Here is a 56,969-nt window from a genome sequence, read left to right as displayed (position 1 = left end):
GATGATCCATCACATGCGGGACAACGGGCTGCGCTTCGGCCTGCAAACCATGTGCGAGGGCGGCGGAACAGCCAACGCCACGCTCGTCGAGCTCGTCTCCTAGATGGAGCGCAACCTCTACACGGCCGACCACGAAGCCTTCCGCGATACGGTCCGCGAGTTCATCGCCCGCCACGTCGAACCCCATTACGACGAGTGGGAGAAGGCCGGCATCGCGCCGCGCGAGGCGTGGGTCGAGGCGGGCAAGCAGGGTCTGCTCGGCACCGACATCGACGAGCAGTACGGCGGCGGTGGGATCAAGGACTTCCGCTACAACGCGATCATCCGCACCGAGCTCACGAAGGCCGGCGCACAGGGGTTGGCGATCGGTACCCACAACGACGTCGTCGCGCCGTACATCACGCGCCTGGCCAACGACGAGCAGAAGCAACGGTGGCTGCCGGGATTCTGCGACGGCTCGATCATCTCGGCGATCGGGATGTCGGAGCCGGCAGCCGGGTCCGACCTGCGCGGCATGCAGACCAGGGCGGTCAAGGACGGCAACGACTGGGTCGTCAACGGTCGCAAGACCTTCATCACCAACGGCATCAACGCCGACCTCGTGGTCACCGCCGTCAAGACCGACGAGATCAAGGGTGCCCACGGTCTGACGCTTTTCGGCATCGAACGAGGCATGCCGGGCTTCGATCGCGGTCGCAACCTCGACAAGATCGGCTGGAAGGCGCAGGACACCGCGGAGCTGATCTTCGAAGACGTCCGGGTGCCGGAGTCCAACATCATCGGCAACCTGCACGGCGGCTTCGTCCACTTGTCCGAGAACCTGCCGCAGGAGCGGATGGCCATCGCGATCGCCGGGCTGGCGGCCGCGGAGAAGGCGCTCGAGCTGACGATCGAGTACTGCAAGACCCGCACCGCGTTCGGCAAGCCGATCGGCGCGTTCCAGAACACCCGCTTCCGGCTCGCCGAGATGGCGACCGAGGTCGAGATCGCCGGGCACTACATCGACAAGTGCATCCTCGAGCTCAACGAGGAGCGGCTCTCGCCGGTCGATGCGGCCATGGCGAAGTGGTGGACGACCGAGCTTCAGAAGCGGGTCGTCGACACCTGCCTCCAGCTGCACGGCGGGTACGGCTACATGCTCGAGTACCCGATCGCGAAGTTCTACCTCGATGCGCGGGTGCAGACGATCTTCGGCGGTACGACGGAGATCATGAAGGAGATCGTCGGTCGCTCGCTCGGCGTGTAGCGGCGGCACGTGTGAACGCTTCGACCGCGTTGCGGAACTCCTCGCCGCGAGACGCTTCGACGGTGAGGGCGTAGGCGCGCTCCAGCGCGTCGGCGTACGTCGATCCCAGATCGTCGATCACCTGCCGCTTGATCATTGCCATGGCTTTCGGCGCGCAGTTCGCCGCAATGTCCTTGGCATAGTCCAGGGCCGTGGTCATCAGCTCCTCAGGCGGCGCGACCCGGCTCACCAGGCCGATTCGCAGCGCCTCTTGTGCGGTGACCGTCCGGCCGGACAGCAGCAGGTCCATTGCGCGCTCGACCCCGACGATGCGAGGGAGCAGCCAGGAGATCGCGTGCTCGGCGGGCAGACCTCGGCGCACGAATGCGGTCGTCAGCTTCGCCGTCGACGACACGAAGCGCATGTCGCAGAACATGGCCTGGATGAACCCGATGCCGGCGCATCCGCCGTTGATCGCGGCGATCAGCGGCTTGCTGAACTCCAGCGTCTTCGTGAACGGAATCCGGTCGCTGTAGTCGAGGCCGACCTCGGCGATGTGGTTGAGCCGATCGGTGCTGGCACCTGGACAGAACATCCGTCCTTTGCCGGTGAGGATCGCCACCCGCACCGCCGGATCGGCCTCGATCGCCGCGAGGCGGTCGTAGAAGATCGTCTCGATCTCCGGCGACCACGCGTTGTTCCGCTCCGGATCGTCGAGTGTCAGGACTGCGACGCCGGCGTCGACCTCGAGCAAGACCTCAGGCACGCCCGCAGGCTACCGACGGGCCGCGGCAACGCGGTGGCGGTGCAGTCGAATCGGGAGGGTTGGATGCCCCAGGCGACAGATGACGCTTCACAAATCGGGCTGAAGCGCGAGTGATCTAATGCCCGCATGCGCACCGAGATCTGCGACCGCCTCGGGATCGAATACCCGATCTTCGCCTTCAGTCACTGCCGCGACGTCGTCGCTGCAGTGACCAACGCCGGCGGGATCGGCGTACTCGGGGCGGTCGCCCACAGCCCGGCTGGTTTGGAGACCGACCTCGCGTGGATCGACGAGCAGGTCGGCGGCAAGCCGTACGGCGTCGACCTGTTGCTGCCCGTCAACTTCGTCGCGACGGAGACCGCGCAACCCAAGACCGACGACCTGTTCCCGCCGGAGCAGGTGGCCTTCGTCGAGGACCTTCTGCAGCGTCATGGTGTGCCGCCGCTGCCCGAGGGTGTCGACGCGCGGCGGGCCTCGATGAGCGTGTCCCCGGAAGCGAACAACACGCTGCTCGACGTCGCGCTCGACCACCCGATCCGGCTCTTGGCGAGCGCGCTCGGGCCGCCGAGCCCGGAGCTGATCAACCGCGCGCACGGGCGGGACATCCTCGTGGCGGCCCTCATCGGGGCCGCATCCCACGCCCGCCGCCAGCAGGAAGCGGGCGTCGACCTGATCGTCGCCCAGGGGACCGAGGCCGGCGGCCACACCGGCACCGTCTCGACGATGGTTCTCGTCCCGGAAGTGGTGCGCGCCGTCGCGCCGCTGCCGGTGCTCGCCGCCGGCGGGATCGTGACCGGCGCGCAGGTCGCCGCCGCAATGGCGCTCGGCGCCCAGGGGGTGTGGTGCGGGTCGGTCTGGTTGACCACCGCCGAAGCGGAGACCGATCCGGTCGTGAAGCAGAAGATGCTCGCCGCATCGTCGAGTGACACCGTGCGGTCCCGCTCGCTCACCGGCAAGCCGGCTCGCATGCTGCGTACGGCCTGGACCGACGAGTGGGAGGCCGACGACGCGCCGTCGCCGCTCTCGATGCCGCTGCAGACCCTGCTCGTCGCGTCCGCGCAGCAGCGAATCGCCCGCGACGCCCGGACGCCGGGCAGCGGCGCCGAGCAGCTCGCGACGTACTTCGTCGGCCAGGGCGTCGGTCTGATGGACCAGATCCGGCCGGCGCGACAGGTGGTGGAAGAGATGGTGGCGGGCTACCTCGAGGCGGCCGAACGGTTCGCCGCGCAGGTCGGCTAGTCGCTCGCCGACTTCAAGGTCTGCACCTCGGAGACCTTCCACGAGCCGTCGACCTGCTGGAGGTCGAGGTGCAGGTCGACGGTCGCGGTCGACATCGGCCCGCCGTTGCTGGACGACCTGGTCGACAGTACGACGAAGGCGCTCGCGTGACCCGCGTCCGCGTCGGACACCGTCTCCTCGAGGACCGTCGCCGAGCCGGTCGCCTTGGCCGCGAGCAGCTGGCGCTGCACCGCGGCGTTACCTGACGCGTCGCGGCGGGCGAAGCTGCCGGTGGCGAGCGAGGCGATCCGCGACTGAGTGGCCGCCAGATCTCGGTAGTCGTAGGTGAACAGGGCGACCGCTTCCTTGGCTGCGACATCGGCGACGGCCCGGCGTTCGTCGTCAGCGGTGGTCGCCGCCGTCAGCTGCGACCGGTCCCGGTCGGCGCGATGCCACTCGAAGCCGGCGAGCGCCGCGCAGAACACGACGACGACGACAAGGACGACCTCGGCCCACGCTCGGCGGGCGGAGGGTCCCGCCCCGTCCGACATCAACAGCCGGTCGAGATCCGGATCTGCCCGGCCTTGTTGGTCAGCGGCGTGCTCGGCAGCTTCATACCGCCACCGCCGAGGGTGACCCCACAGCTGCCCACGTAGATCGCCGGCAGCGGGTAGATCGGCAGGGCCGGCGAGCCCATCGCGTCAGGGTCCTCGTAGAACTGGAACCCGGGCTCGTTGTTGACCTTGTGCACCTCGTGCTGCCGCCAGTAGTTCATCCCGCCCCTGGGGTTCTTCGCCCCGCTGGGGGACACGTTCTTCTTGGAGGTGTCGCAGGAGGCCGGGTTGTCCGGGTAGTAGCCCTTGCCCTTCCCGTCGTCGCCCGGCTGCTCGCCGCCGCTGTTGCATGCGTACGGGTCCCACTGCTTGCCGGAGTAGTCGACGGTGTCGCGTTCGGAGTTCCTGCTGTGCCCTTCGCACTTGTCGAGCCTCGGGTCCTCGCCCGAGTTGGCATCGCACCCGTAGTAGGCAACCTGCTTCTCGGTGGTCGACGCCGCGCAGATGCCGTCGGCGCAGAAGCCGACCGACGCGTTGAGCAGGCCCTCGGGCTGGCTCAACGAACCCGACTGCGCGAGCCGCTGCGGGGTGAGGGCGAGCATCACGCCGCCGCCGTCTGACGGGCCGTTGGCGCCCGCCTGGCTCTCCGGGGAGCTGCCCGGGCCCTCGCCGTCGTGCTCGCCGTTGTCGCTGTTGTCGTCCATGCCGTAGTAGAGGATCAGCCCCTGCGTGAGCACCTTGGTGACGCTCTGCTTCAGCCCGGAGTCCAGTTGGAGGTGGCTCTTGCCGGCCTCGCCACCGGGCATGTCCTCGCACTTGTACGGGAAGCCCGGGATTGCTCCGGCAATGGGGCAGTAGTACTGGTAGTAGTCGAAGTTCAGTCCGAAGCCGGTGCCCGCCTTGTTGTTGCCGCAGCCGTAGGTGTTCTGGCTGTTGGCCTTCGACGTCTTCTCGGGCCTCGTCCCGACCGGCGCGGTGGCGCCGGTGCCGTCGGTGTTCACCGAGATGCAGCCGGCGTGGGGCGCGCCGCTTTGTCCTGGGTAGGCCAGCGAGTAGATCGTGTGTGTGCCCTTGGAGGCCGGATCGATCGGCGACTCGTTGATGCCTACCTGCGCCCATGACGTGTCGGTCGCGCCGTGCTTGCCGTAGGTCGCGGAGTCGTTCCAGCCGTTGTTCGGGTTCCCGTCGGTGATGCCACCGCTCTCGAGCGAGAGCTGCGCGCTGTGGCAGCCCGGGTACTCCATGTACTGCGGGGTGTTCCACGAGCTGTCGGTCCAGTTGCAGTCCTGCCCGGGTGCGCTGTAGGTGCCGCCACTCACCGCGTACGCCGCGCCGGCGGCGCCCATCGAGAGCGTGATCGCGGCGAGCCCGGTGACCGACAGCTTCGGCAACAAGCGACGCATGGCGGGTGCCTCCAGTGACGATCTATGACGCCGGTGTCAGCGTCATGGTCGACCACTTCGACGCGCGGCGGCAACTTCCTGTCGCTGCCGTGACGCCACCGGCCTTGCGAACTCGCGCTGCGGCATTGACGTGGCGGGAGGGTCGATGGTTCCATCTATTTAACTAGTTTCCTAGGTAAATAGATGAGGGGTCGCGGTGATCGAGTTCCACCTGGACAGCCGGTCGGGGGTCTCGCCGTACCTTCAGCTCGTCCAGCAGGTCCGGCACGCCCTGCGGCTGGGGATGCTCACCCCCGGTGAGCAGCTGCCCACGGTCAAAGACGTCGTCGCCTCACTCGCCATCAATCCGAACACCGTCCTCAAGGCCTACCGCGAGCTGGAACATGCGGGACTCGCCGCAGGCCGTCCCGGCGTCGGGACGTTCATCACCGCGACGCTGCCCGACGCACCGGCAGCCGCCCAGCTCCCGCTGCGCCGCGAGCTCGATCGCTGGATCGTCAAGGCGCGCGCCGCCGGACTCGACGAGGAGAGCATCGAGGCGATGTTTCGCGACTCCTTTCGCGCGGCGGCGATCCGGGACATCGCGTGAGCACCTTCTCGACCCCGACGGCGGCCTCGACCCTGCGCGCGGCGGGCCTCGGTAAGCGGTACGGCCGCAAGTGGGCGCTGCGTGGGTGCACGGTCGAGATTCCCGCGGGCCGCATTGCCGGCCTCGTCGGTCCCAACGGCGCGGGCAAGACCACCCTGCTGCAGTGCGCCGTCGGCCTGCTCACCCCGACCGAAGGATCGCTCGAGGTGCTCGGCGAGCGGCCGGCGGCGAACCCGGAACAGCTCGGCAGGGTCGGGTTCCTGGCGCAGGACGCACCTCTATATGCGTCGCTGTCCGTCGCCGATCATCTCCGGTTCGGCGCCCACACCAACGCGAGATGGGACGGCGAGTTCGCGCGCGAACGCATCGCCCAGCTCCAGCTCGACCCGGCACAGCCCGCCGGCGGGCTTTCCGGCGGTCAGCGGGCGCAGGTCGCGCTCACCGTCGCCCTCGCCAAGCGTCCCGAGCTCCTCGTCCTCGACGAGCCGGTGGCCGCGTTGGATCCGCTTGCCCGCCGCGACTTCCTGGCGATCCTGTCGTCGTACGTCGCGGAGCACGGCATCAGCGTGATCCTGTCCTCGCACCTGCTCGCCGACCTCGAACGGGTGTGTGACTTCCTCGTGCTGGTCTCGGCGGCGCGGGTGCAGCTCGCCGACGACGTCGACGAGCTGCTCGCCACCCATCGACGGATCAGCGGCCCGCGCCGGGATCTGGCCACGTTGCCCGCCGACCAGCAGCTCGTCTGGGAAAGCCACACCGATCGCCAGTCGACCGCCGTCGTACGAACTACCGCACCGATTCTCGATCCGGCCTGGCAGGTCGAGGAGCTCAGCCTCGAAGACATCGTCCTCGCCTACATGGGCGGGGCGGACGAGGCGGTATCCGCCGGGCGCTCCACGATGGGGGTGCTGCGGTGACCTGGATGAGCTGGCGCCAGCTGCGCACGTCGGTGCTGGTGGTCGGCGGTGCGCTGGCGGTCATCGCGGCGATCCTCGCGGTCACCGGGGTGCAGATGAACCACCTCTACACCGACTACCGCGACTGCAGCGGCGTGACGTGCAACTCGGCGTTCACCCGGCTGCTGACCCGCTACCCGCGGATCGACCTCATCGAGCTGCTGGTCATCGCCGCGCCGGCGGCAGCCGGGATCTTCTGGGGTGGCCCGCTGGTCAGCCGGGAGCTGGAAAGCGGGACGTTCCGCCTCGCGTGGACACAAGGCGTGAGCCGCACCCGCTGGATCGTCGTCAAGCTCGCCGTCGGCGCCGCGGTGAGCGCGGTGGCGGTCGGCATCCTGACGTTCGCCATGACGTGGTGGGCGATCCCGCTGGACCGGGTCAACGCCGATCGCATCGACCCGATGACGTTCACCGAGCGTGGCGTCGTGCCGGTCGCGTATGCGCTGTTCGCCTTTGCGCTCGGCGTCGCCGCAAGCGCGGTCGTGCGCCGCACGCTCGGCGCGCTCGCGACCACGTTGACCGGCTTCATCGCGGTGCGGGTGCTCACGCAGCTCTACGTCCGGCCGAGGCTGGTCTCACCGCTGCACAAAATCCTGCCTCTCACCAGCCAGCTGGGTGTCGGCATCTCGCGGTCGTTCGGCGGCGCGTTCAGCGTCAACCTCGCTGGGAAGCCCTCCGTGCACGCGGCGTGGGTGACCGACGCGAAGATCGTTGACGCGGCGGGCAACTCGCCGACCTCCGCCGACGTGCAGGCCGCCTGCCAGGCGTTGATCAACCAGACGCCGCCGCCGGCCGCCGATCGGGCCACCGGCCCCGGCCCGGTGCACAAACAGGTCACGCCGCAGATCCAGCACGACTTCGCCAGCTGCCTGCACAACCTCGGCCTGCGGTTCCACGAGGCGGTCACCTACCAGCCGGAGTCTCGATTCTGGGAGCTGCAGTGGCTCGAGTCGCTGGTTTTCCTCGGGCTGGCCGCGGTGCTCGTGGGGTTGACCGTCTACTGGGTACGCCGTCGGCTGGTTTGAGTCGAAAGAAGGCCCGCGGGTGATCCCGCGGGCCTTCTTCGGGTGGGGTGAGCGACGGGGCTCGAACCCGCGACCCCCGGGACCACAACCCGGTGCTCTACCAGCTGAGCTACGCCCACCAAAGCGGTCCGTTCTCGTCGTACCGCGAGCGCAGAGTCTAGTCGGACACCGCCCGGCTCGGGTCGGCCGGAGCGGGCGCGCCCAGGCCGAGTGCGCGCGCCGCCGCCCGCGCGGTGTCGGTGTCGGGTCCGGGCGCCGGGACCATCACCGTCGAGCGGTAGTACCGCAGCTCATCGATGCTTTCGATGATGTCGGCGAGCGCGCGATGACCGCCGTTCTTGGCCGGCGCGTTGTAGTACGCCCTTGGGTACCAACGCCTGGCCAGCTCCTTGATCGACGACACGTCGATCATCCGGTAGTGCAGGTGCGCGTCCAGCCGCGGCATGTACCGCGCGATGAAGGCGCGGTCGGTGGCGATCGTGTTGCCGCACAGCGGCGCCTTTCCCGCCTCGGGAACGTGTTGCAGGAGGTAGTCCATGACCTGCGCCTCTGCCTGCTCCACGGTCGTGGCGGTGTGACGGATCTCGTCGAGCAGGCCGGACGCCGTGTGCATGTCGCGGACGAACTGGTCCATGGCGACGAGCTGGGACGGCGTCGCCGAGATCACGATGTCGATTCCGTCGTCGAGGCGGTTGAGCTCGGCGTCGGTCACGACCGCGGCGATCTCGACCAGCACGTTGCGCTGAGGGTCCAAGCCGGTCATCTCACAGTCGATCCAGACCAGCGGACCACCGATGCGCTGGTCGGTCGTCATGACGACAAGGGTTGCACGGACCTACCCTTGCCATGGCCGGAAATGATCGTTCCGGCCGTTCGGCGCCCGTAGCTCAGCGGATAGAGCGACTGCCTTCTAAGCAGTTGGTCGCAGGTTCGATCCCTGCCGGGCGCGCGTGGGAGGCAGCCATACCGAGCGGATCGAGGCTCGGCGGCGCTGGTGGGGAACCGGCAAGGCGGTGCTCGTCCGGGCGACCGTCAGCCTCATCGCCTCGCTGCTCGTCCTGAACGTCCTCGGCGCGATCGCGACCGGTTTGGTGGCGGTGTTCGTCGTCCCGGAGCCGCAGCAGCTCAAGGCCGACGCCAGCTTGACGACATACATCGTCCTGGCAGCGATCTACTTCGTCGCGGCGATCGTCGGCGGCGTCGTGATGGGCGTCCGCTCGCTGTCGAGCCTCGCCGAGTGGCTGCCGTCGGAGCGGCCGCCCACGCCTGAGCAGCAGCTCCGGGTGCTGCGCGGCCCGCGGAGCCTCGCTCGGGGCATCGGCGTGCTCTGGCTCGGCGCGACGGTGCTCTTCGGCGCGCTCACCGCCCACTACTCGACTGATGCGGCGCTGCGGATCGCCGCAATCGTCGGGCTCAGCGGCGTGATCACCAGCGCGGTGACGTTCCGGCTCGCCGAGCGGTTGCTCCGCGAAGCCGCCGCCCGAGCGCTCAGCGCCTCGGACCACCCCCAACGGATCGCGCAGTCGGTGGCGGTCCGGTCGCTCATGACCTGGGTGGCCGGCACCGGCGCGCCCGTGTTCGGGGTGGTGCTGCTCGGCGTGGCGAGCCTGGTCGACGGTGTCGGCACCCGTCGCGAGCTCGCCATCGCCACCGCGGTGCTCGGCGCCAACTGCCTGCTGGCCGGCTTCCTGACGACGCTGTTCGTCACGCGGGCCACCGCCGATCCGATCATCTCGGTACGCCGCGCGCTGGCCCGCATCGAGCAGGGCGAGCTCGACGTGTCGGTGCCGGTGTACGACGGGACCGACATCGGCCTGCTGCAGGCCGGCTTCAACCGGATGGCGGCCGGGCTGCGGGAGCGCGAGCGGTTGCGCGACCTGTTCGGCCGCCACGTCGGTGTCGACGTCGCACGGCACGCGCTCGAGCACGAGGTTCAGCTGGGCGGCGAACAGCGTGACGTCGCCGTGCTCTACATCGACATCGTCGGGTCGACGAAGATCGCCGGCCGGCTGCCGCCGGTCGAGGTGGTCGAGCTGCTCAACCGGTTCTTCGCGACGGTGATCGACGTCGTCGAGGCCGAAGGCGGCTTCATCAACAAGTTCGCCGGGGACGCCGCCCTGGCCATCTTCGGCGCCCCGGTGCCGCAGGACGACCGCCACCTGCGGGCACTCGACGCCGCCCGCAACCTGGCCCGGCGAGTCGCCGAAGAGGTGCCGGAGGTCGACTTCGGGATCGGGGTCGCGTCCGGGGTGGCGGTGGCCGGCAACGTCGGCGCCACCCGCCGGTTCGAGTACACCGTGATCGGCGATCCGGTGAACGAGGCGGCGCGGCTCGGCGAGCTGGCGAAGGGCTTGCCGGGGCGGGTCGCAGCCTCCGGCGACACGGTCGACGCGGCGCGTTGCGAGGGCTGGAGTGCCGTGTCAGAGGTCGAGCTGCGCGGTCGCGTCGCCGCAACCCGCGTGTTCCTGCCTCGCGTGGATGTCTGACGTAGCCGCCTGACGCGGCTATGGTGCGCCCGTGCTGCTTGAAGTCGAGCACGTCACGGTGCGCTTCGGTGGGCTCACCGCGCTCGCCGACGTCTCGGCGTCGGTCGACGAGGGCGAGGTCGTCGGCGTCATCGGCCCGAACGGCGCCGGGAAGACGACGCTGTTCAACGTCATCTGCGGCTTCGTCCGTGCCGACGACGGTGAGCTGCGGTGGCGCGGCCAGCCGTTGCGTCGTCATCGCCCGCACCAGCTGGCGAAGCTCGGGATCGCCCGGACGCTGCAGGGGCTGGGCCTCTACCCGCACATGACGGCGCTCGACAACGTGATGGTGGGGGCTGACCACAACGCCAAGACGGGCTTCGCCTCGGCGCTGTTCGCGTTGCCCCGCAGCGACCGAGACGAACGCCGGCTGCGCGACCAGGCCCTCGAAGCGCTGGGCTCGCTCGGCATCGCGGACGCCGCCGGCTCGTTTCCCGGCCAGCTGCCCTACGGCGTGCAGAAGCGGGTCGCCCTCGCGCGTGCCCTCGTCGCCGAGCCGAGCCTCTTGCTGCTCGACGAGCCCGCCTCCGGCCTGTCCTCGGCCGAGATGGACGAGCTGGCGGACCTGCTGCGCGACCTGAAGTCACGCACCGCCGTCTTGCTCGTGGAGCACCACATGGACCTCGTCATGGGGGTCTGCGACCGGATCGTGGTGCTCGACTTCGGGCGCTGCATCGCGACCGGGACACCGGACGAGGTGCGCAACGACCCGAAGGTCCTCGAGGCCTATCTCGGCGAGCAGATCGACGAGACGACGGCCGAGGTTGCCGGTGAGTAGCCCGCTCACCCTCGACGGCGTCGTCACGTCGTACGGCGCGGTCCGCGCACTCGACGGGGTGAGCATGTCGGTGCCGGTGGGTCGGATCACCGCGGTGCTCGGGGCCAACGGCGCCGGCAAGACCACCCTGCTGCGGACCGTCAACGGGCTCGTGAAGCCCACGGCCGGAACGATCACCTACGACGGTCACGACCTGGTCGGCGTGCCGGTCGACCGGGTGGTCACATACGGCGTCGCGCACGTCCCCGAGGGTCGGGGCGTCATCACCGAGCTGACCGTGGAGGAGAACCTTCGCCTCGGCGGCCTGTGGCGCGCGGACCGGCGTACCGCGACCGCGGCGGGCCTGGCGGAGGTCTACGCGATGTTCCCGCCGCTGGCCGACCGCCGTACGAAGTCCGCGGACACGCTGTCGGGCGGCGAGCGCCAGATGCTGGCGATCGGGCGCGCCCTCATGAGCCGGCCGACGTTGATGCTGCTCGACGAGCCGTCGCTGGGTCTGGCGCCTCGCGTGACGGCACAGATCATGGCGACGCTCAAGCGGCTGAGCCAGGATCAGGGCCTGACCGTCGTGCTCGTCGAGCAGAACGCGCGAAGCGCGCTGTCCGTCGCCGACACCGCCGTGGTGCTCAACCTCGGCAAGGTCGTGGCGCAGGGCGACGCCGCCGAGCTCGCCGCCGACGAGAAGCTCCGACATGCCTATCTGGGCTTCTGAGACGGGCGGGTCCGACACGTGAACTTCGTCAACGACGTCATCTACGGCGCGGCGAACGGCTTCATCTATGCCGCGGTCGCCCTCTCGCTCGTCCTCATCTGGCGCTCCACGCGGATCGTGAACTTCGCGCAGGGCGGGATGGTCATGGTGACGACGTTCATCGCGTGGGACCTCGTCGTACGCCACAACCAGAGCTTCTGGGTCGGGCTGGTCGTCGCGATGGCTGCCGGGCTCGTGCTCGGCGGCGCGGTGGAACGGATCCTGATCCGGCCGGTCGAGAACGGGCCACCGCTCAACCCGGTGATCGTCGCGCTCGGGCTGTTGCTCGTCCTCGAGGGCGGCGCCGGGATGGTGTGGGGCAACAACAACAACACGTTCCCGGCGGAGTTCTCGCTCGTCTACTACCACGCCGGTCACCAGGTGATCCTGTTCAACTCCGACCTGCTGTTCGTCGTGCTCGCCGTCACGGCCATCGCGGTCGCCCTCTACCTGCTCTTCCAGCGCACCCCGGTGGGGTTGCGGATGAGGGCGGCGGCGTTCAACCCGGAGGTCGCCCGGCTGTTGGGGGTGCCGGTCAGCCGGCTCCTGACGCTCGGCTGGGCGCTCGCAGCGGTGGTCGGCGCCGTCGCCGGCGTGCTGATTGCCGGCATCCCCGGCAACTACGTCAGCCCCAACGGGTTCGACGGACTGCTCATCCTCGGGTTCACCGCAGCGGTGATCGGCGGTCTCGACTCACCGATCGGCGCCATCGTCGGCGGACTGCTGCTCGGCGTCGTGCTCCAGGTGCTCGACGGCTACGTCAGCAACGACATCGACAGCTTCTTCGTCCTGCTGCTCCTGCTCGCGGTCCTCATGGTCCGTCCGAACGGCTTGTTCTCGCGGCACCAGGAGCGGCGGGTATGAGGGTTCCGGGAGTGCAGCTGGTCCGTCGCTCGACGCTGCTTCGCAGCGTCCTGATCGCCCTCGTGACCGCGCTCGCGCTCTTCGTCCTCAGCGAGTCGATCGGCGAATACCGCAACTCGCAGCTGGCCTCCGTCGCGCTCAACTTCTGCGCGATCGCCGGCCTCACGGTGCTGATCGGGCGCTCGGGTCAGGTCTCACTCGGCCACGGCGCCTTCCTGTTCGTCGGCGGCTACTCGGTGGCGCTCATGCTCAAGCACCACACGTTCCCGAACTCGCCGACCACGAACAAGCTGTTCATCCTCGCGTTGCTCGTCGCGGTTGCGGTGTCGGCGGCGGTAGGCGCGTTGGCGGGTCTCGCCGCGGCCCGGCTGCGGGGCCCTTACCTCGCGGGCGTGACGCTCGCCCTCGCACTCGGCCTGCCGGAGCTGCCGACGTACTCGCACCTGTCAGGCAAGCTCGGCGGCCACACCGGCCTGGTCGTCAACATTCCGAACTCGCTGGACAACATCGACTTCGCGCGCTGGCAGGCGTGGATCTGCTGCGCATGCGCGGTCATCACGCTTTTCTTGCTCTACAACCTGATCCACAGCCGGGTGGGCCGTTCGTTCGAGGCGGTCCGCGACGATGAGGTGGCGGCGTCGCTCGCCGGGTTGTCCGTCGCGCGGGTGCAGGTGCTCGCGTTCGTCGTGAGCGCGGCGGCCGCGGGCCTGGCCGGTGGGCTCTACGCGCTCACCGCCGGCCAGGTCGACCCGCTGTCGTTCCCGTTGACGTTGTCTCTCGATCTGCTCGCCGCGTCGGTGATCGGCGGGCTCGGCACGCTGTCCGGAGCGGCGTACGGCGCGGTGCTGATCACCTTCCTGCCGAGCTGGGCACAGGACGTGTCCGGCCTGTCCGCCACGTCCAAGGTCGGCGCCAACCTCCCGACGACCGTCTTCGGGTGCGCACTGGTCGTGTCGATGCTGCTGCTGCCCCACGGAATCCAGGGACTGCTCACCCGCGTCTCGCGAGAGGCGCGCGTTCGGGTACGCCGGGTGCGCGCCGCTCGGTAACGCGTCGGACACGATCTCGCGAGTCGCTATGCATCGAATCGCATTCGGAATATGTTGCCGCCGAGCAGATCTCCACGATCAGGAGGACATATGACGAAGGCACCACTGCGGCTCGCCGCGCTCGGTGCGGTAGCGGCACTCGGACTTGCGGCTTGTGGCGGGAGCAGCAGCGGGGGCGGCAACCCCACCAGCGGCGGCAGCTCCGGGACCAACACCGCGTCCGCTCCCGGAGTGACCGCGACCACCGTCACGATCGGCAGCCACCAGCCGCTGACCGGCGTCGCGGCCCCGGGCTACGACGAGATCGCACCGGCGGCCAACGCCTACTTCCAGTACGTCAACGCCAACGGCGGCATCAACGGCCGCACCATCAAGTACACCTACCTCGACGACGCCTACGACCCGACCAAGACGGTCGCTGACGTCCACAAGCTCGTCGAGCAGGACAAGGTCTTCGCGATCTTCAACGGCCTCGGCACGCCGACCCACGAGGCGGTCGTCCCGTTCCTGAACCAGCAGAAGGTGCCGGATCTGTTCGTCGCCTCGGGCTGCCTGTGCTGGAACAACCCCAGCTCCGACCCCGAGACCTTCGGCTGGCAGCCCGACTACACGCGCGAGGGCAAGATCCTCGGCAGCTACATCAAGCAGCACTTCGCCGGCGACAAGGTCGCGATCTTCGCGCAGGGCGACGACTTCGGTCACAACGGCGTCAAGGGCCTCGAGGACGAGGTCGCCTCGAGCGACGTGGCGACGGTGCAGTACTACAACCCGACCAACACCACCGTCACGCCGCTCGTGCAGAACATCGCACAGTCGGGCGCGCAGGTCGTGGTCTCGTTCAGCGTGCCGGCGTTCACCGCGCTCTACCAACTCACGGCGGCCCAGCTGAAGTTCCAGCCCAAGGCGCTCGTCGTCAGCAACGTCGGCTCGGACCCGATCACGCTGTCGGGCCTGCTCACGCAGTTCTCGAAGGGTGCGGTGCAAGGCAAGGACCTGATCCAGGGCATCATCACCGACGGCTACCTCGCGTCGCCGTCCGACCCGTCGAACAGCTGGATCCAGCTGTTCAAGAAGATCCACGACACCTACATCCCGAAGCTGCCCTTCGACGGCAACGTGGAGTACGGCATGGCCGCGGCGTACACGTTCGCGCAGGCGCTCGAGGCCGCGGGTCAGAACCCGACCCGCGAAAGCCTCGTCCAGGCCGTCGAGAAGGGCGGGTTCACCGGTCCGGGTCTGGTGCCGTTCGGTTACTCGGCCAGCGACCACTCGGGCTACATCGGGACCCAGATCGGGATCATCAAGGGTCTGGCGATCTCGCCCGTCGGCACTCCGGAGACGACGGACGACGGCAGCGGTCCGATCACGCCGTACACCACGGCGCAGCCGACCGCGCCGGCGAACGGGATCCCCACGGACTGAGCAAGTCCACCAGTGACAGGCGGCTCGGTTCACCGAGCCGCCTGTCACGTCTTCGGGCTGAGGCGCAAGGATGACCACGTGACAGACCAGCTGGCAGAGCTCACCGAGCAGGCCGTGCCGCACGAAGCGGTCGGCCGTTACCTCGCCGAACGGCTCGGCGACGACGGATGGCGTGACTGCCGCCTCGAGCTGATCGCGGGCGGCAAGTCGAACCTGACCTTCGGGGTCACCGCGTCGGCCGGCACGGCGGTCCTGCGCCGGCCGCCGCTGTCGAACCGGCTGCCGACCGCCCACGACATGGGGCGCGAGCACCGCGTCATGACGGCGCTGTGGTCGACCGCCGTACCGGTCCCGAAGACACTCGCGCTGTGCGGGGACGAGGACGTCATCGGTGCGCCGTTCTACGTGATGGACCGGGTCGCCGGCCACATCGTCCGCGACTCGCTGCCGGAGGGCTACGCGACGTCGCCGGAGGAGCGACTCGCGATCGCGAACGGCCTGATCGACGTCCTGGCCGATCTGCACGCGGTTGTGCCGTCGGAAGTCGGCCTGACCGACTACGGCAGGCCCGACGGCTACCTCGAACGCCAGATCCGGCGCTGGACCTCGCAATGGGAGGCCACCCGGGATGCGATCCAGGCGACCGGCAGCGACCTCGACCGGCTGGCAACCAGGCTGTCCGAAGCGGTGCCCGAGTCGGCGACCGGCCCGATCGTGCACGGCGACTACCGGATGGACAACGTCCTGCTCGACCCGGTGACGCCCGGCGCGATCGCTGCGGTGCTCGACTGGGAGCTGTCCACGCTCGGCGACCCGCTCGCCGACCTCGGGCTGTTCTTCATCTACTGGCAGGACGCGGGTGAGCAGACCAGCGAGCTGACCGCGGGCATCCTGCCGACCGTCACGACGTTGCCCGGCTTCCCCAAGCGACGCGAGCTGCTCGACCGCTACGCGACGCGCAGCGGGCGCGACCTGTCGCAGCTGCCGTGGTACGTCGGTTTTGCCTGCTTCAAGCTCGCGGTGATCGTCGCCGGCGTCGCGGCCCGAGGCATGGCGGGGGCGATGATCGGTGACGGCTTCGTCGAGATGGCCGCGCGGATCTCACCGCTGGTCAACGCCGGGCACCAGGCGCTCACCGACGGGCTCTGACGACCGGCGTTCGGCGCCCTGAGAAGGGCGACGGCCGGATCAGCGCAGGTCAGCGCAGGCTCAGGCCGCCGTCGATCACCCAGACCTGCCCGGTCACGTAGGTCGAGTCGACGAAGGTCTGGACGACCTCGGCCACGTCGTCGGGGACGGCGGCACGCTGCATCGGCGCGACGAACTTGATGGCCTCGTGCAGGTCGCCCCACTCCGCCGTCCACGGGGTGTCGACCAGGCCCGGAGCCACCGCGTTGACGCGCACCGCCGGAGCGAGCGTGTTCGCCAGCAGGGCGGTGAGGTGGTGCAGAGCCGCCTTGCTGACGGCGTACGGGACGGACGAGCCGGTGGGCCGGACTCCGGCCACTGACCCGACGTTGACGATGCAGCCGGCGCCCGACTCGCGCAGGTGCGGGATCGCGGCGGTGGTGACCTGCCACGTGCCGACGACGTTGACGTCGTAGAGCCGGCGGAACACCTCGGGCGAGGCCGTCTCGAAGTCGTCGTGCGGGATCCGCACGGTGGTCCCGGCGTTGTTGACCAGCACGTCCAGGCGTCCGAAGCGCTCGACCGTGCCCTCGACGAGCCGGGTCGCATCGGCCGGATCGGACACGTCGCCTTGCAGGTAGTGCGTGCGTTCCCCGAGCTCGGCCACCATCGCAGTGCCGGCCTCGACGGACTTCGTGGAGTTGACCACGACCCGCAGCCCCTCGCGGACGAACCGCTCGACGACCGCCTTCCCGATCCCGGAGGTCGAGCCTGTGACCAGCGCAACGCGTTCGCTCATGCCGAACACGCTGGCACACCCGTCCACAGGCGTTGCCGTCCGGTCGGCCGTCAACAGGGGTGGCGCCGCCCGGCCGGTCGTGTCGGCGCAGGTCGAGACGGTGACGGCAGCCGGGGAGGGCCGGCCAACTGACGAGCGGAGCGAACGATGGAGACCTACGTCACTGTGCAGGGCAATCTCACTGCTGACCCCGTCGCCACGACCACGGCGAGCGGGGCCAGCCTGGTCAAGATCCGCGTCGCGTCGAACGCGCGGCGCTTCGACAAGCAGTCCGGCGAGTACCGCGACATGGACCCTATGTTCATCAATGCCACCTGCTGGCGAAACCTCGGCAGTCACGTCCTCGCGACCCTCCGCAAGGGAGACAGCGTCATCGTCCACGGCCGGCTGCTGTACCGGGAGTACGACGACACGAAGGGCGTCCACCGCACGCAGTTCGAGATCGACGCCCTGGTGGTGGGGCCGGACCTCAACCGCTGCGCGGCCGATCTGCGCCGTCCGTCGCGCGCGACCGCGGAGGCGCCGCCGACCCCTGCCGAGGTCGCCGCATAGGTCGCCTAGCCTGGCGGCGTGGCTCAGTACATCTACTCGATGCGTAACGTCCGCAAGGCACACGGCGACAAGGTCATCCTCGACGACGTCACGCTGTCGTTCCTGCCCGGAGCGAAGATCGGCGTCGTCGGTCCGAACGGCGCGGGCAAGTCCAGCGTCCTCAAGATCATGGCCGGCCTCGACACCGCCTCGAACGGCGACGCAACGCTGAGCCCGGGCTACAGCGTCGGCATCCTGCTGCAGGAGCCGCCGCTCGACGAGACCAAGGACGTCCGCGGCAACGTCGACGAGGCGGTTGCGGCGACGAAGGCGCTGGTGGACCGGTTCAACGAGGTCGCCGAGAAGATGGCGACGGAGTACACCGACGAGCTCGGCACCGAGATGGGCGTGCTGCAGGAGCAGATCGACCACGCCGGCGGCTGGGACATCGACAGCCGCATCGAGATGGCGATGGATGCGCTGCGCTGCCCGCCGGGCGACGCCGACGTCACCGTCCTGTCCGGCGGCGAGCGGCGCCGGGTGGCGCTGTGCAAGCTCCTGCTCGAACAGCCCGACCTGCTGCTGCTCGACGAGCCGACGAACCATCTCGACGCCGAGAGCGTGAACTGGCTCGAACAGCACCTGGCGACCTATCCCGGGACGGTGCTGGCCGTCACCCACGACCGTTACTTCCTCGACAACGTCGCCGAGTGGATCCTCGAGCTCGACCGCGGCCGTGCCTACCCCTACGAGGGCAACTACACGACGTACCTGGACGCCAAGGCCGCCCGGATCAAGGTCGAAGGCGCGAAGGACGCCAAACGCAAGAAGGCGATCGAGCGGGAGCTCGAGTGGGTGCGCTCGAACCCGAAGGCGCGGCAGGCCAAGAGCAAGGCCCGGCTCGCCCGCTTCGAGGAGCTCGTCGCGGAGGCCGACCGCAGCGCCCCGATCGAGACCGACATGATCCAGATCCCGCCGGGCCCGCGTCTCGGGTCGCAGGTCATCGAGGCGGTCGGGCTGACCAAGGGCTTCGGGGACCGGGTGCTGATCGACGACCTGTCGTTCTCGCTGCCGCGCGGCGGCATCGTCGGGATCATGGGTCCCAACGGCGTCGGCAAGACGACGTTGTTCAAGACGATCGTCGGCGAGGAGAAGCCCGACGCCGGGGAGCTGAAGATCGGCGAGACGGTCGAGATCTCCTACGTCGACCAGGGTCGCGGCGGCCTCGACCCGAAGCTCACCTTGTGGGAGGTGGTCTCCGGCGGCCTCGACCACATCATCGTGGGCAAGACCGACATCAACAGTCGCGCCTACGTCGCTTCGTTCGGCTTCAAGGGTCCTGACCAGCAGAAGCCGGCCGGCGTGCTGTCAGGCGGTGAGCGCAACCGCCTCAACCTGGCACTGACGCTGAAGGCCGGCGGCAACGTCCTGCTGCTCGACGAGCCGACCAACGACCTCGACGTGGAGACCCTTCGCTCACTCGAGGACGCCCTCGAGGAGTTCCCGGGCTGCGCCGTCGTGATCAGCCACGACCGCTGGTTCCTCGACAAGGTCGCGACCCACATCCTGGCGTGGGAGGGCACCGAGGAGCAGCCAGGTCGCTGGTACTGGTTCGAGGGCGGCTTCTCCGACTACGAACGCAACAAGGTCGAGCGACTCGGCGAGGACGCGGCGCGCCCGCACCGGGTGACCCACCGCCGGCTCGCCCGGGACTGAGCTCGATGGCGGCTGCCGGGCCGGGATGGGACCCTGGGCAGTACCTGCGGTACGCCGACGAACGGTCCCGGCCGTTCTTCGACCTGCTGGCGCGGGTCCGGGTGCAGGCCCCGCGGCTCGTCGTCGACCTCGGCTGCGGTCCCGGCAACCTCACCGCGACGCTGGCGCGGCGCTGGCCGCACGCCGCGGTGGTCGGCGTCGACAGCTCGCCCGAAATGATCGCGGCCGCGGCCGAGACTTCGGGGCGGTTTGATCGTTTGACCTACGTGTGCGCCGATTTGCGGGATTGGCACCCCGACGGCGCGCCGGACGTGGTCGTGTCCAACGCGGTGTTCCAGTGGCTTCCCGACCAGCTGGGCCTGATCGAGCGCATCGCCGGTTCGGTAGCTCCGGGCGGGGCGTTCGCGTTCGGTGTCCCGGCGAACTTCGACGCTCCCTCCCATCGGGTGATCCGAGACGTGTGCTCCTCGCCGAGGTGGCGCGACCGGCTCGCTGACGCCCGCCGGGTGGAGGCCCGCGTCGCGGCGCCCGAGGACTATCTCGCGGTGCTCGCCGCGGCCGGCCTCGAACCCGACGTGTGGCAGACGACGTACCTGCACCTGTTGCACGGTGACGACGCGGTCTTGGACTGGGTGAAGGGAACCGCGCTTCGACCGGCCCTCACCGCACTTGACGGGGACCCGGCGGCCACCGAGGAGTTCCTCGCCGACTGCGGCGCCGGGCTGCGTGAGGCCTATCCGGCCGGACCGGCCGGGACGGTCTTCCCGTTCACCCGGACCTTCGCCGTCGGTCACCGGGCGGCGGCGTGAGGCGTCGACTCCTCGCGGCCTGCCTCGCCGCGACCGTCGTTGCACCGATGCTCGCATCGGCCGCCGCGCCCGCCGCGGCAGTGACGCCGGCAGGCCGGCAGAGCCGCGACAGCGGCGTCGGCATCGCCGGCGGTGACATCTATGTGTGGAGCAGCCATGCCAGCGAGGAGTCCGGCAGCGGGTGCACCGTCTCCTTCGCGGTCCGCTCGGTCAGCACGCACGCGCTCGGGATGCTCACGGCCGGTCACTGCCTGTCGACACTGACCGGCGGACCGGCCTACCTCGTGCATCAGACCGAGCGGCTCTCCGGCGACGACACGGAGCCCGGCGACCTGCTCGGGACGGTGTCGGCGTCGAGCTACACGGTCGGCGAGTCGGGGGACAGCGCGTTCGTCCGGCTCGCCGCCGGGATCACCGCCCAACCGGCCGTCTTCACCGGCGGCATGACGTCGCGGCGGTCGATCCCGGTGGTCGGGACCGCAACGGTCAAAGCGGGGGAGCACGTCTGCTACTCCGGCGCCGCGACGGGAGAGCACTGCGGCTACACCGTGGTCGGCTGGCCGCAGACGGTCGCGTTCAGCTCCTCCCGCGCCCACGCCAAGATCGCGATCAGCAACGAGTGGCGCGCCACGGCAGCCACGTGCACCTCGGCCAAGGGGGACTCCGGCTCGCCGGTGTTCATCCGGCGCGGCGGCGTCGCCTACGCCGTGGGGATCCTCTCCGGCGGCCAGGCCAGGCCCGGCAGGTGCCCGTTCTACTTCACACCCGTCACCCTCGCGCTGCACGCTCTCGGCGTGCGCCTCGTCACGACGACGCCATGACGTCCCCCGACGGCCTCGGCTCAGTCGCTGTTGACGAGCACGTCGGCGGCGTTGGTCAGGTAGGACCACAGGATCTCGTCGGCCTCCGCGGGCAACGCGACGTCGTCGAGCGAGGCCCGCATGTGGGCCAGCCAGTGATCACGCGCAACCGCGTCGATGCGAAACGGCACGTGCCGGGCACGCAGCCGTGGGTGGCCTCGCGTCTCGGAGTAGGTGCGCGGTCCGCCCCAGTACTGCTCGAGGAAGAGCAGCAACCGCTGCGCGGCGCCGGCCCAGTCGTCCTGCGGGTAGATCTCGACGAGGACCGGGTCGTTCGCGACGCGGGCGTAGAAGCCACTCACCAGACGCTCGAAGGTGTCGTGGCCGCCGACCGCGTCGTAGAAGGTCGCCGCCGAGTCGACACCTTCGATCGAGATCGGCTGCGGGCCGGGCGCTTCCATCACGCCACCCATTCTGGTACCCGCCGTTCGCGTCATGGTCGGGCTACGCTGAGCCCAAGTTTGGGAGGCACCCGGTGGCTCACGCGCTCGTTCTCAACGCGACCTATGAGCCCTTGTGCGTGGTCTCGCAGCGGCGAGCCGTGGTGTTGGTGCTGACCGGCAAGGCGGTCGCCGTCGAATCCGCCGACGAGGTGCTGCACAGCGAGCGGCTGAGTCTGCGACTGCCCCTCGTCGTACGACTGGCGCGGTTCGTGCGTGTCCCGTATCGCGGTCCGGTCCCGCTGACCCGCCGCGCGGTGTTCGCCCGCGACGGTGGCCGGTGCGTGTACTGCCTGGCCCCGGCGACCAGCATCGACCACGTGGTCCCGCGCAGCCGTGGCGGCAGCCACGTGTGGGAGAACGTGGTGTCGTGCTGCCGCCGCTGCAACCACACCAAGGCCGACCGGGCGATCTCCGAGCTCGGATGGCGGATGCCGCGCCAGCCGGCCGCGCCGACCGGAATCGCCTGGCGGGTGCTCGGCACGGGCCGGATGGACCCGCAGTGGCGCCCGTACCTGGGTGACGACGGGTACGACGCCGAAGCCGCGACCGCCTAGGGTCGGTGGCGTGAACACCCGCATCCTCCTCGCTGCGGTTGCCGTCCTCGCCGCAGCCGGCTGCAGCGGCGGCTCGTCGAACGGCGGCACCCCGTCCGGCGGCACCCCGACCGGAGTGCCGTCGGTCAGCACGTCGGCGTCGACGACCCCGTCAGCGTCCGCGACCCCCTCGCCGTCGCCGAGCCTCACGCCGACCTTTCCGACGACGATCAAGGCGACGCAGACGTGCGCCACCGGCAGCCTGTCGCTGTCGGTCGGGCAGGGGCAGGGCGCAGCCGGCACGTCGTACGTGTCCCTCGTGTTCACCAACACCGGCTCGAAGCCGTGCACCCTCTACGGCTACCCGGGCGTGTCGTTCCTCGACGCCGCCGGCAAGCAGCTCGGGGTTCCTGCGACGCACACCGGCGGTGCGGAGGGCGTGGTGACCCTCGCGCCGCACGGTACGGCGAACGCCCAGCTCGGGTTGCCCGACACCGGGAACTTCTCCGCGTCCGGCTGCCAGCAGGCGACCTCGTCGAAGCTGCAGGTCTACCCGCCGGGCGACTACGGCGCCCTCACGATCTCCTACGCCGCGGCGATCTGCACGACGGCCGCAGGAGCGACCTCGGTCACCCCGGTGACACCAGGCAGCGGCGCGTAGAGCTGCCGTGTCGCAGCTGCACGACCTGACGCTGCTCGAACAGGCCGCGGCAGTCCGGCGCCGGTCGGTGTCGCCGGTGGAGCTCGTCGAGTACTACCTCGGCCGCATCGAGCGACTCAGCGACGCCGTCGGCGGCTTCGTCACCGTCACGGCTGAGTCGGCGCTCGCCGACGCCCACGCCGCGGAGCACGCCGTGACGAACGGGGCCGACCTCCCGCCCCTGCACGGTGTCCCCACGGCGATCAAAGACCTCAACGCGGTCGCCGGCGTACCGACCCGCTTCGGCACCGCGATCTGGCCGTCGGGCAGGGTGCCGGACGCGGACGACGCGGTCACCGCGAAGCTGCGGGCCGCCGGCACGGTCTTCCTCGGCAAGACCAACACTCCTGAGTTCGGCTCACCCTGCTACACCGAGCCCGACATCGCGCCGCCGGCGCGCACGCCGTGGGACCTCGAACGCTCCGCCGGCGGGTCGAGCGGCGGGGCTGCCGCCGCTGTCGCCAGCGGCTTGGTGCCGGCCGCGCAGGGAAGCGACGCGGGCGGTTCGATCCGCATCCCGGGCAGCGTCTGCGGGCTCGTCGGCGTCAAGCCCTCGCGCGGCCGGGTCTCGAACGGGCCCGTCTCGCCGGAGATCAGCGGCCTCGGCGTCCAAGGTCCGCTCGCCCGAACCGTGCGGGACGCCGCCGCGATGTTGGACGCGATGAGTGGGCCGGGTGCCGGCGACTGGCACTGGGCGCCGCCGCCGGCGACGTCGTTCCTCGCGGCGTGCGAGGAGTCCCCGGGACGGTTGCGGATCGGCCGCTACACGCGACCGGTGATCGCCGACGGGCCGGTGCACCCGGACTGCCTCGCCGCCTATGACGCGGCCAGCCGGCTGCTCGACTCGCTCGGTCACGAGGTCGTCGACCACACCACGAGCTATCCGGGCGATCTGGTCGAAGCGTTCGAGGTCGTGTGGTCGCAGGACTTTCTCTCCTTGCCGCTCGAACCCGACGAGGAGGCGCGGGCCCGTCCCATCACGCGGTGGCTGCGCGACCGCGGTCGGGCCACGACCGGCGAGCAGATCTACGCCGCGCTCGGGAGGCTGCGCGCTGCGACGCGCGCCGAGCTGGTGGCCACCGCCGGGTTCGACGCGGTGCTCACTCCGACGCTGGCGCAGCCCCCGGTCCTCGTCGGCGCGTTGCGCAACGACGACGACCCGGCGGCGGACTTCGAGGCGCAGAAGCGCTTCACGCCGTTCACCTCGCCGTACAACATGTCCGGGCAGCCGGCGGTGACGTTGCCGTTGCACTGGACGGCGTCAGGCCTTCCGATCGGGATCCAGCTGGTCGGCCGACCGTACGGCGAGGCCACGCTGCTGCGGCTGGCCGCCCAGCTCGAAGCCGCGACACCGTGGGCGTCACGGCGTCCCGAGTGCTGGTGAACGGCCGGGGTTCGATAAGTTCACGATCGTGAGGAACCGCACCAGGCGCCTGCTCGCCCGAACCGTCACCGTCGCGCTGGGCGCTGCGGTGCCGGTGCTGACCGCTGCCGCGCCGGCGCTCGCCCTGCACCGCGACGACGGCGGCTCCACCCACAACCCGTCCCTCGGCGTCGGGCTGACCCTGTTCTACTTCGTGGTCATCCCGCTCGGGGCGTTCCTGGTCATCGGCGGCCTGGCGCTGCTGCCCTCCGCGCTGTCGCGCCCGCGATACCGCCCCGGCCGGCCGTGGGAGTTCGGCGCGCGGTGGTTCAACGGGCCCCAGGACGACGGCGAGGCCGCGCCCGCCGCCGGCACGCGAGGTGGCGCAAGTGCCGAGTGGTGAGCCGTTCACCAACGAGCAGTACGCCGACATCGAGCACGTCCTCTCGGTCGCGAGTGCCGAAACCGGGCTGCGGTTCTCGGTCTACGTCGGCGACGTCGAAGGCGACATGCGGGACGCCGCCGAGGCGATGCACGCCAAGTTCGGCGCGGCGGCCACCGACACCGTCCTCGTCGTGACCTCTCCGGCAGACCGCTACCTGGAGATCGTCACCGGTGAGGCGGCGGCGCGCCGGCTCACCGACCGGGCGTGCGCACTCGCCGCGTTGTCGATGTCCGCCGCGTTCACCGGGGGCGACCTCGCCGGCGGAATCGTGACCGGCGTGCGAATGCTGGCGGAAGCTGCGGGTAAGCCCGTCTAGATGACCGAACCCGGGGGAGATCGACGTCGGTCACCGATGCCTGTGCCGCCGGTGCTGGAGGATCTCGCCGGTTGGGCCTGGCGGCTGATCATCCTCGGCTTCGCCGTCGTCGAGCTGCTGAAGTTCATCAACGTCCTGTACTTCGTCGTACTCCCGTTCTTCGCGGCGCTGTTCGCAACCGCGCTCGCCTACCCGATCGTCAACTGGCTGGCCAAGCGCGGCACGCCCCGGGCGCTCGCCACCTGGCTGACCGTCATCGTCGTCGGGATCATCACCGTCGGCGTCGGCATCTTCGTCGTCAACCGCGCGGTCAGCCAGTACTCCGACCTCGTCAGCCAGGTGAACGCCGCGGTCACGAAGTTCCAGCACTTCCTGACCCACAACCTGCACCTGAAGTCCTCGTCCACGTCGAGCATCCAGAAGACGATCACCGACTTCCTGCAGAAGCACCAGTCGGCCGTCGCCTCGGGAGCGCTCAACGGGATCACGACGGTCGGCGAGATCCTCGCCGGCGCCGTCTTGTGGTTCTTCATGACCTTCTTCCTGCTCTACGACGGCCACAACATCTGGAACTGGTTCGTGCGGCTGCTGCCGCCGCGCGGCCGGGCGCGTGCGCAGGCGGCGGGCGAACAGGCTTGGGGCCGGCTGTCGGGCTTCGTGCACGGCACCTTCATCATCGCGCTGGTGCACGGGGTGGTCGCCGCCATCGCACTGGGGGCGATGGGCGTGCCGCTCGTCGCGCCGCTCGCGCTGCTGATCTTCGTCGGCAGCTTCCTGCCCATCGTGGGCTCGATCGGGTTCGGTGCGCTGGCGGTCGCCGTCACCTTCGTCACCCAGGGTTGGGTGCTCGGGGTCGTGCTGATCGGCATCTTCATCATCGACAACCAGATCGAGGCGCACGTGCTGCAGCCGTTCCTGGTCGGTCGATACGTGCGGCTGCACCCACTGGCGGTCGCGGTCTCGATCGCGGCCGGCACGGTCATCGAGGGACTCGCGGGAGCGGTTCTCGCCGTGCCGGTCGTTGCGGTGCTCTATGCGGTCATCTACTCGCTGGCGACCGGCGGCGAGTCGCCGCCGCGGGGCGACGCGTCATCGTTGGGCGCGCCCGGAATCGAGCCACTCGGCGGCGACCCGCCGGACCCGGAGCAGACCGACCCGCCGGTCAAGCGCAGCCCTGCCAAGAAGGCGGCGCAGGCCAAGAAGACGGCGGCCAAGAAGACGGCTCCGGCGAAGAAGACGGCCGCCAAGAAGTCCACACCCGCCAGGAAGTCCGCGGCGCGGTCCACAGCACGCTGACCCGCTGCGGGAACCTGTCGGTCCCCGACGGGACGGTGACGCGGTGCGCCGACGTCGTGGGCTGATTGCGGTGCTGCTGGCTGCCTGTTGCCTGGCCGCCTGGCATCGTGACACTGGCGGCGCCGTTCGGCATCCGGTGCTGCCGATCGTCGCGCCGGCCGCCGCCGCGGGGGATCGGGTCATCGTCGAGCCCGACGACGGCATGTCGGGCATCGACGACCTGCTGGCCTCGCCGCGGCGCAGCCTCGACCTCACGATGTACGAGCTGTCGGACCCGACGGCCGAGTCGTTGCTCGCGGCCGACGCGGCGCGAGGCGTGCGGGTGCGCGTGATCCTTGACGGCCGGCTCGAGCAGGCCCGCAACTCACCGGCGTATGAGTTCCTGCGCAGCCGCGGCGTACTCGTCGAGTGGTCGTCGGGGAGGTTCTTCGCGACGCACGAGAAGGCGTTCGTCGTCGACGGCGCGATCGCGGTCGTCATGTCGCTGAACCTGACGAGCCAGTACTACGCGACGACCCGTGACGTCGCGGTCGTCGATCGCGACCCCGCCGACGTCGCGGCGATCGAGTCGGTCTTCGCCGCCGACCTCCGCGGCGGCGGTTCGGCCACTCCCGCGGCAGACGACCTGGTGTGGAGCCCGGGACAGTCGTCGGCCGACCTGCTCTCCCTCATCTCACACGCCCGCGTGTCGGTCGCGCTCGAGTCCGAAGAGCTCAGCAGCCCTTCCGTGGTGGACGCCCTCACCGGCGCGGCGAAGCGTGGGGTGCGGGTGACGGTCGCCATGACCTACGCCGACGACTGGCGTCCGGCGTTCGAGCGGCTGCGAGCGGCGGGCGTTCAGATACACGTGATGTACGGCGAGCGGCCGCTCTACCTGCACGCCAAGCTGTTCGCCATCGACGCGGGGACACCCCACCGCGTCGCATTCGTCGGCTCGGAGAACCTCACCGACGCGTCGTTGCTGCACGACCGCGAACTCGGCTTGGTGCTGCTCGACCCGACAAGCGTGGGCCGGATCGCCACGGTGATCGCGACCGACTTCGCGATGAGTGCCGACTGGACCGGATAGTCACCCGGCCTTGGCGGACGCGACGTCGAAGTCGCGGGCGCGTAGCGCTCGGGCGAGTGCGTCGCGGGACTCCATCAGGGTGCGCCGAAGCGCAGCGCCCGGCTGCTCGTCGCGCAGGTACGCCTCGGTCCGGTCGAGCGTCGAGGTCTCGCTGACCCACATCGGGTAAAGGCCGGCGATCACCTGCTCCGCCATCTCGTGCGACCGGCTGCGGTAGATGTCGCCGATCGAGGCGAAGTAGCGGTCGAGGTAGGGCACCAGCAGGTCGCGCTGCTCGAAGCTGACGAACCCGGCGATCGTGGCGGCGAGCTCCGCGTTGGGCAGGGTGTCCTCCTCGACCATCGACCGCCAGGCCGCCGCCTTGGCCTCGGCGTTGGGCGCAGCCGCACGCAGGGTCAGCGCGAAGCGGCGGCCGGCCGCGGTGTCGTCGCGAGCGAGCTCCGCGTCGATCGCGTCCGCCGTGGCTCGGCCTTTCGAGACCAGCCGGCGCAGCAGCAACCAGCGAAGATCGGTGTCCACGACGAGACCCTCGATTGCCTCCTCGCCCGACAGCAGCGCCTCGATGCGTGCCAGCTGTGCGTCCTCCATCGCGTTGGTGGCGGCCGCTCTCGCATAGGCGAGCTGAAGCCCGCTGCCGGGCTCGCTGGCGTCGAGCAGCTCGAAGATGCGCTCGGCGAACCGCCGCCGTCGCTCATCCGCGCGCGCCGGGTCGCCGTACGGGTCGATCGCCTGGCTCGCCAGCCGCAGCAGTGCCTCCACCGTGCCGACCTCGGTCTCGTGGCCGATCCCGTTCAGCACCAAGTCGAGGTAGTCGCCCGCGCTGACCTCGGCGTCGCGGGTCATGTCCCACGCCGCCGTCCAGCACAGCGCTCGGGCCAGCGGGTCGTCCAGTCGGCCGATCGAGGACACCAGCGTCTGCCACGAGTGGTCGTCGAGGCGGATCTTCGCGTAGGTGAGGTCGTCGTCGTTGAGCAGCAGCAGGTCCGGCTGCGCCACTCCGACCAGCTCGGGCACCTCGGTACGGGCGCCCGTCACGTCGACCTCGATCTGGCCGGTACGACGAAGGCCGTCGGGGCCGTCGGCGTACTGCCCGATCCGCACCCGGTGCGAGCGCAACGTCGGGTGCTCGGGGATGGCGGTCTGCTCGACGGCGAAAGAGCTGAACCGGCCCTCGTCGTCGACCTCGAACGACGGTCGCAGCGTGTTGACCCCGGACGTCTGCAGCCATTCCTTCGCCCAGGCGGACATGTCGCGGCCGCTGGCCGTCTCCAGCGCCGACAGGAAGTCCGGCAAGGTCGTGTTGGCGTAAGCGTGCTGGGAGAAGTACGCGCGGGTCGCTGCGAAGAACGTGTCCTCACCGACCCAGTGCGACAGCAGCTTGAGCACGGACGCGCCCTTGGCATAGGTGATGCCGTCGAAGTTGGTCAGCACCGCCTCGATGTCGACGATGTCCGCGGCGATCGGATGGGTCGTGACCAGCTGGTCCTGCCGGTAGGCCCACGTCTTCTCGATGTTGCAGAAGGACGTCCACGCGTCAGGCCAGCGGGTGTGCAGCGCCGTGACGTGGGTGGACACGTACTCGGCGAACGACTCGTTGAGCCACAGGTCGTCCCACCACTTCATCGTCACCAGGTCGCCGAACCACATGTGGGCCATCTCGTGGAGCACCGTCACGGCACGTCGCTCGTACGACGCGTCGGTCTGCCGCGACCGGAAGACGTACTGCTCGGTGAAGGTGATGCAGCCGGCGTTCTCCATCGCTCCGGCGTTGAACTCGGGCACGAAGACCTGGTCGTACTTCGGCCACGGGTAGCGGGATTCGAACAGCTGGTGGTAGGCGTCGAAGCCTTGCCGGGTGATCTCGATGATGTCGTCGGCGTCGAGGTACTGCACGAGCGACTTGCGGCAGTAGACGCCGAGCGGGATCCCGTCGTGCTCGGCCGTGACGCCTTCGTACCTGCCGGCCACGATGGCGGTGATGTAGGTCGACTGCACCGGCGTCGGCTCGAACACGTGGTGACCGTCGGCACTGTCCGACGGCATGTTCGACAGCACCAGCCACTCCTCGGGAGCGTCCACCACGAACCGGAAGCTGGCCTTCAGGTCCGGCTGGTCGAAGCAGGCGAACATCCGGTGCGCATCGAAGGTCTCGAACTGGGTGTAGAGGTAGACCTCCTTGTCGACGGGGTCGACGAAGCGGTGCAGTCCCTCGCCGGAGCGGGAGTAGACGCACCAGGCCACGACCTGGAGCTCGTTCGGCCCCTCGGCGGGCGACACGGTGAGCCGCCGGCCGGTGAAGGCAGTGGCGGTGTCGAGCGGTTCGCCGTTCAGGGTGGCCGACACGATCCGGTCGGCGGTGATGTCGATGTGGGTCGTCGCGGCCGCCTCGCGGCAGGTGAAGCTCACCGTCGAGGTCGACAGGAAGTGCTGGGGCTCGTCCTTGGCGGTCGTCAGATCGAGATGGACGTCGTAGGTGGAGACGTCGAGCAGGCGGCTGCGGGCGGCAGCCTCGTCACGGGTCAGGTTCTCGGCGGGCACCTCCCCGAGTTTGGCACGGCGCTCGCGGGGCTAAAGTAGTTGCGATGACAACGATCGCCGACTTCTGGTTCGATCCGCTCTGCCCGTGGGCGTGGCTCACCTCGCGCTGGATGCTCGAGGTCGAGAAGGTCCGCGACGTCGAGGTCCGCTGGCACGTCATGAGCCTCGCTGTGCTCAACGAGGGCCGCGACCTCGGAGAGAAGTACAACGAGCTGATGCGCAAGGCGTGGGGGCCGGTCCGGGTCTGCATCGCCGCGGCGCAGGCCGACGGCGACGACGTGCTCGGCGCCGTCTATACCGCGATCGGCACCCGGTTCCACCCCGGCCAGGAGGAGAACAACCGCGAGACGGTCGCGGCGGCGCTCGCCGATGCCGGTCTGCCCGCCGAGCTGATCGACGCCTGGGACGACACGTCGTACGACGACGCGGTCCGGGCCTCGCACGAGCAGGGCATCTCGCTGGTCGGCATGGACGTCGGTACGCCGGTCATCCGGGTGGGCGAGTCGGCGTTCTTCGGTCCCGTCGTGACGCCCGCACCGAAGGGCGAGGCAGCCGGGAAGCTCTGGGACGGCGTGCTGCTGGTCGCGAACACCCCAGGCTTCTACGAGATCAAACGCAGCAGGGACGAGCGCCCGACATTCGACTAGCCAGCCTTCGACCACCGAGGCCAACATACGGACGTCTCGAGGGAGTCCGAGCCCGGTCCGAAGCGTTGGGCTGGACTGGCGCGTGTCGCTGCTCTATGCGCCGATCGCGGCAGGCCCCGCTGCGGAGCTTGGCCTGACATCCGCCGTGAAATCGGGCACGAAGTGAACCCGTCGGGGTACGTCTCGGGGTACGTCGAGCGGCAGGCGTCGGGTACGCCTGCGTGGGCCGCCGAGCCCAACGAAAATGGTCTTTCAAGGGGGTCCGAAGGACCAAGTACGTAGGGCTCGGTGAACGACAGCAACCGCCTGACCTGGCACTTCATGCAGAGCGGGCGACGGGAATCGAACCCGCATAGCCAGCTTGGAAGCGACAGGACCGGCGATCCCTGACCGACTGCTGCGCTGGTGTGCGCAGGCAGTCATCTCAAGCGATCTCCAATCGAGCTTGTTGGGCGCCGCCAGTATCCGCGAGATCGGGCACGAAGTGAACACGCAGGGGTACGTCGAGCGGTACGTCTCCGGGTACGCCTGCGTGGGCTAATGGCGGCGGTAGGCATCGCCGCGATGCTTGACGTCGGTGATCACTACTCGTCGATCGTCGTCATCGATGATGTAGATCACGCGGAAGGTTCCGCGGCGTGCTGAGTGATGCCCGGCGAGTTCCAGGTGCAACTCATGGCCGAAGCGATGGGGCGACTCGGCAAGTGGTCCGTAGATGAACTCGACAAGCGCGGTAGCGACCCTCTCCGGAAGCTGGGCCAGTCCGCGTTTGGCGGTGGCGGTCCACTCGATCCGGTAGACCGGCGGCATTTAACGGCCGCGATTGATCAGCTTGTGCGCGTCTTCCTTGGTGAGGGTCTCGACTCGACCCGCCTTGATGTCGGCATGCGATTGCCTGATCTGCTTCATCGTCTCGTTGTCGGAGAGGATCTCGAGGGTCTCTTCCAAGCCCTCGATGTCATCCAGGCTGATGAGCATCGCGGCGGGCTTGCCGTTGCGGGTGATCACAACGCGCTGGTGTGTGTCCTCCACCTGGTCGACCAAACTCGACAGTTGCGCCTTCACGGTGGCAAGCGGCAAGGTCTCCATGACTAGGATTCTAGTCACCAAGCCGGACCAATCACAAGACACAACGGCCGCCGAAATCGTCGAGCCCAACGAAAATGGTCTTTCAAGAGGGTCCGAAGGACCAAGTACGTAGGGCTCGGTGAACGATCGGGATCCGCCTGACCTGCCACTTCAGCTGGAGCGGGTGACGGGAATCGAACCCGCATAGCCAGCTTGGAAGGCTGGGCATACGCTCAGCGGCATGACCGAGACGATCACCCGCGACACCTTCTACATCGATGGCCAGTGGGTCGCTCCCAGTGGCACCGACTTCATCGAGGTCGAGAACCCGGCGACCGAGGAGATCATCGGCAAGGTCCCGTCGGGCACCGCCGCTGACGTCGACCGTGCGGTCGCGGCGGCTCGCGCCGCATTCGACAGCTGGTCGCAGACCGCGCCCGAGGAGCGGGCGAAGTTCCTGACCCGGCTGCAAGAGGCGATGGCAAGCCGGATGGACGAGATCGCGCGCACGATCTCCGCCGAGATGGGCGCTCCGCTGAAGTTCGCGCAGCTGGTGCAGGCGGGCCTGCCGCTGTCGGACATCGCGACGGCGGCGAGCAGCGTCGGTGAGATCAAGTGGACCGAGCAGATCGGCAACTCGACCGTCGTGCTCGAGCCGGTGGGCGTCGTCGGGGCGATCACGCCCTGGAACTACCCGCTGCACCAGGTGACGGCGAAGATCGGCGGCGCGCTGACCGCCGGCTGCACGGTCGTCCTCAAGCCCAGCGAGGTCTCGCCGCTGTCGGCGTACATCCTCTTCGAGGCCATCCACGAGATCGGCCTGCCGGCGGGCGTGGTCAACCTCGTCACGGGCTACGGCCCGACGGTCGGTGAGGCGATCGCGTCGCACCCCGACGTCGACATGGTGTCGTTCACCGGATCCACCCGCGCCGGTACGCGGGTCGCCGAGCTCGGCGCTGCGACAGTGAAGAAGATCGCGCTCGAGCTCGGTGGCAAGAGTGCGAACGTCATCCTGCCCGACGCGGATTTGACGAAGGCGGTCAAGGTCGGGCTCGCCAACTGCTTCATCAACTCCGGCCAGACCTGCACCGCCTGGACCCGGATGCTCGTGCACGAGTCGCAGTACGACGAGGCCGTGCAGATCGCGGCAGAGGGCGCGGCGGCGTACGTCACCGGCGACCCGCTCGACGACGCCACCCGGCTCGGGCCGCTGGTCTCGGGCGCGCAGCGCGAGCGGGTGGTCGGCTACATCGAGAAGGGGATCGCTGAAGGCGCCCGGGTGGTCGTGGGCGGCGCCGAGCGGCCGCACGAGAAGGGCCACTTCGTCAGCGCGACCGTGTTCGCCGACGTCACGACCGACATGACCATCGCCCAGGAGGAGATCTTCGGGCCCGTGCTGTCGATCATCTCCTACTCCGACGAGGAGGAGGCGCTGCGGATCGCCAACGACTCGCAGTACGGCCTCGCCGGCGCGGTGTGGGCGGGAGACCAGGACAAGGCGATCGCTTTCGCCAAGAAGATGAAGACCGGTCAGGTCGACGTCAACGGCGGATCGTTCAACCCGATCGCCCCGTTCGGCGGCTACAAGCGCTCCGGCATCGGGCGCGAGCTCGGCCGCTACGGCATCGAGGAGTTCCTGCAGCCGAAGTCGATGCAGCTGTAACCGGGAGTCGGACGCTTCGGGATACTGCGCGCATGCGGGTGTATCTCGGGTCCGACCATGCCGGCTTCGCGCTCAAGGCCCGGTTGATCGAGCGGCTGGCCGAGCTCGGCCACGAGCCGGTCGACTGCGGCCCGGAGGTGCTGCGCGACTCCGACGACTACCCGCCGTACTGCCTGCTGGTGGGCACGAAGGTGATGGGCGACTCGGGCAGCCTCGGCATCGTGATCGGCGGGTCGGGCAACGGCGAGGCGATCGCGGCGAACAAGGTTCGCGGCGTCCGCTGCGCGGTGGCGTTCAGCGTCGAGACCGCGCAGCTGGCGCGCGAGCACAACGACGCCAACGTGCTGAGCCTGGGCGCGCGGATGTACGACGGGGCGGCCGCGATCAGCTACGCGGAGGCGTTCGTCGCGACACCGTTCAGCGGCGCGGAGCGGCACGTCCGGCGGATCGGTCTGCTCAGCGAGTACGAGGCGACCGGTGAGCTGCCGCCGCGGCGTGAGGACCTGCCGCCGGCGACGTGACGCGCCCAAACCGCTGACCGAGATAACCGCCGCCCGTTAGGGTCAGCGGTGATGGGCCATCCGGAGCAGCAGCGGGCACCGGTTGCGGAGCGGGCTCGGCGCAGGCTGAGCATGCTGACCGCTCCGGAGTCCGTCCGCGACCAGCGCATCGTGCTCGGCGTGGTGTTGCTGCTCGACGTCCTATGTCTGGTCCTCAACGCCCAGGTCGGCGCGGTCGCGTTCCCACCGACCACCACCGTCGTACCGGTGATCCTCGGTGGCCTGCTGCTCGGGCCGGTCTCGCTGGGCGGGGTGATCGTCGGCGCATTCGCGGTGATCGTCGCCGAGAACGCCGGGGTCGGCAGCAGCACGGTGCGACCCGGCGTCTACATCGTCGTGGCCATCGTCGCCGCCATCGCGCTCAAGCAGTCCAGCGACCGGCAGCGGCTCGGCCTGTCCGCGGGCCGCGGCGAGGCGATGCTGCTCGAGCTTCGCGACCGGCTCCGGTTGCAAGGCGAGATGCCGTCGCTGCCCGCGGGTTGGTGCGCCGAGGTCGAGCAGCAGTCGGCCGGCGGAGCCAGCTTCGGCGGTGACTTCCTGCTCGCCGGGCTCACGGACGGCGGGCGATCGCTCGAGCTCGTGCTGGTCGACGTGTCCGGCAAGGGCCTCGACGCGGGCACGCGGGCACTCCTGCTCTCCGGGGCGCTGGGCGGGTTGCTCGGCTCGGTGCGCCCGGACCAGTTCCTGGCCGGCGCGAACCAGTACCTCGTCCGCCAGGAATGGATGGAGGGCTTCGCCACCGCGCTGCACCTGACGATCGAGCTCGCCACCGGCCGCTACCGGATCACCAACGCCGGCCACCTGCCCGCGGTGCACTACTCGGGCGGGACCGGGACGTGGGGGCTGGTCGAGCCGGAAGGCACCGTGCTGGGGTTGCTCGACGACGCCGAGTTCGGGTCGGTCGAAGGCCAGCTCAAGCCTTACGACGCGCTGCTGCTCTACACCGATGGGCTGGTGGAGGTGCCGGGGCGCGATCTCGCGGTCGGCATCGACCGGCTGCTCGGCGCGGCCGAGCGGCTCATCCCGAGCGGCTTCGACGGCGCCGCGCAGCGGCTGCTCGACGAGACCTCGCCCAACGCCAGCGACGACCGCGCCTTGGTCCTCATCTGGCGCACCTGACCCGTTGGTGCGCTACGTCGAGGAAGGGTCGGGTTGGGCCTGGGTGACGACGCCGGCCGCCAGCAGGCGGTTGAGGTCGTCCTTGGCGACCCCCCAGTCGGTGAGGGCTTCGACGGTGTCGGTGCCCGGCGTCTGGGCCGGATGCCCCACCTGGCCGGGGGTGCGGGAGAACCGCGGCGCCGGTGAGGGCTGGTAGATGCCGTTGACGTCGGTGAGGGTGCCGCGGGCCACCAGGTGCGGATGGGTCTTGGCTTCGGACAACCAGTAGACCGGCGCGACGCAGGCGTCGACCTCGTCGAAGATCGCGGTCCACTCCTCGCGGGTCTTGGTGGCGAACTTCGCGGCGATCATCTCGCGCATCTTCGGCCAGTTCGCGTGGTCGCCCTGACCGGGCAGGTCGGGCAGGTCGAGGGTCTGCTTGAGCGCCTCGAAGAACTGCGGCTCGATCGCGCCGACCGACATGTACTCGCCGTCCGAGCACAGGTAGGTGTCGTAGTACGGCGCGCCGCCGTCGAGCAGGCTGCTGCCGCGGGCGTCCGGCATCATGCCGGCCGCCTGCTGGCCGTGCGCCATCGACAGCAGGCTGGTGACCCCGTCGACCATGGCCACGTCGATGACCTGACCCTCGCCGCTGGTGGTGCGCTCGATCAGCGCCGCGAGGATCCCCATCACCGCGAACATCGACCCGCCGCCGAAGTCGGCGACCAGGTTCAGCGGCGGCACGGGCTTGCGGCCCTTCTCTCCGACCGCGGCGATCGCGCCGGTGATCGACGCGTAGTTGATGTCGTGCCCGACCCGGTCGGCGAGCGGCCCGGTCTGCCCCCACCCGGTCATCCGGGCGTAGACCAGCCTCGGGTTGGCTCCCCGGCAGTCCTCGGGCCCGAGGCCGAGTCGCTCGGCGACGCCGGGCCGGAACGCCTCGATGAGCACGTCGGCCTGCTTGACGAGATCGAGCACGAGGTCGCGCGCCCCGGGGGCCTTGAGGTCGATGGCGACCGAGCGCCGGCCGCGCGACAGGACGTCGAAGCCCGCGATCGCGCCCATGATCCCGCCGCGGGAGCGTTCCAACCGCAGCACCTCGGCACCGAGGTCCGACATCAGCATGCAGGCGTACGGCGCCGGCCCGATGCCGGCGAGCTCGATGACTTTGATGCCCTTGAGCGGGCCGGTCTTTGGTGTGGCGGTGTCGGCTGCGGTCACCGCGTCACGGTAGCGGCGGTTCCCATGACGATTCGCGGGTGGTCGGCCGGATCGAGCCAGCGCAGCAGCGCGATCACGTCCGGCCGGGGCAGCGACACGCACCCGGTCGTCGCGTCGTGATGTGTGACGTGCAGGAAGATGGCGCTGCCACGCCCCGGCACTCGGCGGACGTTGTAGGCGATCACCGCGGCGTCCTGGTACGACGGCAGGTCGAGCATCGGCTCGGGGTCGCGGCCGGCGGAGTGCCTGCGGGTGTCGACCCACTCGTTGTAGCGCGGGCTTGCCGGGTCGTCGTCCCAGTAGTCGTAGGAGTAGGCGTGCCGCCACGGGAAGCGGATGCCACTGGGCCGGCGGTCCACTCCGAAGAAGAAGGAGAAGCCGAAGGACCCGCTCGGTGTGCGGCCGTCGCCCTCACGCTTCTGGCCCGGCGGGGCGAAGCCGTTGTAGCCGACGTTGGCTGTCCACGGTCCGAAGACCTGTCGCCACGTGCCGTCGCGCACCTCGAACGCTCGAACGAGCGCGGTGGTCTCGCCGTACCCGCCGTTGACCACCTCGACCACCTGGCTCGCGTCGCCGACACCGCGCAGGTGGCTCGGGAGCACCCGGCCTGCGGCGCGCCCCGCGTCGGCTCGCCCGGCGGCGGGTGCCGTCACCGCGAGCAGCGCTGCGGTGGTCGCTGCCAGAGCGGCGCGTCGAGTTTGCATGGCGCTTCTAGTCTGGCCTCATGGTGCGCCGGGGCGTCGTCGTGGCCTGCTGCGTCGCGCTGTCGGCAGTGCTGGCAGGGGCCGCCTCGGCGGGAACGCCGGCGTCCGGGCTGGGCCGGCAGTCGTGGCGCAACGGGCTGCACTTCAACGACAAGGGCGTGAGCCGGGTCAGCGCTGCCGAGCTCGGCAAGAGCTGGCACCTTGGCTGCCCGGTCGGCCCGAGCCGGCTGCGGGCGATGGAGGTCGGCTACTGGGGCTTCGACGGCCGCCGCCACACCGGTGTGCTGGTGGTGAACTCGGCCGCGGTCGCTGCGATCCGTACCGCGTTCGCCGCGATCGAGCGGGCGAGGTTCCCGATCCGGCTGATGGAGCCGGTGGCGGCGTACGGCGGGAACGACAACCGTTCGATGGCGCACGACAACACGTCCGCCTTCAACTGTCGGCTGGCGGTGACCGACGGACCGAAGAGCTGGTCGGAGCACGCCTACGGCGAGGCGGTCGACATTGACACGTTCGAGAATCCGTACGAGCTCGACGGACGGGTGCTGCCGCCGGCGGCGACGCAGTACGCCGACCGTTCGAAGCGGCGCCCCGGAATGATCTTCGCGAACGGTCCGGTCGTGCGGGCGTTCGCCGCCGTCGGGTGGGGCTGGGGCGGGAGCTGGTCCGGATCGCCGGACTACCAGCACTTCTCGGTCAACGGCCGCTGACAGCTCAGGCGGACCTTGCCGGATCGGTCAGCTGATCCGCACTGCGGTCCCGACGTGGACCCAGTCGAAGAGCCGGCGCAGGGCCTCGAGCGGAACGTGCACGCAGCCGATCGACCCCTCGGTTCGGTAGTCGCGGCTGCCGTACGGCATGGTCTGCCACGGTGCGTTGTGGAAGCCGTAGATGTCACCCTTGAACGGGATCCAGTAGGCGACGGGGATGACCAGGCCGCTGGCCGGGTGCAGCGTCGTGTCGGCGACGCGCGCGTTGACGACGAAGTCGCCCCGCGGCGTCGCGTCGCCCGCAGTCGCCTTGCCCGTGGTGACCGGCGTGCTCAGCGACACCTTCCCGGCTGAACATGCCCACAGGTGCTGGTGTTCGATGCTGACCAGCACCAGTCGGCGGCGGGTGTTGCCGGCACAGGGCGAGGAGTTCGCGGCGGCGGTGTGGGCCGCCGCCTGCAACGTGGGGTCGGCGGAGTCGCCCCGCAGCGGAGCGGTCAACAGCCGGGCGTACGACGGCAGCGTTGAGACCCGGCTGGTGCCCGCCGGCGTAGGAGTCTGCGCCGGTGACGCCGCGACCGCGGTGGCGACGCCTGCGGCGAGGGTGAGTGAGATCGCGGCACCGAGCAGCGTGCGGCCGCGCCGCGCGGAGGTCACACCAGGATTACGAGTGAGCCCCCGGGTTGGATGCGGGTCTCGCGCGGATCGGTCGCCGCGGGTTCAGCGGATCTGCACCCTCGTCCCGTACTTCACCCAGTGGAACAGTCGGCGGATCGCGGCGAGCGGCAGGTGTACGCACCCGTGTGACCCGCGGTTGACGTAGCGGCGGCTGCCGAACGGGATCTTCTGCCAGGACGCGTCGTGGAAGCCCCACACGCCGACGTGGAACGGGATCCAGTACCGAACGTGGAACGACGCGCCGCCGCTCGTGGTGAGGGTCGTGTTGCGGTCCAAGCCCTCGACGGCGAACGTGCCGCGAGGCGTGGCGTCCCCGCGTCGAGTGGCGCCGGTGGTGACCGCGGTGCTGATGACGGCGCGCGATCCATCACACGCCCACAGGTGCTGTCGCTCGATGCTCACGATCACGAGCTGACCACCGCGGTGGCCGCCGCACGGTGATGCGGCGTGCGTGGAGCGGGGCGCGTGGCCACCGACGGCCACCAGCAGCGCCGTCAGCAGCGAGGTGAGCAGTTGTGCCGGGTTCACACCGTCTCTACGTGCGGGAGGGTGGTTGGGTTGGCTCGGTCAGCCCGAGCCGTCACTGTTGTCCTGCACCGGCTGACCCGTGCCCTGCCAGAGGCAGTGGTATTCCGTCTTGTTGTCGCACGAACCGGTCGCGGTCTGGACCATCTTCAGCGTCTGACTGCCGTCCGGGCTGGTGAGCGTGAAGTGGACATGGCAGTTGTACTGCTGGGTGTCGCCGGTCTCGACGCAGTTGACCGCAGTGATCTTGGCCGTCGCGCCCGGATACGCCTGGCTGACCGAGTCCTGCAGCTGCTTCTGGCCGTTTTGGAGGATCGACTTCTCGAGCGCGTTCGAGTGGTCGCCCCCGCCCGATGCGACGGCGCCGATGATGATCAGCGCGACGACGACGAGCGCGGGGATCCAGACTCGCTTGAGCTTCCACCACGGCTTCTTCTGCTGCGCCGGGAACGACGTACCTCCCGCCGGCATCTGCCAGGACGGCATGCCGGTGGGCAGCGCGGCGCCGGCCGCCACCGCTGGTCCGGTCGGCACTGCCGCGGTGGCGCCGCTCGCCGCGGTGTGACCGGTCCAGGTCGATCCGTCCCAGTAGCGCTGCTGCGTCGCGTCCGACGGGTCCGGGTACCAGCCGGCAGGCGGCTGGGCGTCGGTCGGCGGCTGAACGTCACTCATGGTTTCCCCCCGGGCTGCGTCGGTCTGACACGTCCGTATCGCACCGTACGTGACCCGGATGTCGCGGGGGAAGGGAGTCGGGCGATTCTGTAAGGCGTGCTGTCACCGCTGACTCCAGGACGCTTCGTCAGCGCGTGGCATTTCGATCCGTGGGTGGCCGCGGCGTGCGTGGTCGTCTCCGCGCCGTACCTGGCCGGCGTACGGCGGCTGCGGGCGCGCGGTGAGGCGTGGCCGATGGTCCGCGTTGCCGCGTTCGGCGTGCTCGGGATCGGCGTGCTGGTCGTGGCGACGATGTCCGCACTTGCGGTGTACTCCCCGGTCCTGCTGTGGCCGATGGCGCTGCGGGTCACCCTCCTGCTCACCATCGTGCCGGTCGGACTCGGGCTCGGCGACCCGATCGGACTGGTGTCGGCGTTGCTCTCGCCGGCCGGGGCGGCCCGATGGCAAGGCTTGCTGCGCAGCCTGCCGGTCCGCATCCTGACCTTCCCCGCGGTGTCGCCGGTCCTGGCCATCGCCACCCAGTTCCTGGTGTTCTTCACCGGCTACTTCGGCGCCGCCCAGCACAGCGCCATCGTCATGCGTCTGCTGGAGCTTCAGCTTGTCGTCACCGGCTGCCTGTTCGCGCTGCCGCTGCTCGGCGTGGAGGTGTTGCCGAGCTGGTGCACCCAGCCGGTGCGCATGACGTTCGCCGCAATGGACGGGCTGCTCGACGCGATTCCCGGCATCGCGGTGATGACGAACGGGGCGTTGGTGGCGCACCACTTCTACGCAACCGTCCACCGCTCCTGGGGGCCGACCCGGTCGTGGGACCAGACGATCGCCGGCGGGCTGATGCTGACGGTCGCCGAGGTCGTCGCGGTGCCGTTCGTGGCGATCCTGTACGGCGCATGGATCAAGGAGGACACCCACTACGCCAAGGCCATCGACGCCGCACTCGACAGCGCCGAGGCGCGCACCCGGGCAGCCACCCCCGCCGACGAGGAGCCGGTGACGGACCGACCGTGGTGGGAGGTGGATCCGGGGCCGCTGGCCGACCGGGCGAACCGCTACGGCTGGCGCCGACCGGAACGCTGAGCCCGGCAGGTCCGGCCTCGGCCCGCGCCGAACGATCAGGGATGCATACGCGCGTCTTCCGGGTGATGCCCGTGGTCGTGACGCTCGCGCTCGCGGTGGCGGCGCCGGTCGCCGTCAGCGGCGCGACCGCGGCGTCGGCGGCGGGCGGTCTGCTGCCGCCCGCGCACGACCCGTTCTACCGCTACACGGGGCGGACGCCGCTCGCGCAGGTGCCGCACGGCACCGCCCTGGCCGAGCGTGCGGTGACCCTCGGCCTGCTCACGGATGCGACCCCGCTGCCCGCCGAGCAGATCCTCTACCGGACCACCGACGCGGTCGGCAAGCCCGCGTTGAGCGTCACGACGGTAGTCCTGCCGGCCACCGGCACCGTGGCGCCGAAGGTCGCCGCCTACCTGAGCTTCTACGACGCGCTGACCTCGCGATGTGACCCGTCGTACACGCTGCGCGGCGGGGACGCCGGGTCGCTCAACGAGTCCACCGCAGAGATCGAGCAGGCGCTCGTCGAGTCCCTGCGGGCATCCGGCGACATCGTGACCATCCCCGACTTCGAGGACGAGCGCGTCGACTACGTCGCGGGGACCGAGTCCGGGCAGAGCACGCTCGACGGCATCACCGCGACGCTGTCGGTGCTCGGTCTCGGCGACGCAACCCCGGTCGGGCTCATGGGCTACTCGGGCGGTTCGATCGCTGCGGACTGGGCCTCAGAGCTCGCGCCGAGCTATGCGCCGCACCTGAACCTCGTCGGCACGGCGATGGGTGGCATCCCGGTCGACCTCGCGCACAACCTGACCTACATCAACGGCTCGCCGTCCTGGTCGGACGTCATGCCGGCCTCGATGATCGGGATCACCCGGTCGTTCCACATCGACTTCGCGAAGTACCTGTCCCGCTACGGCAAGAAGATCGTCGCGGCGGAGTCCCACGAGTGCATCGGGCAGTTCCAGGGCGCGTACCCGAACCTGACCGTCGCGCAGTTCGTGAAGAAGCGGTACCGGGACGTCTTCCGGATCCCGATCTTCCGGCGGACCCTCAACAAGCTGATCATGGGCTCGGTGCCCGGGCACCCGCAGGAGCCGATGCTGATGGTGGCCGGGAACTCCGACGGCACGGGGGACGGCGTGATGGTGGAACGCGACGAGCAGCAGCTCGCGTACGAGTACTGCCATCAAGGAGTGCCGGTGGAGTTCGAGCAGCTCTCGAAGCTCGACCACGATGACGCCGGGGTCGCGTTCTTCCCGCAGGGCATCGCCTATCTGCAGAGCCGCTTCGTCGGCGCGCCGGTCGAGAGCAACTGCAGCGCGATCCAGCGCGGCAACTCGCTGGCGCCCCTGGAATAGTCGTTGCCATGAAGTCACTGCGGGTTCTGGGTCCCTGCGCTGTCCTCGTGGCTGCGCTGGCCGCCGCCGCACCGGCGGTGTCTGCGGCCGGAGCGGCTCCGGCCGGGGCGCCGGCGGTTCTGACGGCGCCGACGAGCCTGGTGAACCTCACGCCGACGCTGCCGCAGGACGTCGTCACGGCCAGCACCGCGGCGAACAGCAAGTGGCGCCCGGAGCATGCGACCTACGGCACCGCCTCGCGCAACGACATCCCGGTCAAGGGCGCGGGCGGCACGATCATCCGGGTCAACGAGATCTACCCGACGACGAAGGACGGCCAGCCCGCGAAGGGCAAGTTCCCGGTCGTGTTGACGATGACGCCGTACGGGAAGGGCAGCGGCGGGTCGAGCAAGCCGGGCTCGGCGCAGAACCCCGGCGGGGGAAGTGTGACCGGCGGCGCGGACGACTACCTCGTGGAGCGCGGCTACATCAACGTCGTGGAGGACGTCCGGGGCACCGGCGACTCGGGCGGCGAGTGGGATCCGTTCGAGCCGATCCAGCAGCAGGACGCGATCCATGTCCTGCACTGGGCCGCCCATCTGCCCAACTCCGACGGCCGGGTCGGGACCTACGGGCCGTCCTATCTCGGCATCGACCAGGCGTTGCTCGCCGGCACCGTGGGGAAGCACTCGCCACTGAAGGCGATCTTCCCGGTGGTGACCGCCAACGACGCCTACCGGGACACGATCTTCATGGGCGGACTGCTCGACTCGGAGTTCAGTACGGCGTACCTGGGGCTGACCGGCGCCCTCAACACGGTGAGCCCGGTCGAGGACGCCGTCACCGACACGCAGACGCTCAAGGACCTGCTGAGCGAGACCACGGATCACGCCGGGGGTCTCGCGAGCTACGACGCCGGCTTCACCTTGTCCCTGCTCGCCGGCGGCGAGCAGGCCTACGACGAGACGTACTGGAAGCAGCGGGCGCCGCAGGAGCTGCTGAAGCGGATCGTCGCGAACCACATTCCGGCGTTCCTGGTCGGCGGCGAGTTCGACATCTTCCAGCACGGCGAGCCGATCAACTACGCCGAGCTGCAGAACGCGTGGGCCGGGCGCAGCGTGACCGCGCCGATGAAGCCGGGTCAGCACACGACCGGGCGCTACCAGCTGATCGACGGGCCGTGGGAGCACCTCAACGGGTCCAGCGTCGGGCTGGACTACCTCGAGCTCGAATGGTTCGACACCTGGCTCAAGCACGAGCACACCGGCATGGCCCGGACGAAGACGCCGCTGCACTACTACGACCTGGGCACCGGAAAGTTCGACGAGACGACGACGTACCCGTTCAGCGGCGCGAAGGCCACCAAGCTCTACCTCGGTGGTGGCGGCTCGTTGTCGGTGACCCGACCCGCCGCCGGCGACGCCTCGATCGCGTGGACGCCCGCGGGAAGCCCGTGCGGCCGGCCGGTCGACCAATGGTCGATGGGGGCGCTGTCCATCCCGTCGCACATCGCCGGGTTGGAGGCGCCATGCGCCGACGACGACTCGTTGTCGAAGCTCGGGCCGGGCCAGATGAGCTTCGACACGGCGCCGTTCAGCTCTGCGGAGGCGATCGCCGGCCCCATCACCGCGACCGTCTATGCGACCGCCAACACCGCCAACACGGAGTGGGTGGCGCAGATCGACGACGTGACACCGAGCGGCCTGTCCTACCCGCTCACCGAAGGCGCCCTGCTCGGTTCGTTGCGCAAGGTCGATCGCAGGCGCTCGTGGACGTCGAACGGCATGACCGTGTTGCCTTACCACCCGTACACGGAGGCGTCCGCCAGTCCGGTCGTGCCCGGGCAGCTGACGAAGTACCAGATCGAGATCTTCCCGACGCTCGCCACGATCGGCAAAGGCGACCGGCTGCGGGTGACGCTGTCGTCCTCCGACGTACCGCACCTGTTGCCGATCCCGTCGGACCTCGCGCAGATGGTCGGCGGCGTGTATTCGATCAAGCTCGGCGGCGCGACGCCGTCGTCGCTGGAGGTCGAGTTCCGCAAGCCGTGAGGTAGAGACGCGTCTTACTGGCTAGTGCGTCGACTTCCATTTGGCGAGCATGCGCTTCGCCTCCGGGCGGACGCCGAGGTCGAACAGCGGCGGCGCGAGGTTTTTGAAGATCAGCGACGGGCGCAGCCAGCGCGGGATGAAGATCTCCGGCGTCCCTCGCTCGATCGAGCGGATCGTGCGTTTGGCGACGTGCGCCGCCGACACCGGTTTGGGGAAGCTGCGGTCGTAAGGGTGGCCGCGCGCCTCGCCGAACGCGGTGGCGACCGGCCCCGGGTTGATCAGGCAGATCTTCACGCCGTACGGCGCCACCTCAGCGCGCACGGTCTCGCTGAGCCCGATGACGGCGAACTTGCTCGCGCAGTACGCCGCCTCGCCCGGGGCACCGATCCGACCGGCGATCGAGGTCATGTTCACGATCACCCCGCTGCCCCGAGCCTGCATGTCCGGCAGGACCTCCGCCATCGCGTTAGCGACGGCCTGCACGTTGATCGGCCACAGCTTCGCCAGGTCGTCGGCGCCACCGTCGACGAACGGCGAGTAGGCGCCGATACCGGCGTTGTTGACGAGTACGTCGATCGGTCCGAGCTCGGTCCGGACCCGGCGCAACGCGGCAACCAGGTCGGCCGCGTCCGTCACGTCGACGGGCACGACCAGTGACTGAGTGGGGAACGCGGCGGCGAGCTCACCGAGCTCGTCGGCGTTACGGGCGAGCAGTCCGACCCGAGCGCCCTTGGCGGCCGCCTGACGGGCGACTTCGGCGCCGATGCCGCGCGAAGCGCCCGTCACGACGACCACCGCTCCTGCCAGCTTCACGTGCTACCCCGACGCGTTCAGCGCTGGTTCGCGGTGGGGACGTACGCGCGGCAGGGCTCGTTGCGAAGGCTCCCGCACGCCGGGATCCCGGTCGGGGCGGACACCCCGGGGACCACCGGCAGGTAGAGGCTCGACGGGCGGGTCTTGGAGAACGCGATCGACACCTGGCTGGTGCCCTTCGCCGGCCTGGTCTCCTTGAACGCCCAGATCGGCTGCGTGCCGTTCGGCGCGGCGATGGTGATCCGGATCCGGGTGCCGGCCCGGTAGACGTGGCCTTCGTAGTAGAGCGGGATCACGACCTCGACGAACTTGCCCTTCGGCATGGGGGCGGAGTCCGACTGCTTGAAGCTGGGCACCGGCTGAAGCAGCGTGCTGGGCCTGCCGAAGATGGTGTGCTTGCCGGTGGCGAGCTTGCGCTCGCTGGCCCGCATCCAGCCGTTCTGCACGAACACCTCGTGACCGCCCGGGTCGATCTCGCTCACGGTCGCCTGCAGATCGACGTCGGGGGTCGACGACTTCACCCACAGGTGGATGGCGCCTGCGCCGATCACGGTCGTGTCGGTGGTCAGGGGAGCTGTGACGTAGGAGACCGCGGTCCCCTTCGGGTTCTGCTTCCAGCTCCACGACCACTGCGAGGCGTCGCCCCACAGCCCGCCGCCGCCGGTGTTCGGCCCGAAGTCGGTCATGGGCAGCGCGTGCGGGTTCGAGGTGTAAATGTCCACGTGGGACGACGTGGCGGCGTGGTCGGTCAGCGTCCCGCCCGGGCCGAGGAACCACCGCTTCGCGACGGTGCCGGGGATCGGGAACTTGGCGAAGGACTTCTCGAACGCCGGGTACGGGTTGCCCGGGGTGACCTGGCCGAGCGGGTCGGGTCCGGCGCCGTTGTCGAACAACACCCGGATCTCCGGGAGCTTCTGGAACGCCGCAAGCGCGCCGGCGTACGTCGGCTGGAGCTGGATCGGGTCGGCCGGCAAGGTGACCAGATCGCTCGACGGGAAGCCCGCGCCCATCTGGTAGACCAGCGGCGCTGCCGCGTTGATCACCGCCGCGTTGAGCAGCGGCGGCTGGTGGGCGACGTAGATCTCCAGGAAGTCGTACATGCGGTCGAGCTGGTACGGGTCGAGTGAGTCGAAGTGCACCCCGTTGGTGAACGTGAACCACTTGTGCTTGGTCCCGGTGAAGTGCTCAGCGAGGGCCATGCAGTGGCCGCCGGTCTGCTCGTCTTCGAACTGGCAGTCCATGTAGGTCGGCACGTCGATCTTGTGGACGAACGTGTCCGGGTCGAGGGAGTCGGCGAACGCCGGGTGGTAGTGGGTGTTCGCCCGGATGACGTCGAGCAGGTTCTCGGCCTCACCGTGCAGGACCTGGTCGCTCTTGCAGGTCTGGTCTCCCGACTGGATCCGCTTGTACGCCCATCCCTGGCCCTTGGTCGGTCCGGTGGCGGGCTCGGCGTTCTGCTGACGCTCCTCCGCCCAAGCGACCGCGAAGCCGGTGTTGAGGATGCCGCCCGGCTCGAGCGTCGTGGCCGTCGCGTCGATCACCGACATCGGCGCGATCGCCTCGAGGGCAGGCGGGCGGGTCGAGGCGGTGAACAGCTGGCTGATGCCGCCGTAGGAGATGCCCATCATGCCGACCTTGTGGCCCTTGACCCACGGCTGGCGGGCGATGGTCTGGATCACGTCGTAGCCGTCGAGGGATTGCAGCGCCTCGAAGAAGTTGAACGCGCCGCCCGAGCATCCGGTGCCGCGCATGTTCACGTCCACGACCGCGAACCCCATGAGGTTGGCGATGACCGCGATCCCGTTCTCCGGGCCTGACGGGTTGGCGTAGCCGTAGCCGGAGTACTCGATCAGCGTCGGGTACGGCGGGGCGTAGTCGGGCAGCCCGCTCGGCAAGGTGATGTCGGGCAGGCCAAGGCCGGCCGGGCTGGTCGGCGGGTGGACGTCGATCGCGAGCTTCGTGCCGTCACGCGTCGTGAGGTAGCCGTACCCGGAGTCGGGGATCGACTGGTTGTAGACCGACGGGTCCCACGGCGCCGACCGCTTGGTGTGCACGGTCACCGGCTTGCTGGTCTTCCCGCCGGCGACGACGCGGTAGCCGCTGGCCGCCTTGACCTTGTAGAAGATGACGCCGCCGAGGGAGTCCGCGGCCTGCTTCGCCACGACCTTGCCGGCCGAGTCGGTCAGCTCGGCGGTCGCGCCCGGCGCGACGCCGGTCGCGAAGACCTCGTTGACGCTGCCCGTCACCGACAGCGGCCCCGCCCCGGCGTGCGGGCTGGCGGACGCGGCGCCGACGCCGACGATCAGGCTCGCCAGCAACGCGACGGCCGCCGCGAAGCTGCGTCCGGCGGGCAGGGACTTACGGCGGTGTGGCGTCATAGCGGTCATCATTCGTCGCCGCCGGCGGCGTCCCTCCCGACAATCGGGGCGATCACGCTCCCGGGTCGGCTGATCAGCCGCGCCGCGGCCGCAGCGTGACGGTGACGCGCAGCGATGACGGGTTCGCCGCGATGCCGATGCGGCTGGTGCCGGCACCGCTCACGACCCGGCCGCCGGTGACCGTCGCGACGAACCGTCGTGGGTGCATCCGTCGCGGGACGAACACGACGGTCGGTGCGCTCGTTCGGCGAGGGGTGTAGCTGAACGTCAGCACCTTGTCGGTCGGGTCCCACGAGATCGCGGTCGGCGTACCTGCGATCTCCTGCGGATAGGGGTGCGACAACACGTCGAGCTTCGCCGTCTTGACCGTCGACAGGCGCGCGTCGTCGGCGAACAGCCCCTCCTGTGATCCGCCGGTCGGGTCGGTCCAATGCTTGTACTGCCAGTACATCCAGCCGGTCAGGTGCTGGTCGGCGTCCCGCGTCAGGCCGGCAAGGTCGGTCAGGTCGTCGCCGGCGCCGAACTCGGTCATCAGGCCGCCGCTGCTCATGCGCCTGATCTGCGCCGCGGCGTCGTCCATGACCCTCGGTTCGTTGACCTTGCAGTCCAGGTCGCCCGGCACGACGTCGCTCTGGACGAACGCCGGGGTGCAGGCGTAGTCGTGCCAGGACAGCGCGACTACCGGGTCCCCGGTGGGAGTGAAGTTGGACGCCGAGATCGCGTTGAACAGGAACTGCGGCTCGTACCAGACGAGGTTGTGGGGGTCGACCTTGCGAATCGCGGTACGGATGTGGTTGTAGAAGCGTTCGAGGGTCGCGTCGAAGAGGGGGCAGCCGAGCGGGTTGGCGCAGGTCAGCATCTGGAGGCCGCCGTTGGGCTCGTTGAACAGGTCGTAGCCCATGAGGTAGGGCTGGTCGTGCCACTTCCTGGCAACGGCCACCCAGGCCTGGGTGTAGTAGCGCCACAGATCGAAGTCGTCGTTCCAGATGTGGGAGTAGGCGTCCTCGACCGCGGGTTCCTGGTCGTTGACGAAGAACGAGCCGAGGTTGACGAACGGCAGCCCGTCGTCGTGGACCGCCCAGGCCGGGAAGCCCTCGCCGTCGAACTTCTCGTTGAGGGCGTCCTGATGGAAGTCGAGCAGCACCCAGATGTGCTGAGCCGCGAGCAGCTTCACGATCCGGTCGACCCGGTCGAGGTAGTGGTGGTCGATCACGCCGGGTCGGGGCATGACGCCGGCAAACAGGACGCCGAGTCGTACACCGTTGATGCCGTTGGCGGCGAGGAACCTCGCGTCGCGCGCGGTGAACCCGCGGTCGGTGGCGGGGGCGACGTACGGAGCGTGCTTGTAGACCGCGTTGACGCCGTGGATGATCACGACTCGGCCGGACCCGTCGATCAGGAACGGTCCGCGCCGGCGAAGCTGCGGATCCGACGAGGGGACCTGCGTGGCGTCGTGCCAAGTGACGCGAGGGGCGTGGCGCGGCGCCGACGTACCTGCCGACGCGGCGGCGGGCAGCAGGCCAGCGAGCAGGGCGACACACGTGACGGCACACCAGCGGCCGCGTCGGGTGCGCCTCATGTCGTCGCGTCGCTTCGCAGACCGCGGAGCAGCTGAGCAGCCAGCGCCCGCGCCTGCTCGAGCGCGGCGTCCGGGTCGGACGCACTGGCTGCCGACAGTCCGGCCTCGGTGAGGGCGGCGAGCAGGACCCGAGCGGTGAGGTCTTCGTCGGCGACGGCGTAGCGGCCGGTGCTCGCCAGGTCGGCGAGGCCTCCCTTCATCAGGCCGAGAAAGAAGCTCTCGTCGATCTCCTTGAATCGTTGCCAGCCGAGAGCGGCCGGCGCCTCCTCGAGCACGATCCGGCGGAACTGCGGCTGGAAGCACTCGGTGAGAAAGGTGTCGATCCCCGCGACGACCATCTGCTCGGTGTCCGGCGTGGACTCGATGACGGTCATCACCCGGCCGAGCAGGCGCTCCTCCATCGCGATGAACGTCGCTTCGAACAGCTCAGCCTTGTTCGCGAAGTGGTGGTAGACCCCGCCCTTGGCCACGCGCGCCTGCGCCGCCACGGCGTCCATCGTTGTCGCGGCGTACCCCTTGTCCGCGAACAGCTCGACGGCGGCGGCGATGACCGCGGCACGCGTCTGAGCGGCGTACTCCTCGCGCCTCGACTTGCCAGTCACGGGTCGGAAGCCTACGCTGACCGACTATAAGTCGCTGACCGACTAACGGTCGGTCGATCATCATGGAGGTGCCGATGTCCCAGATGCGCGTGCACAGCGTCGCGATCCCGGCGGGTCGGATCGAGGTCCACGAGGTCGGCGACGGGGCGCCGCTGCTGTTCCTGCACGGCGCCCTAGCCGGCTGGCAGGTGTGGCAACCCGTGGCGCAGCCGCTCGCCGCGCGCGGCTTCCGGGTGATCATGCCGACCTTGCCGATGGGTGCGCACCGTACGCCGATGCGGCCCCGCGCCGACCTGACCCCGCCCGGTCTCGCGCGCCTGGTGGCGGACCTGGTCGCTGCCATGGGCCTGCAGGCGCCGACCCTGGTCTCCACCGACACCGGCACCGCGATCGCCCAGCTCGTCCTCACCCGGCATCCGGGCGTCGCAGGCGGCGCGGTCATGACCAGCGGCGACTGCTTCCGCCACTTCTTCCCGCCTCTGTTCCGACACCTGCAAGCGCTGGGCTACGCGCCCGGGCTGCTCGCGCGGGTGGGGAAGGCGACCCGCCACGAGGCCACGCGACGTTCGCCACTCGGCTTCGGCCTGCTCACCCACGCCGGGGTGTCGGACGAGGTGGCGCTCGACTGGACCGAGTCGCTGATCACCGACCGCGAGGTACGCCGTGACGCGGCGGCGGTGCTGCGCGGGATCAACACCCGTCACACGATGGCCGCGGCGAAAGCGCTGCCCGCCGTCGAGGTGCCGGTGATGCTCGTGTGGGGCGAGGACGACCGAGCCTTCCCGGTGAAGCTCGCCCGCCGGCTCGCCGCGCTGATCCCCGACTGCCGGCTGGAGACCGTACCCGGGTCGCAGGCCTTCGTCTCCCTCGACAAGCCGGACGTCCTCACCGAGCTGATCGCCGACTTCGTACCGGTCCCCGCCGGGCGGTAATCCCGGCCCGAAGTCCCTAGCCTCACGGTCATGAAGCATCAGATCGTCGACGCCCGCGGGACGCGTATTCATTGCGTCGAGGCGGGGACCGGGCCGCTCGTCCTGCTCGTCCACGGCTTCCCGGAGTCCTGGTACTCCTGGCGCCACCAGCTGCCGGTGATCGCCGACGCCGGGTTCCGGGCGGTCGCGATCGACGTACGCGGCTACGGCCGGTCGTCGGCGCCGCACGAGGTCGAGGCGTACGGGATGGTGCATCACGTCGGCGACAACGTCGGGGTGGTCGAGGCCCTCGGTGGCGCCGGGTCGCAGGCGATTGTCATCGGCCACGACTGGGGCTCGCCGATCGCCGCGCACTCCGCGCTGCTGCGCCCGGACATCTTCACCGCGGTCGCGATGCTCAGCGTGCCGTACAACGCACCCGGCGGCCCGCGGCCGACCGAAGCCTTCGACCGATTCGGTGAGGCCGCCGGCCAGCTGACCGGACTCGAGGAAGAGTTCTACATCAACTACTTCCAGGAGCCCGGGCGCGCGGAGCGTGAGTTCGAAGCCGACGTCCGTACCTCGCTGCTGAAGTTCTACGTCGGCGCGTCGGCGCAGGCGCGGCGCAGTCCGGACGGCGGGACGATGGGCACCGTCGCGAAGGGAAAGCTGCTGCTCGACCGCATCGGCCTGCCCGACGAGCTGCCGGAGTGGCTGACCGACGAGGACCTCGACTTCTACGCCGCGGAGTTCGAGCGCAACGGCTTTCGCGGGCCGCTTAACCGCTATCGCAACGTCGACCGCGACTGGATCGACCTGCGCGCCTGGACCGGCGTACCGATCCGCCAGCCGTCGCTGTTCATCGGCGGGGAGAAGGACGGCCCGGTGATCTGGGGCCAGAACGCGATCAAGCGGTTCCCGCAGAGCCTGCCGGGCCTGCGCGGCAGCCACATCCTTTCCGACTGCGGCCACTGGGTGCAGCAGGAGAAGGCCGACGAGGTCAACCGGCTCCTGGTGGAGTGGCTCACCTCGCTGTGAGCCGCACCCGCCGAAGCCGCGACGCCACCGCAGCGGCGGCGCCGGCGCCGTTGGAATCGAGCGTGCCGTTTCGAAGCAGCACACAACGTCGCCCCGGAACCGGACAAGCGGCGCATCGTGGGACACGCGGCGGCACAGTGTGTGCTACTTCGTACGGAGCGGCGGCGGCCCCTGCAGGTCGATGACGACCTTGCCGTGCACGTGCCGGCCCGCCTGTAGCTCGACGGCGGAGCGGATCTGCTCGATCGGAAAGGTCGCGGCAATCGGGACGCGCACCTCACCGGCCGCGACGAGGCCGGCCACCTCCTCCAGCGAGCTGGGCGCGGCATTGGCGCCGTTCGCCGGCATCACCCCGTCGACCTGGGCAGCGATCGTGGTGATGCGCTGATCCGGGATGCCGAGCTCGCGTGCGGCGTACACCACCTCGTCGCCGTACAGATCGATCGCCGCGGTGACGCCGCCGGGAGCGAGGGCGCGGACCCGGTCGGCCAGCCCATCGCCGTAGGCGACGGGCTCGGCGCCGAGGCTGCGCAGGAAGTCGGCCGATGTCGGTGCCCCGGTCCCGATCACTCGCGCCCCCGCCCGACGCGCGAGCTGGACGGCGAACACCCCGACACCGCCTGCCGCGCCACCGATCAGCACCGTGTCGCTTGGTCCGGGCTTCACCACCGCCAGCGCCGCGAGGGCGGTAGAGGCCCCGATCGTCAACGTCGCGGCGGTGCGGTCGTCGAGGGCGCCCGGGGTGCGATGTGCCACGCCGCCACCCGCGATGGTCCCCGCCGCGTCGATGACGACGAAGTCGGCAACGGCGCGGGAAACGGCACCGCCGTACACCCGGTCGCCGACTGCGAACCCGGTGACGCCGTCGCCGACCTCGTCCACCACGCCGGCGTAGTCGGTGCCGAAGCCCGCCGGCAGACTCAAGCCGAACCGGGCCGCGGTCTGTGCGTCGGCCGTCATGATCCAGTCCATCGGGTTCAGTCCGGCTGCGTTGACCCGCACCCGGATCTGTCCCGTGTCAGGTCGCGGCACGGGAAGTTCGTGGATGCGCAAGACCTCGGGTCCGCCGAACGACTCGAGTCGCACGGCTCGTCCGGTAGCTCCCGGACTTCCAACGCTGTCGCGCCCGTTGTCCGTCACACCGCCATCATCGCCGAGCCCAACGAAAACGGTCTTTCAAGGGGGTCCGAAAGACCAAGAACGTAGGGCTCGGCGAAACGGAAGGGAGCGGGTGACGGGAATCGAACCCGCATAGCCAGCTTGGAAGGCTGGAACTCTAGCCATTGAGCTACACCCGCGCAGGCGGTGCCGACCTAAGATCGCAGGGCACGCCGCGGGGCGTAGCGTAGTGGCTAGCGCGCCTGCTTTGGGAGCAGGAGATCGGGAGTTCGAGTCTCCCCGCCCCGACTGCGCCACCGTCCTCACGCAAAACCCAAGCTGCACAGGAGAGCCGCGCCGTCATGAAGAGCGCCGTCGAGACCCTCGGGCCTACCCGCGTCAAGCTGACCGTGGAGGTGCCGTTCGACGAGCTCGAGCCGGCATTGACCGCGGCGTACCGCAAGATCGGGCAGCAGGTGCGCATCAAGGGCTTCCGGCCGGGCAAGGTCCCCGCTCGGCTGATCGACCAGCACGTCGGTCGCGGCGCAGTGCTCGAAGAGGCGGTCAACGAGTCGCTGCCGACGTTCTACGGCAACGCGGTGCGCGAGCAGGAGCTCGAGATCCTGGGCCACCCGGAGATCGAGGTCACGAACTTCGCAGACGGTGAGCAGCTCGCGTTCACCGCTGAGGTCGACGTCCGCCCGGAGATCGAGCTGCCCGAGTACGACGGACTGCCGGTCTCGGTGGAGGATGCCGATGTCGACGAGGCCGACGTGGAGCAGCAGCTCGAAGCGCTGCGTGACCGATTCGCCACCCTGGCGGGCGTCGAGCGCGCCGTCGCCTCCGGCGACTTCGTCTCGATCGACCTGACGGCGACCGTCGACGGTGCCCCTGTCGAGGACGCGTCGGCGAGCAACCTCTCCTACGAGGTCGGCAGCGACGCGCTCGTCAGCGGGTTGGACGAGGCGCTGATCGGCCTGTCGGTGGGGGAGTCCAAGGAGTTCGAGACGCAGCTGCGCTCCGGCGACGAAGGCGGGCAGGCGGCGACCGCGACCGTGACGGTGCGGTCGGTGAAGGAGAAGCAGGTCCCCGACCTCGACGACGACTTCGCGCAGACGGCGAGTGAGTTCGACACGATCGAGGAGCTCCGTAGCGACGTGCGCGACCGGTTCGCGCGGATCAAGGCGCTCAACCAGGGCGTGCAGGCGCGCGAGAAGGTCCTGGAGGCCCTCCTCGACAAGATCGAGGTGCCGGTCCCGGAACACGTCCTCCACGACGAGGTCCACTACCGCCGCGACGAGCTGGACAGCCAGCTGAAGGCGGCCGGCATCACCAAGGACGACTACGCCGCCGCCGAGGGCACCACGGCCGAAGCGATCGACGCCGAGCTCGAGGACAACGCCGCCAAGGCCATTCGCTCGCAGTTCATCCTCGACGCGATCGCGAAGAAGGAAGAGCTGAGCGTCGACGAGTCCGACCTCACCGAGGAGATCGTTCGCCGCGCGGCTCGCTCCGGGATGCGTGCCGACGCCTTCGCACAGCAGATCGTCAACGCCGGTGCGCTCGGCTCGCTGATGTCGGACATCCTGCGCGGCAAGGCGCTGGCCGGCGTGATGGAACGGGCGAAGATCACCGACGCGTCAGGCCGCCCGGTCGACCTGGAGAAGCTGAGCGGTCGCGCGGACTCGCCCGCTGCGGCCGACCAATCCGACGAGGCCGACGAGGCCGACCAACCCGCCGAAGCCGACCAGCCGGACGAGGCCGCGGCGGCAGAGCAGGCCGACCAGGTCGCCGACTAGCTCTCGACGCCGGCCGCGAGTGCCGCGGCGAGCTCGACGACGCGGCGCAGGTGGACGAGCTCGACCTGCAAGAACAGCGGCCCGTCCGTGCGGCCGAGGTAGAGGGTGTGGCTGCCCCACGGCATGCCCGCGACCTCGTAGGCCACCCCGTTGTCGCCTTGCGTCGTACCTCGCCGCGGGAGCGGGCCGAGCGGCTCGGGCAGCCCGGCCGGCAGCGGCTGTGGCGCCCCGGGCGTGGCATGCCGCGGCGTCGATCCGGGCGCTGCGCTGCCGAGCGCGGCCCAGTCGGCGCACCACAGGGCGGGGGCGAGCGCGACGACCGTCGCCATCGCGCTGGCCGGTTCGGCAGCCACCCGGGCGAGCAGATCCAGATCTCCGCGCTGTCCGGTGACCTGCACGGTACGGCGCAGGTCGAGCACCTCGGCGCCGGCGTTGGCGAGTTCCTTCATGAGCATTTCGGGATCGTTGCCCGCCAGGTCGACGATCAGATCGTCCACCACCCGGTCGTCCGAGCTTGCGAGGACCTCGATGTCGACGATGTTGCCGCCGAGCCCGGCGATCGCCTTGGCCAAGCCGAGCAGCGATCCGGGTCGGTCGAGCACACTGACCCGCGCGCGCAACAACACTGATCGGTCCTTTCGGTCGACGGCCTCGCCGACACTGTGCCGGGCTCATGTTGCGCTCACGTGAACGGCGTCCTGTCCACGCCCGGCGAAGCTCGCACGCTCACAGCGAACACCGGGCACGCCGCCCTGAAGCTGGCGGTGGTGGAGGTTAGTGTCGTCGCATGAGTCCTTTGACCCCGGACATGCGAGGTGTCGGCTCCGGCCTGAACCTCAACGACTCGGTGTACGAGCGGCTGCTCCGTGAGCGGATCGTGTTCCTCGGCAGCCAGGTCGACGATCCCATCGCCAACACGATTTGCGCGCAGCTGCTGCTGCTGTCGGCGGAGGACCCGGACCGCGACATCTTCCTCTACATCAACTCGCCCGGCGGCTCGGTGAGCGCCGGCATGGCGATCTACGACACGATGCAGTTCGTCACCAACGACGTCGCCACCGTGGCGGTCGGCCTGGCGGCCAGCATGGGCCAGTTCCTGCTGTGCGCCGGGGCGAACGGCAAGCGTTACGCCACCCCGCACGCGCGGATCATGATGCACCAGCCCTCCGGCGGCATCGGCGGCTCGGCGAGCGACATCGCGATCCAGGCCGAGCAGATGCTCTACACCAAGCGGACCATGCAGGAGCGGATCGCCTTCCACACCGGCCAGACGGTGGAGCAGATCGAGCGCGACTCCGACCGCGACCGCTGGTTCACTGCGGACGAGGCGCGGGACTACGGGTTCGTCGACCACGTCGTCGCCCGGGCCAACCAGGTGCCGTCCGAAGGCGCGGTTTCCTGACCATGACGAACTCACGGGAGACCGGCATGTACGACGCGGGACGCGCACCTCAGGGTCGGTACATCCTGCCGACGTTCACCGAGCGCACGAGCTACGGCTTCAAGGAGCTCTCGCCGTACACCAAGCTGTTCGAGGAGCGCATCATCTTCCTCGGCGTGCAGATCGATGACGCCTCCGCCGATGACGTGATGGCGCAGCTGCTCTGCCTCGAGCAGATGGACCCCGACCGCGACATCTCGATCTACATCAACTCCCCGGGCGGCTCGTTCACCGCGCTCACCGCGATCTATGACTGCATGCAGTTCATCCGTCCCGAGATCATGACGGTCTGCCTCGGGCAGGCGGCCTCGGCGGCGGCGGTGCTGCTCGGCGCCGGCACCCCCGGCAAGCGGCTCGCGCTGCCGAACTCCCGGATCCTGCTCCACCAGCCCTACAGCGAGGGCGGCGGCCAGGGCAGCGACATCGAGATCCAGGCGCGGGAGATCCTGCGGATGCGATCGCTGCTCGAGACCATGATCTCCCGCCACACCGGGCGCACGCCGGAGCAGGTCAAGGAAGACATCGAGCGCGACAAGATCCTCACCGCTGAAGAGGCGGTCGAGTACGGGCTGATCGACGAGGTCATCCGCAGCCGCAAGCTCACCGCCGTACCGAACGCCTCCTGACCGGGCGGCGAACCGTCGGGACGCTCGCCACGACACGCCAGCCGGGCAATCCGGAGCGGCATTTGAGGGTGCGATGTCGGTTTGGCGCGATACCGTCGTAGCGAGCCTGACGCTGCGGAACGGCGGATAGGCCGACCCAGGCACGGCGCCTACCAGAGGAGACCGAGTGGCACGCATCGGTGACGGTGGCGACCTGCTCAAGTGCTCCTTCTGCGGGAAGAGCCAGAAGCAGGTCAAGAAGCTCATCGCTGGGCCCGGCGTCTACATCTGCGACGAGTGCATCGACCTCTGCAACGAGATCATCGAAGAGGAGCTCACCGAGTCCTCGGACGTGTCGTTCGACTCGTTGCCCAAGCCGCGCGAGATCTACGAGTTCCTCGACGCCTACGTCATCGGCCAGGACACCGCCAAGAAGACGCTGTCCGTGGCCGTCTACAACCACTACAAGCGGGTCCAGGCCGGCGGCACCGACAAGGAGCCGGTCGAGCTCGCGAAGTCCAACATCATGCTGCTCGGCCCGACCGGCTGCGGGAAGACGCTGCTCGCGCAGACGCTGGCCAAGATGCTCAACGTGCCGTTCGCGATCGCCGACGCCACCGCGCTGACCGAGGCCGGGTACGTCGGCGAGGACGTCGAGAACATCCTGCTCAAGCTGATCCAGGCCGCCGACTTCGACGTCAAGAAGGCCGAGACCGGGATCATCTACATCGACGAGGTGGACAAGATCGCCCGCAAGGGCGAGAACCCGTCGATCACCCGCGACGTCTCCGGTGAGGGCGTCCAGCAGGCGCTGCTGAAGATCCTGGAGGGTACGACGGCGAGCGTCCCGCCGCAGGGCGGCCGGAAGCATCCGCACCAGGACTTCATCCAGATCGACACCACGAACATCCTGTTCATCTGCGGTGGCGCCTTCGACGGCCTCGAGAAGATCGTCGAGGAGCGGGTGGGGAAGCGCGGCATCGGGTTCGGGTCGGAGGCGTCGGTTGCCCGCCTGGAGCGCGGCAAGATGCTCGAGAAGCTCATGCC

58 protein-coding genes and 5 tRNA genes (1 of these 63 running past the window's edge) are annotated in these 56,969 nt (G+C 69.7%); 40 read left to right on the top strand and 23 right to left on the bottom strand.

The genetic code is table 11. The features are described 5' to 3' along the window. Positions 1–103 carry the end of a thiolase family protein gene (locus VG899_00610; GenBank protein HWA64853.1) on the top strand. The gene continues 1,043 nt to the left of window position 1, outside the view, so only the last 103 of its 1,146 coding nucleotides appear in the window; the start codon falls outside the window, past its left edge; it ends in the stop codon at positions 101–103. Then, the gene (locus VG899_00605; protein HWA64852.1) at positions 104–1,246 is read left to right on the top strand and encodes an acyl-CoA dehydrogenase family protein; all 1,143 of its coding nucleotides are present in this window, start codon (positions 104–106) and stop codon (positions 1,244–1,246) included. It abuts the gene before it with no gap. On the opposite strand, the gene VG899_00600 is transcribed toward VG899_00605, so the two are convergent. Then, on the bottom strand, positions 1,209–1,991 hold the full coding sequence (locus VG899_00600) for an enoyl-CoA hydratase-related protein (protein HWA64851.1): 783 nt from the start codon (positions 1,989–1,991) through the stop codon (positions 1,209–1,211). The two genes, VG899_00605 and VG899_00600, sit on opposite strands and share 38 nt — an antisense overlap. A gap of 126 nt (positions 1,992–2,117) precedes the next feature. Here VG899_00600 and VG899_00595 point away from each other — a divergent pair, with 126 nt between their 5' ends. Further along, entirely contained in the window at positions 2,118–3,230 is a 1,113-nt protein-coding gene (locus VG899_00595) for a nitronate monooxygenase family protein (GenBank protein ID HWA64850.1), read from the top strand. On the opposite strand, the gene VG899_00590 is transcribed toward VG899_00595, so the two are convergent. Both VG899_00590 and VG899_00585 read right to left on the bottom strand, forming a co-directional pair. Beyond that, positions 3,227–3,760: a hypothetical protein gene (locus VG899_00590; protein HWA64849.1), complete on the bottom strand. Its 534-nt coding sequence runs from the start codon at positions 3,758–3,760 to the stop codon at positions 3,227–3,229. The two genes, VG899_00595 and VG899_00590, sit on opposite strands and share 4 nt — an antisense overlap. Beyond that, positions 3,760–5,166, bottom strand: coding sequence for a hypothetical protein (locus tag VG899_00585; protein HWA64848.1), 1,407 nt, complete (start codon positions 5,164–5,166; stop codon positions 3,760–3,762). The genes VG899_00590 and VG899_00585 overlap by 1 nt, the downstream gene beginning before the upstream one ends. A 196-nt stretch (positions 5,167–5,362) precedes the next feature. On the opposite strand from VG899_00585, the gene VG899_00580 reads away from it, so the two are divergent. Genes VG899_00580 through VG899_00570 form a run of 3 tightly spaced genes read left to right on the top strand, consistent with a single transcriptional unit; the run spans position 5,363 to position 7,736 of the window. After that, complete coding sequence (locus tag VG899_00580; protein ID HWA64847.1) at positions 5,363–5,755, top strand: GntR family transcriptional regulator; 393 nt, start codon at positions 5,363–5,365, stop codon at positions 5,753–5,755. After that, complete coding sequence (locus VG899_00575) at positions 5,752–6,672, top strand: ABC transporter ATP-binding protein (GenBank protein ID HWA64846.1); 921 nt, start codon at positions 5,752–5,754, stop codon at positions 6,670–6,672. The genes VG899_00580 and VG899_00575 overlap by 4 nt, the downstream gene beginning before the upstream one ends. 5 nt (positions 6,673–6,677) lie before the next feature. Further along, on the top strand, positions 6,678–7,736 hold the full coding sequence (locus tag VG899_00570; GenBank protein ID HWA64845.1) for an ABC transporter permease subunit: 1,059 nt from the start codon (positions 6,678–6,680) through the stop codon (positions 7,734–7,736). 43 nt (positions 7,737–7,779) lie between these two features. Here the strand turns inward: VG899_00570 and VG899_00565 are convergent. Together VG899_00565 and orn are read right to left on the bottom strand one after the other, a co-directional pair. After that, positions 7,780–7,855 (bottom strand) — tRNA-His (locus VG899_00565). Positions 7,856–7,893: 38 nt separating this feature from the next. Then, complete coding sequence (gene orn, locus VG899_00560; GenBank protein HWA64844.1) at positions 7,894–8,532, bottom strand: oligoribonuclease; 639 nt, start codon at positions 8,530–8,532, stop codon at positions 7,894–7,896. 80 nt (positions 8,533–8,612) lie between these two features. Here orn and VG899_00555 point away from each other — a divergent pair. From VG899_00555 to VG899_00520, 8 genes are all read left to right on the top strand, one after another. Beyond that, positions 8,613–8,685 (top strand) — tRNA-Arg (locus VG899_00555). Between the two features lies 1 nt (position 8,686). Further along, positions 8,687–10,222, top strand: coding sequence for an adenylate/guanylate cyclase domain-containing protein (locus tag VG899_00550; protein ID HWA64843.1), 1,536 nt, complete (start codon positions 8,687–8,689; stop codon positions 10,220–10,222). A gap of 31 nt (positions 10,223–10,253) precedes the next feature. Continuing rightward, on the top strand, positions 10,254–11,039 hold the full coding sequence (locus tag VG899_00545) for an ABC transporter ATP-binding protein (protein ID HWA64842.1): 786 nt from the start codon (positions 10,254–10,256) through the stop codon (positions 11,037–11,039). Then, positions 11,032–11,751 (top strand): ABC transporter ATP-binding protein, encoded by a 720-nt coding sequence (locus VG899_00540; protein HWA64841.1) that lies wholly within the window; start codon positions 11,032–11,034, stop codon positions 11,749–11,751. Before VG899_00545 ends, VG899_00540 begins: the two co-directional genes overlap by 8 nt. An 18-nt stretch (positions 11,752–11,769) precedes the next feature. Continuing rightward, complete coding sequence (locus VG899_00535) at positions 11,770–12,654, top strand: branched-chain amino acid ABC transporter permease (GenBank protein HWA64840.1); 885 nt, start codon at positions 11,770–11,772, stop codon at positions 12,652–12,654. Next, complete coding sequence (locus tag VG899_00530; GenBank protein ID HWA64839.1) at positions 12,651–13,703, top strand: branched-chain amino acid ABC transporter permease; 1,053 nt, start codon at positions 12,651–12,653, stop codon at positions 13,701–13,703. Before VG899_00535 ends, VG899_00530 begins: the two co-directional genes overlap by 4 nt. A 90-nt stretch (positions 13,704–13,793) precedes the next feature. Beyond that, entirely contained in the window at positions 13,794–15,125 is a 1,332-nt protein-coding gene (locus VG899_00525; GenBank protein ID HWA64838.1) for an ABC transporter substrate-binding protein, read from the top strand. A 78-nt stretch (positions 15,126–15,203) separates the two neighbouring features. Further along, complete coding sequence (locus tag VG899_00520; protein ID HWA64837.1) at positions 15,204–16,274, top strand: phosphotransferase family protein; 1,071 nt, start codon at positions 15,204–15,206, stop codon at positions 16,272–16,274. Positions 16,275–16,323: 49 nt separating this feature from the next. On the opposite strand, the gene VG899_00515 is transcribed toward VG899_00520, so the two are convergent. Continuing rightward, positions 16,324–17,052 carry a glucose 1-dehydrogenase gene (locus tag VG899_00515; protein ID HWA64836.1) on the bottom strand — a complete coding sequence of 243 codons (729 nt, stop codon included), beginning with the start codon at positions 17,050–17,052 and terminating at the stop codon, positions 16,324–16,326. Positions 17,053–17,199: 147 nt separating this feature from the next. Between VG899_00515 and ssb the strand changes: the two genes are divergently transcribed. Genes ssb through VG899_00495 form a run of 4 tightly spaced genes read left to right on the top strand, consistent with a single transcriptional unit; the run spans position 17,200 to position 20,929 of the window. Then, complete coding sequence (gene ssb / locus VG899_00510; GenBank protein HWA64835.1) at positions 17,200–17,604, top strand: single-stranded DNA-binding protein; 405 nt, start codon at positions 17,200–17,202, stop codon at positions 17,602–17,604. 18 nt (positions 17,605–17,622) lie between these two features. Then, positions 17,623–19,299 (top strand): energy-dependent translational throttle protein EttA, encoded by a 1,677-nt coding sequence (ettA, locus tag VG899_00505; GenBank protein HWA64834.1) that lies wholly within the window; start codon positions 17,623–17,625, stop codon positions 19,297–19,299. A gap of 5 nt (positions 19,300–19,304) precedes the next feature. Next, a complete protein-coding gene (locus VG899_00500; protein HWA64833.1) occupies positions 19,305–20,108 on the top strand; it encodes a methyltransferase domain-containing protein in 804 nt (267 codons plus the stop codon). Further along, the gene (locus VG899_00495) at positions 20,105–20,929 is read left to right on the top strand and encodes a S1 family peptidase (protein ID HWA64832.1); all 825 of its coding nucleotides are present in this window, start codon (positions 20,105–20,107) and stop codon (positions 20,927–20,929) included. The genes VG899_00500 and VG899_00495 overlap by 4 nt, the downstream gene beginning before the upstream one ends. Positions 20,930–20,949: 20 nt before the next feature. Here VG899_00495 and VG899_00490 read toward each other — a convergent pair whose 3' ends face one another. Next, positions 20,950–21,369: a globin gene (locus tag VG899_00490; protein ID HWA64831.1), complete on the bottom strand. Its 420-nt coding sequence runs from the start codon at positions 21,367–21,369 to the stop codon at positions 20,950–20,952. A gap of 74 nt (positions 21,370–21,443) precedes the next feature. On the opposite strand from VG899_00490, the gene VG899_00485 reads away from it, so the two are divergent. Genes VG899_00485 through VG899_00455 form a run of 7 tightly spaced genes read left to right on the top strand, consistent with a single transcriptional unit; the run spans position 21,444 to position 27,133 of the window. Continuing rightward, positions 21,444–21,965 (top strand): HNH endonuclease, encoded by a 522-nt coding sequence (locus VG899_00485; GenBank protein ID HWA64830.1) that lies wholly within the window; start codon positions 21,444–21,446, stop codon positions 21,963–21,965. Positions 21,966–21,975: 10 nt separating this feature from the next. Continuing rightward, positions 21,976–22,605, top strand: a complete 630-nt coding sequence (locus tag VG899_00480; GenBank protein HWA64829.1) for a DUF4232 domain-containing protein — start codon at positions 21,976–21,978, stop codon at positions 22,603–22,605. 7 nt (positions 22,606–22,612) lie between these two features. Beyond that, positions 22,613–24,028 (top strand): amidase, encoded by a 1,416-nt coding sequence (locus VG899_00475; protein HWA64828.1) that lies wholly within the window; start codon positions 22,613–22,615, stop codon positions 24,026–24,028. A 28-nt stretch (positions 24,029–24,056) separates the two neighbouring features. Next, positions 24,057–24,410 carry a hypothetical protein gene (locus tag VG899_00470; protein ID HWA64827.1) on the top strand — a complete coding sequence of 118 codons (354 nt, stop codon included), beginning with the start codon at positions 24,057–24,059 and terminating at the stop codon, positions 24,408–24,410. Next, the gene (locus tag VG899_00465; protein ID HWA64826.1) at positions 24,397–24,768 is read left to right on the top strand and encodes a DUF5130 family protein; all 372 of its coding nucleotides are present in this window, start codon (positions 24,397–24,399) and stop codon (positions 24,766–24,768) included. The genes VG899_00470 and VG899_00465 overlap by 14 nt, the downstream gene beginning before the upstream one ends. Positions 24,769–24,804: 36 nt before the next feature. Beyond that, on the top strand, positions 24,805–26,064 hold the full coding sequence (locus VG899_00460; protein ID HWA64825.1) for an AI-2E family transporter: 1,260 nt from the start codon (positions 24,805–24,807) through the stop codon (positions 26,062–26,064). 43 nt (positions 26,065–26,107) lie between these two features. Continuing rightward, complete coding sequence (locus tag VG899_00455; GenBank protein HWA64824.1) at positions 26,108–27,133, top strand: phospholipase D-like domain-containing protein; 1,026 nt, start codon at positions 26,108–26,110, stop codon at positions 27,131–27,133. On the opposite strand, the gene pepN is transcribed toward VG899_00455, so the two are convergent. Then, on the bottom strand, positions 27,134–29,671 hold the full coding sequence (gene pepN / locus VG899_00450) for an aminopeptidase N (GenBank protein HWA64823.1): 2,538 nt from the start codon (positions 29,669–29,671) through the stop codon (positions 27,134–27,136). A 44-nt stretch (positions 29,672–29,715) separates the two neighbouring features. On the opposite strand from pepN, the gene VG899_00445 reads away from it, so the two are divergent. Beyond that, positions 29,716–30,318, top strand: coding sequence for a DsbA family protein (locus VG899_00445; GenBank protein HWA64822.1), 603 nt, complete (start codon positions 29,716–29,718; stop codon positions 30,316–30,318). A gap of 537 nt (positions 30,319–30,855) precedes the next feature. Here VG899_00445 and VG899_00440 read toward each other — a convergent pair. The 3 genes from VG899_00440 to VG899_00430 all read right to left on the bottom strand — a co-directional run bounded on the left by VG899_00440 (position 30,856) and on the right by VG899_00430 (position 31,648). Further along, a complete protein-coding gene (locus VG899_00440; protein HWA64821.1) occupies positions 30,856–31,128 on the bottom strand; it encodes a type II toxin-antitoxin system RelE/ParE family toxin in 273 nt (90 codons plus the stop codon). After that, complete coding sequence (locus VG899_00435; protein HWA64820.1) at positions 31,129–31,407, bottom strand: type II toxin-antitoxin system Phd/YefM family antitoxin; 279 nt, start codon at positions 31,405–31,407, stop codon at positions 31,129–31,131. A gap of 155 nt (positions 31,408–31,562) precedes the next feature. After that, a tRNA-OTHER gene (locus VG899_00430) sits at positions 31,563–31,648 on the bottom strand. Here VG899_00430 and VG899_00425 point away from each other — a divergent pair. From VG899_00425 to VG899_00415, 3 genes are read left to right on the top strand one after another with little or no spacing between them, the layout of a single operon-like run. After that, on the top strand, positions 31,628–33,049 hold the full coding sequence (locus VG899_00425; GenBank protein ID HWA64819.1) for an aldehyde dehydrogenase family protein: 1,422 nt from the start codon (positions 31,628–31,630) through the stop codon (positions 33,047–33,049). The genes VG899_00430 and VG899_00425 overlap by 21 nt on opposite strands. A 32-nt stretch (positions 33,050–33,081) precedes the next feature. After that, positions 33,082–33,570, top strand: coding sequence for a ribose-5-phosphate isomerase (locus VG899_00420; GenBank protein ID HWA64818.1), 489 nt, complete (start codon positions 33,082–33,084; stop codon positions 33,568–33,570). Between the two features lie 51 nt (positions 33,571–33,621). Next, positions 33,622–34,728, top strand: a complete 1,107-nt coding sequence (locus tag VG899_00415) for a PP2C family protein-serine/threonine phosphatase (GenBank protein HWA64817.1) — start codon at positions 33,622–33,624, stop codon at positions 34,726–34,728. Positions 34,729–34,740: 12 nt separating this feature from the next. On the opposite strand, the gene VG899_00410 is transcribed toward VG899_00415, so the two are convergent. Both VG899_00410 and VG899_00405 read right to left on the bottom strand, forming a co-directional pair. Beyond that, positions 34,741–35,928: a CaiB/BaiF CoA-transferase family protein gene (locus tag VG899_00410; GenBank protein HWA64816.1), complete on the bottom strand. Its 1,188-nt coding sequence runs from the start codon at positions 35,926–35,928 to the stop codon at positions 34,741–34,743. Continuing rightward, complete coding sequence (locus tag VG899_00405) at positions 35,925–36,632, bottom strand: L,D-transpeptidase family protein (protein HWA64815.1); 708 nt, start codon at positions 36,630–36,632, stop codon at positions 35,925–35,927. Before VG899_00405 ends, VG899_00410 begins: the two co-directional genes overlap by 4 nt. A 20-nt stretch (positions 36,633–36,652) precedes the next feature. Here VG899_00405 and VG899_00400 point away from each other — a divergent pair, with 20 nt between their 5' ends. Next, complete coding sequence (locus tag VG899_00400; protein HWA64814.1) at positions 36,653–37,342, top strand: M15 family metallopeptidase; 690 nt, start codon at positions 36,653–36,655, stop codon at positions 37,340–37,342. Positions 37,343–37,369: 27 nt separating this feature from the next. Here VG899_00400 and VG899_00395 read toward each other — a convergent pair whose 3' ends face one another. The 3 genes from VG899_00395 to VG899_00385 form a co-directional block, all read right to left on the bottom strand. Beyond that, positions 37,370–37,999, bottom strand: a complete 630-nt coding sequence (locus tag VG899_00395) for a L,D-transpeptidase (GenBank protein ID HWA64813.1) — start codon at positions 37,997–37,999, stop codon at positions 37,370–37,372. Between the two features lie 63 nt (positions 38,000–38,062). After that, entirely contained in the window at positions 38,063–38,548 is a 486-nt protein-coding gene (locus tag VG899_00390; protein HWA64812.1) for a L,D-transpeptidase, read from the bottom strand. Positions 38,549–38,587: 39 nt separating this feature from the next. Next, positions 38,588–39,217 carry a DUF2510 domain-containing protein gene (locus VG899_00385; protein ID HWA64811.1) on the bottom strand — a complete coding sequence of 210 codons (630 nt, stop codon included), beginning with the start codon at positions 39,215–39,217 and terminating at the stop codon, positions 38,588–38,590. A gap of 96 nt (positions 39,218–39,313) precedes the next feature. Between VG899_00385 and VG899_00380 the strand changes: the two genes are divergently transcribed. Genes VG899_00380 through VG899_00370 form a run of 3 tightly spaced genes read left to right on the top strand, consistent with a single transcriptional unit; the run spans position 39,314 to position 43,658 of the window. Then, positions 39,314–40,291 (top strand): cytochrome c oxidase assembly protein, encoded by a 978-nt coding sequence (locus VG899_00380; protein HWA64810.1) that lies wholly within the window; start codon positions 39,314–39,316, stop codon positions 40,289–40,291. A gap of 41 nt (positions 40,292–40,332) precedes the next feature. Beyond that, the gene (locus VG899_00375; GenBank protein HWA64809.1) at positions 40,333–41,628 is read left to right on the top strand and encodes a lipase family protein; all 1,296 of its coding nucleotides are present in this window, start codon (positions 40,333–40,335) and stop codon (positions 41,626–41,628) included. A 47-nt stretch (positions 41,629–41,675) separates the two neighbouring features. Beyond that, entirely contained in the window at positions 41,676–43,658 is a 1,983-nt protein-coding gene (locus tag VG899_00370) for a CocE/NonD family hydrolase (GenBank protein ID HWA64808.1), read from the top strand. 21 nt (positions 43,659–43,679) lie between these two features. Here the strand turns inward: VG899_00370 and VG899_00365 are convergent, their stop codons facing one another. From VG899_00365 to VG899_00350, 4 genes are all read right to left on the bottom strand, one after another. Continuing rightward, positions 43,680–44,444 carry an SDR family NAD(P)-dependent oxidoreductase gene (locus tag VG899_00365; GenBank protein ID HWA64807.1) on the bottom strand — a complete coding sequence of 255 codons (765 nt, stop codon included), beginning with the start codon at positions 44,442–44,444 and terminating at the stop codon, positions 43,680–43,682. A 44-nt stretch (positions 44,445–44,488) separates the two neighbouring features. Then, positions 44,489–46,849 carry a CocE/NonD family hydrolase gene (locus VG899_00360; protein ID HWA64806.1) on the bottom strand — a complete coding sequence of 787 codons (2,361 nt, stop codon included), beginning with the start codon at positions 46,847–46,849 and terminating at the stop codon, positions 44,489–44,491. A 73-nt stretch (positions 46,850–46,922) separates the two neighbouring features. Beyond that, a complete protein-coding gene (locus VG899_00355) occupies positions 46,923–48,428 on the bottom strand; it encodes a cellulase family glycosylhydrolase (protein ID HWA64805.1) in 1,506 nt (501 codons plus the stop codon). After that, entirely contained in the window at positions 48,425–49,030 is a 606-nt protein-coding gene (locus VG899_00350; GenBank protein ID HWA64804.1) for a helix-turn-helix domain-containing protein, read from the bottom strand. The genes VG899_00355 and VG899_00350 overlap by 4 nt, the downstream gene beginning before the upstream one ends. Positions 49,031–49,104: 74 nt before the next feature. Between VG899_00350 and VG899_00345 the strand changes: the two genes are divergently transcribed. Then, positions 49,105–49,962 (top strand): alpha/beta hydrolase, encoded by an 858-nt coding sequence (locus VG899_00345; GenBank protein HWA64803.1) that lies wholly within the window; start codon positions 49,105–49,107, stop codon positions 49,960–49,962. Positions 49,963–49,992: 30 nt separating this feature from the next. Further along, entirely contained in the window at positions 49,993–50,979 is a 987-nt protein-coding gene (locus VG899_00340) for an alpha/beta hydrolase (protein ID HWA64802.1), read from the top strand. A 144-nt stretch (positions 50,980–51,123) separates the two neighbouring features. Here the strand turns inward: VG899_00340 and VG899_00335 are convergent, their stop codons facing one another. After that, positions 51,124–52,119 (bottom strand): NADP-dependent oxidoreductase, encoded by a 996-nt coding sequence (locus tag VG899_00335; protein HWA64801.1) that lies wholly within the window; start codon positions 52,117–52,119, stop codon positions 51,124–51,126. Positions 52,120–52,205: 86 nt separating this feature from the next. Then, positions 52,206–52,277: transfer RNA gene (locus VG899_00330), tRNA-Gly, on the bottom strand. A 36-nt stretch (positions 52,278–52,313) separates the two neighbouring features. On the opposite strand from VG899_00330, the gene VG899_00325 reads away from it, so the two are divergent. Further along, positions 52,314–52,386, top strand: a tRNA-Pro gene (locus tag VG899_00325). Positions 52,387–52,439: 53 nt separating this feature from the next. After that, a complete protein-coding gene (gene tig, locus VG899_00320) occupies positions 52,440–53,876 on the top strand; it encodes a trigger factor (GenBank protein HWA64800.1) in 1,437 nt (478 codons plus the stop codon). On the opposite strand, the gene VG899_00315 is transcribed toward tig, so the two are convergent. Then, positions 53,873–54,502, bottom strand: a complete 630-nt coding sequence (locus tag VG899_00315) for a hypothetical protein (GenBank protein ID HWA64799.1) — start codon at positions 54,500–54,502, stop codon at positions 53,873–53,875. The genes tig and VG899_00315 overlap by 4 nt on opposite strands. Before the next feature lie 161 nt (positions 54,503–54,663). Here VG899_00315 and VG899_00310 point away from each other — a divergent pair, with 161 nt between their 5' ends. The 3 genes from VG899_00310 to clpX form a co-directional block, all read left to right on the top strand. Beyond that, the gene (locus VG899_00310) at positions 54,664–55,278 is read left to right on the top strand and encodes an ATP-dependent Clp protease proteolytic subunit (GenBank protein ID HWA64798.1); all 615 of its coding nucleotides are present in this window, start codon (positions 54,664–54,666) and stop codon (positions 55,276–55,278) included. Between the two features lie 2 nt (positions 55,279–55,280). Further along, entirely contained in the window at positions 55,281–55,943 is a 663-nt protein-coding gene (locus VG899_00305) for an ATP-dependent Clp protease proteolytic subunit (GenBank protein ID HWA64797.1), read from the top strand. A gap of 166 nt (positions 55,944–56,109) precedes the next feature. Continuing rightward, on the top strand, positions 56,110–56,969 hold an 860-nt coding region (clpX, locus tag VG899_00300), incomplete at its 3' end, for an ATP-dependent Clp protease ATP-binding subunit ClpX (GenBank protein ID HWA64796.1).

Source organism: Mycobacteriales bacterium (assembly GCA_035550055.1).
GTDB lineage: Bacteria > Actinomycetota > Actinomycetes > JAFAQI01 > JAFAQI01 > DASZTV01.
This window is presented reverse-complemented; position numbering and strand designations above follow the sequence as displayed.

Bases quoted from the DNA above. Each gene is read 5' to 3' on its own strand.
- VG899_00305 (HWA64797.1), top strand. From the start codon at position 55,281: ATGACGAACTCACGGGAGACCGGCATGTACGACGCGGGACGCGCACCT.
- VG899_00345 (HWA64803.1), top strand. From the start codon at position 49,105: ATGTCCCAGATGCGCGTGCACAGCGTCGCGATCCCGGCGGGTCGGATC.
- VG899_00420 (HWA64818.1), top strand. From the start codon at position 33,082: ATGCGGGTGTATCTCGGGTCCGACCATGCCGGCTTCGCGCTCAAGGCC.
- VG899_00360 (HWA64806.1), bottom strand. From the start codon at position 46,849: ATGACGCCACACCGCCGTAAGTCCCTGCCCGCCGGACGCAGCTTCGCG.
- VG899_00375 (HWA64809.1), top strand. From the start codon at position 40,333: ATGCATACGCGCGTCTTCCGGGTGATGCCCGTGGTCGTGACGCTCGCG.
- VG899_00585 (HWA64848.1), bottom strand. From the start codon at position 5,166: ATGCGTCGCTTGTTGCCGAAGCTGTCGGTCACCGGGCTCGCCGCGATC.
- VG899_00445 (HWA64822.1), top strand. From the start codon at position 29,716: ATGACAACGATCGCCGACTTCTGGTTCGATCCGCTCTGCCCGTGGGCG.
- VG899_00490 (HWA64831.1), bottom strand. From the start codon at position 21,369: ATGGAAGCGCCCGGCCCGCAGCCGATCTCGATCGAAGGTGTCGACTCG.
- VG899_00605 (HWA64852.1), top strand. From the start codon at position 104: ATGGAGCGCAACCTCTACACGGCCGACCACGAAGCCTTCCGCGATACG.
- tig (HWA64800.1), top strand. From the start codon at position 52,440: ATGAAGAGCGCCGTCGAGACCCTCGGGCCTACCCGCGTCAAGCTGACC.
- VG899_00525 (HWA64838.1), top strand. From the start codon at position 13,794: ATGACGAAGGCACCACTGCGGCTCGCCGCGCTCGGTGCGGTAGCGGCA.
- VG899_00400 (HWA64814.1), top strand. From the start codon at position 36,653: ATGGTGCGCCGGGGCGTCGTCGTGGCCTGCTGCGTCGCGCTGTCGGCA.
- VG899_00440 (HWA64821.1), bottom strand. From the start codon at position 31,128: ATGCCGCCGGTCTACCGGATCGAGTGGACCGCCACCGCCAAACGCGGA.
- VG899_00590 (HWA64849.1), bottom strand. From the start codon at position 3,760: ATGTCGGACGGGGCGGGACCCTCCGCCCGCCGAGCGTGGGCCGAGGTC.
- VG899_00460 (HWA64825.1), top strand. From the start codon at position 24,805: ATGCCTGTGCCGCCGGTGCTGGAGGATCTCGCCGGTTGGGCCTGGCGG.
- VG899_00570 (HWA64845.1), top strand. From the start codon at position 6,678: ATGAGCTGGCGCCAGCTGCGCACGTCGGTGCTGGTGGTCGGCGGTGCG.
- VG899_00515 (HWA64836.1), bottom strand. From the start codon at position 17,052: ATGAGCGAACGCGTTGCGCTGGTCACAGGCTCGACCTCCGGGATCGGG.
- VG899_00340 (HWA64802.1), top strand. From the start codon at position 49,993: ATGAAGCATCAGATCGTCGACGCCCGCGGGACGCGTATTCATTGCGTC.
- ssb (HWA64835.1), top strand. From the start codon at position 17,200: ATGGAGACCTACGTCACTGTGCAGGGCAATCTCACTGCTGACCCCGTC.
- VG899_00425 (HWA64819.1), top strand. From the start codon at position 31,628: ATGACCGAGACGATCACCCGCGACACCTTCTACATCGATGGCCAGTGG.
- VG899_00310 (HWA64798.1), top strand. From the start codon at position 54,664: ATGAGTCCTTTGACCCCGGACATGCGAGGTGTCGGCTCCGGCCTGAAC.
- VG899_00435 (HWA64820.1), bottom strand. From the start codon at position 31,407: ATGGAGACCTTGCCGCTTGCCACCGTGAAGGCGCAACTGTCGAGTTTG.
- VG899_00530 (HWA64839.1), top strand. From the start codon at position 12,651: ATGAGGGTTCCGGGAGTGCAGCTGGTCCGTCGCTCGACGCTGCTTCGC.
- VG899_00415 (HWA64817.1), top strand. From the start codon at position 33,622: ATGGGCCATCCGGAGCAGCAGCGGGCACCGGTTGCGGAGCGGGCTCGG.
- VG899_00500 (HWA64833.1), top strand. From the start codon at position 19,305: ATGGCGGCTGCCGGGCCGGGATGGGACCCTGGGCAGTACCTGCGGTAC.
- VG899_00595 (HWA64850.1), top strand. From the start codon at position 2,118: ATGCGCACCGAGATCTGCGACCGCCTCGGGATCGAATACCCGATCTTC.
- VG899_00405 (HWA64815.1), bottom strand. From the start codon at position 36,632: ATGCAAACTCGACGCGCCGCTCTGGCAGCGACCACCGCAGCGCTGCTC.
- VG899_00385 (HWA64811.1), bottom strand. From the start codon at position 39,217: ATGAGTGACGTTCAGCCGCCGACCGACGCCCAGCCGCCTGCCGGCTGG.
- VG899_00355 (HWA64805.1), bottom strand. From the start codon at position 48,428: ATGAGGCGCACCCGACGCGGCCGCTGGTGTGCCGTCACGTGTGTCGCC.